The sequence below is a fragment of the Pseudomonas sp. Wu6 genome (genome assembly GCF_019891515.1).
Taxonomy (GTDB): Bacteria; Pseudomonadota; Gammaproteobacteria; order Pseudomonadales; family Pseudomonadaceae; genus Aquipseudomonas; species Aquipseudomonas orientalis_A.
The window spans coordinates 1-57,671 of the sequence record NZ_JAFLXH010000014.1 but is presented as its reverse complement, the minus strand read 5'-3'; the positions used below and the strand labels follow the sequence as shown (position 1 = coordinate 57,671).

At 57.4% G+C, this 57,671-nt stretch carries 50 protein-coding genes and 1 pseudogene (1 of these 51 running past the window's edge); 43 read left to right on the top strand and 8 right to left on the bottom strand.

Annotated elements, in window-relative coordinates; translation table 11 throughout:
• Window positions 1–29 carry the end of a DUF3237 domain-containing protein gene (locus tag J1G34_RS12205; RefSeq protein WP_222994109.1) on the top strand. The gene continues 451 nt to the left of window position 1, outside the view, so the window shows 29 of its 480 coding nt (coding positions 452–480); the start codon falls outside the window, past its left edge; its stop codon occupies window positions 27–29.
• A 19-nt stretch (window positions 30–48) separates the two neighbouring features.
• Here J1G34_RS12205 and J1G34_RS12200 read toward each other — a convergent pair whose 3' ends face one another.
• Both J1G34_RS12200 and J1G34_RS12195 read right to left on the bottom strand, forming a co-directional pair.
• A complete protein-coding gene (locus tag J1G34_RS12200) occupies window positions 49–660 on the bottom strand; it encodes a TetR/AcrR family transcriptional regulator (RefSeq protein WP_065893286.1) in 612 nt (203 codons plus the stop codon).
• 99 nt (window positions 661–759) lie between these two features.
• Window positions 760–2,514 (bottom strand): sigma-54-dependent Fis family transcriptional regulator, encoded by a 1,755-nt coding sequence (locus J1G34_RS12195; protein ID WP_222994108.1) that lies wholly within the window; start codon window positions 2,512–2,514, stop codon window positions 760–762.
• A 270-nt stretch (window positions 2,515–2,784) separates the two neighbouring features.
• Here J1G34_RS12195 and J1G34_RS12190 point away from each other — a divergent pair, with 270 nt between their 5' ends.
• From J1G34_RS12190 to J1G34_RS12180, 3 genes are all read left to right on the top strand, one after another.
• Window positions 2,785–4,260, top strand: a complete 1,476-nt coding sequence (locus J1G34_RS12190; protein ID WP_065893284.1) for a benzaldehyde dehydrogenase — start codon at window positions 2,785–2,787, stop codon at window positions 4,258–4,260.
• Between the two features lie 73 nt (window positions 4,261–4,333).
• On the top strand, window positions 4,334–5,101 hold the full coding sequence (locus J1G34_RS12185) for a coniferyl-alcohol dehydrogenase (protein WP_065893283.1): 768 nt from the start codon (window positions 4,334–4,336) through the stop codon (window positions 5,099–5,101).
• Between the two features lie 81 nt (window positions 5,102–5,182).
• Entirely contained in the window at window positions 5,183–6,130 is a 948-nt protein-coding gene (locus J1G34_RS12180; RefSeq protein ID WP_065935598.1) for a SphA family protein, read from the top strand.
• Here the strand turns inward: J1G34_RS12180 and mhpT (J1G34_RS12175) are convergent.
• On the bottom strand, window positions 6,108–7,316 hold the full coding sequence (gene mhpT, locus J1G34_RS12175) for a 3-(3-hydroxy-phenyl)propionate transporter MhpT (RefSeq protein WP_130138009.1): 1,209 nt from the start codon (window positions 7,314–7,316) through the stop codon (window positions 6,108–6,110). The two genes, J1G34_RS12180 and mhpT (J1G34_RS12175), sit on opposite strands and share 23 nt — an antisense overlap.
• A 309-nt stretch (window positions 7,317–7,625) precedes the next feature.
• On the opposite strand from mhpT (J1G34_RS12175), the gene J1G34_RS12170 reads away from it, so the two are divergent.
• Entirely contained in the window at window positions 7,626–8,951 is a 1,326-nt protein-coding gene (locus J1G34_RS12170) for an OprD family porin (RefSeq protein WP_065935364.1), read from the top strand.
• Between the two features lie 5 nt (window positions 8,952–8,956).
• Here the strand turns inward: J1G34_RS12170 and J1G34_RS12165 are convergent, their stop codons facing one another.
• Window positions 8,957–9,445 carry a MarR family winged helix-turn-helix transcriptional regulator gene (locus J1G34_RS12165; RefSeq protein WP_065893279.1) on the bottom strand — a complete coding sequence of 163 codons (489 nt, stop codon included), beginning with the start codon at window positions 9,443–9,445 and terminating at the stop codon, window positions 8,957–8,959.
• Between the two features lie 213 nt (window positions 9,446–9,658).
• On the opposite strand from J1G34_RS12165, the gene J1G34_RS12160 reads away from it, so the two are divergent.
• From J1G34_RS12160 to J1G34_RS12140, 5 genes are all read left to right on the top strand, one after another.
• A complete protein-coding gene (locus J1G34_RS12160) occupies window positions 9,659–10,489 on the top strand; it encodes a p-hydroxycinnamoyl CoA hydratase/lyase (RefSeq protein WP_010567568.1) in 831 nt (276 codons plus the stop codon).
• Between the two features lie 76 nt (window positions 10,490–10,565).
• Window positions 10,566–12,014 carry an aldehyde dehydrogenase gene (locus J1G34_RS12155; protein ID WP_222994107.1) on the top strand — a complete coding sequence of 483 codons (1,449 nt, stop codon included), beginning with the start codon at window positions 10,566–10,568 and terminating at the stop codon, window positions 12,012–12,014.
• Window positions 12,015–12,076: 62 nt separating this feature from the next.
• The gene (locus J1G34_RS12150) at window positions 12,077–13,951 is read left to right on the top strand and encodes a feruloyl-CoA synthase (RefSeq protein ID WP_222994106.1); all 1,875 of its coding nucleotides are present in this window, start codon (window positions 12,077–12,079) and stop codon (window positions 13,949–13,951) included.
• Complete coding sequence (locus J1G34_RS12145; protein WP_128876520.1) at window positions 13,948–15,183, top strand: thiolase family protein; 1,236 nt, start codon at window positions 13,948–13,950, stop codon at window positions 15,181–15,183. The genes J1G34_RS12150 and J1G34_RS12145 overlap by 4 nt, the downstream gene beginning before the upstream one ends.
• Window positions 15,184–15,469: 286 nt before the next feature.
• A complete protein-coding gene (locus J1G34_RS12140; protein WP_065892889.1) occupies window positions 15,470–16,183 on the top strand; it encodes a GntR family transcriptional regulator in 714 nt (237 codons plus the stop codon).
• 6 nt (window positions 16,184–16,189) lie between these two features.
• Here J1G34_RS12140 and J1G34_RS12135 read toward each other — a convergent pair whose 3' ends face one another.
• Window positions 16,190–17,140, bottom strand: coding sequence for a PDR/VanB family oxidoreductase (locus tag J1G34_RS12135; RefSeq protein WP_065896224.1), 951 nt, complete (start codon window positions 17,138–17,140; stop codon window positions 16,190–16,192).
• Between the two features lie 29 nt (window positions 17,141–17,169).
• Window positions 17,170–18,231: an aromatic ring-hydroxylating oxygenase subunit alpha gene (locus J1G34_RS12130; RefSeq protein ID WP_065892887.1), complete on the bottom strand. Its 1,062-nt coding sequence runs from the start codon at window positions 18,229–18,231 to the stop codon at window positions 17,170–17,172.
• A 430-nt stretch (window positions 18,232–18,661) separates the two neighbouring features.
• On the opposite strand from J1G34_RS12130, the gene J1G34_RS12125 reads away from it, so the two are divergent.
• The 6 genes from J1G34_RS12125 to J1G34_RS12100 all read left to right on the top strand — a co-directional run bounded on the left by J1G34_RS12125 (window position 18,662) and on the right by J1G34_RS12100 (window position 24,599).
• A complete protein-coding gene (locus tag J1G34_RS12125) occupies window positions 18,662–19,330 on the top strand; it encodes a GntR family transcriptional regulator (protein ID WP_065896222.1) in 669 nt (222 codons plus the stop codon).
• A 77-nt stretch (window positions 19,331–19,407) separates the two neighbouring features.
• A complete protein-coding gene (locus J1G34_RS12120; protein ID WP_222994105.1) occupies window positions 19,408–20,217 on the top strand; it encodes an ABC transporter substrate-binding protein in 810 nt (269 codons plus the stop codon).
• 12 nt (window positions 20,218–20,229) lie between these two features.
• Window positions 20,230–21,006 carry an amino acid ABC transporter permease gene (locus tag J1G34_RS12115; RefSeq protein WP_222994104.1) on the top strand — a complete coding sequence of 259 codons (777 nt, stop codon included), beginning with the start codon at window positions 20,230–20,232 and terminating at the stop codon, window positions 21,004–21,006.
• A gap of 2 nt (window positions 21,007–21,008) precedes the next feature.
• Window positions 21,009–21,788: an amino acid ABC transporter ATP-binding protein gene (locus tag J1G34_RS12110; protein ID WP_053256191.1), complete on the top strand. Its 780-nt coding sequence runs from the start codon at window positions 21,009–21,011 to the stop codon at window positions 21,786–21,788.
• A 22-nt stretch (window positions 21,789–21,810) separates the two neighbouring features.
• Window positions 21,811–23,421: a gamma-glutamyltransferase family protein gene (locus J1G34_RS12105; protein WP_065892884.1), complete on the top strand. Its 1,611-nt coding sequence runs from the start codon at window positions 21,811–21,813 to the stop codon at window positions 23,419–23,421.
• 419 nt (window positions 23,422–23,840) lie between these two features.
• Window positions 23,841–24,599 carry an SDR family NAD(P)-dependent oxidoreductase gene (locus J1G34_RS12100; RefSeq protein ID WP_065892883.1) on the top strand — a complete coding sequence of 253 codons (759 nt, stop codon included), beginning with the start codon at window positions 23,841–23,843 and terminating at the stop codon, window positions 24,597–24,599.
• A 240-nt stretch (window positions 24,600–24,839) separates the two neighbouring features.
• Here J1G34_RS12100 and J1G34_RS12095 read toward each other — a convergent pair whose 3' ends face one another.
• Complete coding sequence (locus J1G34_RS12095) at window positions 24,840–25,745, bottom strand: LysR family transcriptional regulator (RefSeq protein WP_065892882.1); 906 nt, start codon at window positions 25,743–25,745, stop codon at window positions 24,840–24,842.
• A gap of 95 nt (window positions 25,746–25,840) precedes the next feature.
• On the opposite strand from J1G34_RS12095, the gene J1G34_RS12090 reads away from it, so the two are divergent.
• The 6 genes from J1G34_RS12090 (at window position 25,841) to J1G34_RS12065 (ending at window position 32,744) form a co-directional block, all read left to right on the top strand.
• Complete coding sequence (locus J1G34_RS12090; RefSeq protein WP_065892881.1) at window positions 25,841–26,626, top strand: SDR family NAD(P)-dependent oxidoreductase; 786 nt, start codon at window positions 25,841–25,843, stop codon at window positions 26,624–26,626.
• A gap of 184 nt (window positions 26,627–26,810) precedes the next feature.
• Window positions 26,811–28,211, top strand: a complete 1,401-nt coding sequence (locus J1G34_RS12085) for an aspartate aminotransferase family protein (RefSeq protein ID WP_222994103.1) — start codon at window positions 26,811–26,813, stop codon at window positions 28,209–28,211.
• 70 nt (window positions 28,212–28,281) lie between these two features.
• Window positions 28,282–29,649: a glutamine synthetase family protein gene (locus J1G34_RS12080; RefSeq protein ID WP_065892879.1), complete on the top strand. Its 1,368-nt coding sequence runs from the start codon at window positions 28,282–28,284 to the stop codon at window positions 29,647–29,649.
• A gap of 430 nt (window positions 29,650–30,079) precedes the next feature.
• On the top strand, window positions 30,080–31,192 hold the full coding sequence (locus J1G34_RS12075; protein ID WP_176717559.1) for an alcohol dehydrogenase catalytic domain-containing protein: 1,113 nt from the start codon (window positions 30,080–30,082) through the stop codon (window positions 31,190–31,192).
• A 50-nt stretch (window positions 31,193–31,242) separates the two neighbouring features.
• Window positions 31,243–31,779, top strand: coding sequence for a cupin domain-containing protein (locus J1G34_RS27175; protein WP_262411788.1), 537 nt, complete (start codon window positions 31,243–31,245; stop codon window positions 31,777–31,779).
• Window positions 31,780–31,838: 59 nt separating this feature from the next.
• Window positions 31,839–32,744: a SphA family protein gene (locus J1G34_RS12065; RefSeq protein WP_172833046.1), complete on the top strand. Its 906-nt coding sequence runs from the start codon at window positions 31,839–31,841 to the stop codon at window positions 32,742–32,744.
• A gap of 18 nt (window positions 32,745–32,762) precedes the next feature.
• On the opposite strand, the gene J1G34_RS12060 is transcribed toward J1G34_RS12065, so the two are convergent.
• Complete coding sequence (locus J1G34_RS12060; protein WP_065896214.1) at window positions 32,763–33,440, bottom strand: GntR family transcriptional regulator; 678 nt, start codon at window positions 33,438–33,440, stop codon at window positions 32,763–32,765.
• A 448-nt stretch (window positions 33,441–33,888) separates the two neighbouring features.
• Here J1G34_RS12060 and J1G34_RS12055 point away from each other — a divergent pair, with 448 nt between their 5' ends.
• The 21 genes and pseudogenes from J1G34_RS12055 to J1G34_RS11955 form a co-directional block, all read left to right on the top strand.
• Complete coding sequence (locus J1G34_RS12055) at window positions 33,889–35,361, top strand: 4-hydroxyphenylacetate 3-hydroxylase family protein (protein ID WP_222994102.1); 1,473 nt, start codon at window positions 33,889–33,891, stop codon at window positions 35,359–35,361.
• Between the two features lie 79 nt (window positions 35,362–35,440).
• Window positions 35,441–35,941 (top strand): flavin reductase family protein, encoded by a 501-nt coding sequence (locus J1G34_RS27645; protein WP_222994101.1) that lies wholly within the window; start codon window positions 35,441–35,443, stop codon window positions 35,939–35,941.
• 74 nt (window positions 35,942–36,015) lie between these two features.
• Window positions 36,016–37,290 carry an OprD family porin gene (locus J1G34_RS12045; protein ID WP_222994100.1) on the top strand — a complete coding sequence of 425 codons (1,275 nt, stop codon included), beginning with the start codon at window positions 36,016–36,018 and terminating at the stop codon, window positions 37,288–37,290.
• 49 nt (window positions 37,291–37,339) lie between these two features.
• A complete protein-coding gene (locus J1G34_RS12040; protein WP_065892874.1) occupies window positions 37,340–38,680 on the top strand; it encodes an MFS transporter in 1,341 nt (446 codons plus the stop codon).
• A 186-nt stretch (window positions 38,681–38,866) separates the two neighbouring features.
• Window positions 38,867–40,645: an acetolactate synthase catalytic subunit gene (locus tag J1G34_RS12035; RefSeq protein ID WP_065935834.1), complete on the top strand. Its 1,779-nt coding sequence runs from the start codon at window positions 38,867–38,869 to the stop codon at window positions 40,643–40,645.
• Window positions 40,642–41,394 carry an SDR family oxidoreductase gene (locus tag J1G34_RS12030; protein WP_065896210.1) on the top strand — a complete coding sequence of 251 codons (753 nt, stop codon included), beginning with the start codon at window positions 40,642–40,644 and terminating at the stop codon, window positions 41,392–41,394. The genes J1G34_RS12035 and J1G34_RS12030 overlap by 4 nt, the downstream gene beginning before the upstream one ends.
• A 47-nt stretch (window positions 41,395–41,441) precedes the next feature.
• On the top strand, window positions 41,442–42,341 hold the full coding sequence (gene dapA / locus J1G34_RS12025; protein WP_130138015.1) for a 4-hydroxy-tetrahydrodipicolinate synthase: 900 nt from the start codon (window positions 41,442–41,444) through the stop codon (window positions 42,339–42,341).
• Between the two features lie 20 nt (window positions 42,342–42,361).
• Window positions 42,362–42,679, top strand: a complete 318-nt coding sequence (locus tag J1G34_RS12020) for an NIPSNAP family protein (protein WP_017138683.1) — start codon at window positions 42,362–42,364, stop codon at window positions 42,677–42,679.
• Window positions 42,680–42,735: 56 nt separating this feature from the next.
• The gene (locus tag J1G34_RS12015) at window positions 42,736–43,701 is read left to right on the top strand and encodes a VOC family protein (RefSeq protein ID WP_058422015.1); all 966 of its coding nucleotides are present in this window, start codon (window positions 42,736–42,738) and stop codon (window positions 43,699–43,701) included.
• A gap of 65 nt (window positions 43,702–43,766) precedes the next feature.
• Window positions 43,767–44,885, top strand: coding sequence for an alcohol dehydrogenase catalytic domain-containing protein (locus J1G34_RS12010; RefSeq protein WP_065892871.1), 1,119 nt, complete (start codon window positions 43,767–43,769; stop codon window positions 44,883–44,885).
• A gap of 271 nt (window positions 44,886–45,156) precedes the next feature.
• Window positions 45,157–46,104: a 3-carboxyethylcatechol 2,3-dioxygenase gene (locus J1G34_RS12005; protein WP_065896227.1), complete on the top strand. Its 948-nt coding sequence runs from the start codon at window positions 45,157–45,159 to the stop codon at window positions 46,102–46,104.
• A gap of 72 nt (window positions 46,105–46,176) precedes the next feature.
• Window positions 46,177–47,046, top strand: a complete 870-nt coding sequence (locus tag J1G34_RS12000; RefSeq protein WP_017138687.1) for an alpha/beta fold hydrolase — start codon at window positions 46,177–46,179, stop codon at window positions 47,044–47,046.
• 111 nt (window positions 47,047–47,157) lie between these two features.
• A complete protein-coding gene (gene mhpD, locus J1G34_RS11995; RefSeq protein ID WP_122462748.1) occupies window positions 47,158–47,952 on the top strand; it encodes a 2-keto-4-pentenoate hydratase in 795 nt (264 codons plus the stop codon).
• A 32-nt stretch (window positions 47,953–47,984) separates the two neighbouring features.
• On the top strand, window positions 47,985–48,920 hold the full coding sequence (locus J1G34_RS11990) for an acetaldehyde dehydrogenase (acetylating) (protein WP_017138689.1): 936 nt from the start codon (window positions 47,985–47,987) through the stop codon (window positions 48,918–48,920).
• 10 nt (window positions 48,921–48,930) lie between these two features.
• Window positions 48,931–49,950: a 4-hydroxy-2-oxovalerate aldolase gene (gene dmpG, locus J1G34_RS11985; RefSeq protein WP_130138018.1), complete on the top strand. Its 1,020-nt coding sequence runs from the start codon at window positions 48,931–48,933 to the stop codon at window positions 49,948–49,950.
• 177 nt (window positions 49,951–50,127) lie between these two features.
• Complete coding sequence (gene mhpT, locus J1G34_RS11980) at window positions 50,128–51,387, top strand: 3-(3-hydroxy-phenyl)propionate transporter MhpT (RefSeq protein ID WP_122560649.1); 1,260 nt, start codon at window positions 50,128–50,130, stop codon at window positions 51,385–51,387.
• Between the two features lie 153 nt (window positions 51,388–51,540).
• Window positions 51,541–53,295: an FAD-dependent monooxygenase gene (locus J1G34_RS11975; protein ID WP_222994099.1), complete on the top strand. Its 1,755-nt coding sequence runs from the start codon at window positions 51,541–51,543 to the stop codon at window positions 53,293–53,295.
• A gap of 90 nt (window positions 53,296–53,385) precedes the next feature.
• Window positions 53,386–54,966: an aldehyde dehydrogenase (NADP(+)) gene (locus J1G34_RS11970; RefSeq protein WP_222994098.1), complete on the top strand. Its 1,581-nt coding sequence runs from the start codon at window positions 53,386–53,388 to the stop codon at window positions 54,964–54,966.
• 256 nt (window positions 54,967–55,222) lie between these two features.
• On the top strand, window positions 55,223–55,921 hold the full coding sequence (locus J1G34_RS11965; RefSeq protein WP_058422021.1) for a pirin family protein: 699 nt from the start codon (window positions 55,223–55,225) through the stop codon (window positions 55,919–55,921).
• A gap of 536 nt (window positions 55,922–56,457) precedes the next feature.
• Window positions 56,458–57,579: a Re/Si-specific NAD(P)(+) transhydrogenase subunit alpha gene (locus J1G34_RS11960; RefSeq protein ID WP_122462751.1), complete on the top strand. Its 1,122-nt coding sequence runs from the start codon at window positions 56,458–56,460 to the stop codon at window positions 57,577–57,579.
• A 15-nt stretch (window positions 57,580–57,594) separates the two neighbouring features.
• Window positions 57,595–57,671 (top strand): annotated as a pseudogene (locus J1G34_RS11955) (NAD(P) transhydrogenase subunit alpha); the annotation flags it as partial.

Sequence of the window (57,671 nt, the reverse complement as noted above, 5' to 3'; positions counted from 1 at the left end):
TGGTGATTCGTTGCTATCGCTTTTACTGAGGCCCGACCCTGGAAGCTCTCAGGCCTGCATGCCGTAGAACAGCAACTCGGTGATACGCCTGACCTGCATCGAGTGTGCGTCGATATCCGGGTGTTCCTGGTTCACCAGCCGGAACAGTTGCAGGTGCGAATAATCGTTCAACAGGAACGCGGCCAATTCCACATCGAGTTGCGGGCGCAGCTTGCCGGCCTGTTGCAATTCCCGCAGCAATTCGCTGATCTCGGCCCTCAGTGCATCGTTCATGGCCCGATAGCCTTCGGGCAGTCCATTGCTGCCGCCGAACAGGATCAGCGGCAGCAGTTCACGCCACAGGCTGGGGTGCATGACTTCCAGTGCATAGCCGGTAAGAAGACGTTCCAGGTGGCAGAGCGCTTCGACCGGGTCGTCGATTTCGTGGATCCGGCTGCGGGTGTCGATGATCGCGCGTCGATCGGCGTGGTGCAGAATTTCCAGGATGATTTCCTGCTTGTTGCCGAAGTACTTGAACACCGTCGGCGGCGACACTCCGGCCTGGCTGGCGATCTGTTCGATGGTGGTGTTCTGGAAACCCTGGCGCTCAAACAGTTCGACCGCGGCTTTACTGATAGCTTGCCGGCGCTCGGCTTTCTGACGTTCACGCAGTCCACTCACAGGAGATCCTTGTCACGAATAAAAAGAGGGGCGCGTGTCGGCCCCATACCCCCTGCAAAATACTTAATTGGGTAAAGCTTTTAAAGCACTAATTGCCATTCAAGGGGTTTGCCGCTGGTGCTTCTTCATACGGTAGGCAAATTGAGCACGGCTGAGCCCCACGAGTCTGGCGGCCGCAGCCAGGTTGCCGGCGCTTTGTTGCAACGCTTCAGTGATCAGGCGCGATTCAAGGCCTTCGATGGAAACCCCCTGGTCCAACGGGTCGAGGGTACCCAGCAGCGTCGCGCGCGGCGCCTGCGCGGTATTTGACAGGCCGCCCTGGTCGTCGAGGCCATAGGGCTCGGCGGGCATCGGTTCGTTGCGAAACAGATGCACCAGGTCAATGGCCTGGCCTTCATCGCTGGCGATTAGGCCGCGTTCGATGAGGTTCTGCAGCTCGCGCACATTGCCCGCGAAGTCGTAGCGCAGCAACGTCTTCAGGGCGCGCATGGTCAGGCCTGCCGGGGTCCGGGCGTAGTCCTGGCAGAAGCGCGTCAGGAACGCATTGATCAGCAGCGGGATGTCGTCCCGGCGTTCACGCAGCGGGGGCAGGGCGATGGGGTATACATTCAGCCGGTAGAACAGGTCTTCGCGAAAGCTTCCGTCTGCCACCGCTTTACGCAGGTCGATATTGGTGGCGGCCACCACGCGCACATCCACCTTGATCCCGCGCACCCCGCCGACCCGTTCGATTTCCCGTTCCTGCAAGGCTCGCAGCAACTTGCTCTGCCCGGGCAGGCTGAGGCTGGTGATTTCATCCAGGAACAGGGTGCCACCCTGGGCCCGTTCGAACCGCCCGGGGCGTGAGTGCGTCGCGCCGGTGTAGGCGCCGCGTTCGACACCGAAGAGTTCGGCCTCCACCAGGTTATCCGGGATGGCGGCGCAATTGAGTGCCACAAACGGGCTGTCATGGCGACGACTGAGCTGGTGCAACTGGCGCGCAAACATCTCCTTGCCCACGCCGGACTCACCGCTGATCAACACCGTTGCCGGGGTCAGCGCGACCCGTTGCAGCGCTTGCATCGCCGCGTTGAACGCGGCACTGGCGCCCACCAACGGTTGCGGCTGGCGGGTTCCGCCACTGCTGGCGACGGGGCCTGCGAGCGTGGGGGTAGCAGGGCCAGTGACGGCCTGGGACACATTCAGGTAGCGTAGGTCCTGCTCGACATCACCCCATTGCTCGGCGGTCTTGCCAATCACGCGGCAACGGTGATGGCCCATGCCACGGCATTCCACTTCGCGGAAAATCACCATTTGCCCGAAGAGACCACTGACGAAGCCGATGGCATAGCCGGTTTCGGTCCAGCACACCGGGTCCTGGCCGATGCCGTAGGCCCCTACATGTTCATCGGCTTCGCACGAGTGGTGCCAGAGAAATTCCCCTTCATAGAACCCCGAATCGGCATCGAACTTGAAGTGCAGCGGTTCGACCTTGGTCATGCCTTGCAGGGTGTGCAGGTGAGTCCCGGCGCGAAACACCGCGGCGGCATCGGCCTGTGGCCAGCGCTCGCGGATCAAGCGCGCATCCCGTGCACCGGAGGCATAACCGGCGCGGGTGAACAGGCCCCGGGCCTGGTCCAGTCCCAGGCGCTCGATGACCTCGGCGCGCAAGGCGCCGAACGACGAACTGTGCAGCAACAACATACGTTGATCGTTGAGCCAGATGCGCCCGTCTTCGGGGGAAAAGAACAGGCAGTCGGCCAGTTCCGCGGTGGTGGGCGAGCTGCTGTCACTGAGTTGGCGACTGTCGCCGCGCGGAGGGTAGGGCGCGGTGGCCACCCGGTCGTCGGGCAGCGCGCTGTGGGGATTAGTCATTGTTATGCCCCTGCAAAGCGAGTGATCGATATGAGCAACTGCTCAGATAGTTATAAAACATAACCTTATCAATTGAACAAGTGGCAGAGCCCGGGTTTTTTGCCGGTGAACGCCCCAGGCGTGTGAGCGCTGCGTGGCAGGCCTCGACCCAGAGCCCTCGCCGGTTTATGTACGCGCCGTTGCGTGCAAGCGGCACAGCCTTTGCTCAAGACCTGATGCGGCGTTTGCACCCTGTGCAGACGATGACAATTACAAGAACCGGAGTTGCCAATGCCAGTGTCTGAGACCACCCCCTTTCTACAGCGGGCCATCGCGTCCGAATGCCTGTTCAACGGCGACTGGATTCCCGTTTCGGGATCTGTGATTGACGTGATTGAACCCGCCACCGGCGAACCCCTGATGCGCTGCGCCATGGCCAACGCGGCCGACATTGCCATCGCCTGCCGCAGTGCGGCTCTGGCGCAGCCTGCCTGGGCTGCGTTGGGCCCACGGGAGCGCGCCGAGGTATTTCGCAGAGCGGCGGACCTGGCCCAGCGGTCCTTCGCCGAGCTGGCGCTGTACGTCGCCCGGGAAACCGGCGGCGCGTTGTACAAGGGCGAGCACGAAGTGCGTGAAGCGATTGTGCTGCTGCATCAGGCGGCGGGGCTGTTGTCCCAACCTCACGGGGTGGTGCTGCCCAGTGCTGCCGGCCGACTGTCCTATGCACGGCGCCAGCCCCACGGTGTGGTCGGGGTGATTTCACCGTTCAACTTCCCGCTGGTGCTGTCACTGCGTTCAGTGGCTCCGGCGCTGGCGGCGGGCAATGCCGTGGTGCTCAAACCCGACCCACAGACTCCGGTCAGCGGGGGTTTTCTCATTGCCCGGCTGTTCGAAGAGGCGGGCTTGCCCAAGGGCCTGCTGCAGGTGTTGCCCGGCGCGGCGCCGGCGGGGGAAGCGCTGTGCCGCGATCCGAACGTGCGGATGATTGCGTTCACCGGGTCCACGGCGGCGGGGCGCAAAGTCGCTGAAGTGGCCGGTCGACACCTGAAAAAGGTTGCACTGGAGCTGGGCGGGAAAAACCCGCTGATCATTCTCGAAGACGCCGACCTCGACCTGGCCGCGAGCAATGCAGCCTGGGGCGCCTGGCTGCATCAGGGGCAAATCTGCATGGCGACCGGGCTGATTCTCGTGCATCAATCCATCGCCGAAAGCCTCACCCGCAAGCTGGTGGACAAGGCGCGGGCGCTCACTGTGGGCAATGCCGCCCAGGGTGAAGCGGCGCTCGGCCCGTTGATCAACCAACGGCAACTGCAGCGCGTGCATGAAATCGTCAGTGACAGTGTACAGGCCGGCGCACGGCTGGAGGCGGGCGGCGACTATGACCGGTTGTTCTACCAGCCCACCGTGCTCAGTGGCGTACGTCCGGGCATGCGCGCCTTTGAGGAAGAGCTGTTCGGCCCGGTGGCCACGGTGGTCAGTTTCTCCACCGACGAGGAAGCGATCGAACTGGCCAACCGCACGGAGTACGGCCTTTCGGCCGCCATCATCTCGCCGTCGGTCGGGCGCGCCATGGCCATCGGTGAGCGGCTGGACTGCGGCCTGCTGCACATCAACGACCAGACCGTGGCCGACGAATGCATCAACCCGTTCGGCGGGCGCGGTGCCTCCGGCAACGGCGGCAGCGTCGGCGGGCCGGCCGACTGGGACGAGTACAGCCAGTGGCAGTGGGTCACGGTAAAAAATACGCCGCCTGTCTATCCATTCTGAGCCGTGGCCGTTCCGGGCCCTGGCTCATCGCTTTGATACACCCATGCCTATACAAAAATAAGAGGGCTTGAACATGAACCTGCACAACAAAACCCTGATTGTCACCGGCGTCGCTTCCGGTATTGGCGCCGAACTGGCACGGCTCGCGCGTTTCCAGGGCGCGACGGTGATCGGTGTGGATCGCCATGAACCGCAACTGACCCTGGATGGCTTCTTCCAGGCTGACCTGGGCGACCCGGCCAGCATTGATGCCCTGGTGGCGCGCCTGCCCGCGCGGGTCGACGGGCTGTGCAACATTGCCGGGGTGCCCGGTACGGCGCCCACGCAAGCGGTGGCCACGGTCAATTATCTGGGGCTGCGGCACCTGACTCAAGCGCTGCTGCCACGCATGCCGGCGGGCGGCAGCATCGTCAATGTCGCCTCGGTGCTTGGCGCGCAATGGCCGCAACGGCTGGAGCTGCACAAGGCGCTGGCCGCGACGTCCAGCTTCGAGGCGGGGCAGCAGTGGCTGGCGGCCAATCCGGTGGAGCAGGCCAGCTGTTATCAGTACTTCAAGGAAGCGCTGATCGTGTGGAGCTTCCAGCAATCCCAGGGCTGGTTTCGCGATCACTCGGTGCGTATCAACTGCGTGGCGCCGGGGCCGGTGTTTACCCCGATTCTCGGCGATTTCGTCAGCATGCTCGGGCCGCAGCGGGTGGCCGAGGACAGCCGGCGCATGACCCGCCCAGCCCTGGCCGATGAGGTGGCGGCGGTGATTGCCTTCCTCTGCTCGGACGCTTCGCGCTGGGTCAACGGGGTCAACCTGCCGGTGGATGGCGGGTTGGCCGCCACCTACGTGTAGGGCCTGCCACAGCGATAAATCCCGGTGCGGCCCCTCCGTGCCGGGAGTCTTGAACAACAACAAAAATACAGGACATACAAGATGCTCAAGCCTATCTTGCGGACGGTTGCGGCCACCACGTTTGTCGCACTGTCACCGATTGCACATGCTTATGACCTGCCCGGACTCAACCTGGGTACCACCAGTTTCTACGACGGCTCACCGGCCCCGGCTGGGCCCGGCTGGTACCTGGAGGAATACCTGACGTACTCCCGAGCGAGCCGTTTCAACGATGCCCACGGCAACAAGCTGGCGTTGCCCAGGCAGGATGTGGAAGTGGTGGCGCCCACCACGCAGATCATCTACGTCGGCCAGCCCCTGGCCAATGGCGCGATGCCCGGATTCACCCTGATCAACACCTCCCTGGCCCACGTGAATGTCGACGATGGGTTGAACAATGCGGCGCTGAGTTCCCGTGCCGGCTTTGGTGATCTGACGGTCGGTGCCTTCCTGCAACTGCCGACCCTGAGCCGCGCCGATGGCAGCCCGCTGCTGACCCAGCGTGTGGAGGCTGATGTGTCGATCCCGGTGGGCGCCTATGACCGCAATCGTTCGATCAACCCCGGCAGCAACTTCTGGTCATTCAACCCGTATTACGCGGCGACGTACTGGTTCAGCCCGAAATGGTCGGCGAGCGGGCGTTTCATGTACCTGTGGAATGGCAAGAATGATGATCCGCAGGCAGGCTTCGGGGATGTTTCCGATACCCAGGCCGGCCAGGCATTGCATGCCAATCTGACGCTGCAATATGCCTTGAACCAGCAACTGAGCGTGGGGGTCAACGGCTATTGGTTGAAGCAAATCACCGACACCCGGGTCGATGGACGCGCCGTGAGCGGGCGCCGGGAGAAGGTCTGGGCCATTGGCCCAGGCCTGGTCTATGCGTTCAGCAAGGAAGAGGTGCTATCGGTAAACGCCTACTTTGAACAGCAGGCTGAGAACCGCACTGAGGGCAACAAACTGGTGCTCAATTGGCTGCATAAGTTCTAGTGGGCGCCGTACGCACCATCACGCTGATGATGGTCAGTGCGGCAATCACCACCCCGGGGGACGTCGCCAGCAGTACCCCGGCGGTGCCGGCGCCGGCGGCAAGCAGTTGCCCGGCCGCCAGGGGCCCGGCCACTGAACCCAGGCGGCCGACAGCCACGGCGGCACCGACGCCGGTGGCACGCACCGAGGTCGGATACGAGGGCGGTGCAGAGGCGTACAGCACCAACTGCGCAGCCATCACGAACAAGCCGGCGGCAAAACCAGCGATGGCCATGGGCACGATGCCCACCGACAACCCGACCCCGGCCAATGCCGCCAGCAACCCGGCATACACCGACAACACCACGTTGACGGCATTGCAGCGGTCCAGCAGCACGCCGCCGAGCAGCGAACCCAAGGCGCCGCCGATATTGAAGAGCATCTGCACCATGCCCGCCTGGGGTTTGCTGAAACCCTGTTCCAGCAACAGCGACGGCAGCCAGTTCAGCAGCATGTACATCACGGTCAAGGTGAAGAAGTAGCTGAGCCACAAGGCCAGTGTGGTGCGGGCGCGACCCTCGCCGAACAGTGCCTGGCCGGTGGAGGGGCGGGCGCCGTGGGGGGTGTCGCGCTGTTGGCGAAAGGCGCTGGACTCAGGCAGCAGCAGGATCATCAACGGTACGGCCAGCAAGGGCGCCAGGCCGCCAATGATAAACGTGGTCTGCCAGTGCTCACTGGAAAACATCGCCACCACTGCGGCCAATGCACCCCCCAGCGGCACCCCGCAGTACATCACGCTGATGGCCGTGCCACGGTTGCGCTCGCTCACCGCTTCGGCGCACAGCGCGATCAGGTTGGGCAGCGCGGCGCCCAGGCCCAGGCCGGTAAGAAAACGCACCAGCAACAAGCTTGAGTAGCTGTCGACAAATGCGGTGCTCAGGGAAAACAGCCCGAACAGCAGCACGGCGCTGACCAGGATTTTCTTGCGCCCGATCCGGTCGGCAACCCAGCCGCCGAAGAACGCCCCCGGCAGCAAGCCGATGATGCCGACGCTGAACACCCAGCCGAGCATCTTCGGGTCCAGGGCGAAGGTTTGACGCAACCCGGCGGCGGCGGTGCCGGCGGCTTGCAGATCGAACCCTTCGATCAGCGCAACGATAAAGCACAGCGCAATAGTCAGCGTCGAACGACGCGATGAACTGTCCATGGCAAACCTCATTGTTGTTGTTTTTGTTGGCGTGGCGAGCTTGAGTGGCTGCTGAGGATTAAGATAACAAATATAACTAAAAAATGAATAGTGGAATAAATGACTCAAAAAGCAAGAATAAAATCATAAAATTCAATGTATTGAGATATTGATCCATGGTTGGCTAAAAAATAGATAGCTTTATTAATGTTCGATTATCGGTCGGTTGCGGTTGACGAGTCACCTCGGCTGTTTCCATTCTTGGCTCGCGAGGCTGACAGGGCCGAGCGTGTGCCAACCCAAAAACAACAACAAAAATGGACATCGAACATGCCAGAACTCCCTATGGAGGACGCCGTTGCAGCGGCGTCCGTCTCCTGTGCGTCGAACACCACTCCACGCCGGCTGCTGGCCTTGCTGGCCTTGAGCGTGTTGCCCGGTTCGCTGTGGGCTGCAGGCTTTATCGACGACAGCCACGGCACCCTGACCTTGCGCAATTACTACCTGGACCGTGACTACAAGGACGACGGTGCGAAGGCCGCCGCGCGGGAATGGGCCCAGGCGTTCATCCTCAACCTGGAATCGGGTTATACCCCTGGCCCGGTAGGCTTTGGCCTGGATGTACGCGGGTTGATGGGGGTCAGGCTCGACTCTTCGCCGGACCGCAGCGGGACCGAGTTGTTGCCGGTGTCGGCCAGCGACAAGCGCGCCGCCGACGAGTACTCGCGCCTGGCCCCAACCGCCAAGCTGCGGTTCGCCCAATCCACGGTCAAGGCCGGCGATGTGTCGATCTTCCTGCCGTTTGCCTTTGCCAGTCCGTCGCGGCTGCTGCCGCAAACCTTTCGCGGCACCACCTTGAGCTCCAAGGACATCGATGGCCTGACCCTCAACACGGGCTATATCGACCGCATCAACAAGCGCGACTCCACCGACTACCAGGCCATGACGATCGCCTCGCCCAACCGGCGCTTCAACGCCACTGCCACCACGTCGCACCTGGCTTACGTCGGCGGTGATTACCAGGTCAACAAAGACCTCAGCCTGCGGGTCTATCACGCGCAGATCGCGGACCTCTACCAGCAGGACACTCTGGCGCTGCTGCACAACTTGCCGGTGGGCGATGGCGTGCTCACCAGCGACCTGCGCAGTTTTTTCAGCCGTGAGGATGGCAGTGCCAAGGCGGGCAGGGTGGATAACCGCAACCTCTCGGCGTTGTTCGGCTATCGCCTGGGCGGCCATCGCGTCAGCCTTGGCTACATGCACTCAAGCGGGGAGACGGCCACGCCCTATATCTCGGGAACGGAGTTGATGGGCATGAGCGAACTGACCATGAGTTCGGACTTTCTCAACGCCAAGGAGCGCACCTGGCAAGCCATCTACGACTATGACTTCGCGGCATCGGGAGTGCCTGGGCTGAAGACGCGGCTGCGCTACGTGCGTGGCGACCACATCGAACTGGCCGCTTTCAACGCCGAGGATCGCAAGGAGCGCGAGTTCCAGATGGAACTGGGGTATGTGATCCAGAGCGGCCCGCTGAAGAACGTCGGGTTCATGGCGCGAAAGTCGATCTACCGCAATGACTTCCCGAGCGGCGCGGCCTTTCGCGATGAAAACCAGACCCGTTTTCTGGTGCTCTACACCGTGGCGCTCTGGTAGGCCGATCAGTCCTGGTAGACCTTCTTCAGCAAGCGCAGCAGCTCTTCACGCTCCTGGCCGTCGAGGGCGGCGGTGGCGTCGAGGTCACTCTGTGCGGCGATTGCCTTGAGTTCCTTGAGCAGGGTTTCGCCGGTCTTGCTGAGGAAGATCCCGTAGGAGCGTTTGTCCGGCTTGCAGCGTACCCGCACGGCCAGCGCGCGGCTTTCCAGCTTGTTCAGCAACGGCACCACCTGGGGCGGCTCAATGGCCAGGGCGCGCGCCAGGTCGGCCTGCATCAGCCCGGGGTTCTGCTCGATGATCGCCAGGGCCGAGAATTGCGCCGGGCGCAGGTCGTGGTCCGACAACCGGCCGATCAGGTTCTGGAACAGCTTGAGCTGGGCGCGGCGCATGGCGTAGCCGATCAGATCGTCCAGGGCTGAATCCAGCGGCGGCCGTACCTCGTCGTTGTCGGGCAGGGCCTGGCTGGCGGCGGCGATGTTGGAAGGCTTGGCCATTGGCAGTGCAATCCTCAAAAGGTGCAGGTTAATAAGACTATCTAGTTTGCCGGTGTTGGCGCGCTATGGCTATGCCGGGTTTTCACAGCGTCAGCTACGCGTGGGTTTTAAGCAGGAAAGATATTGGTTATTCAGGTTAATAGTTAATTGACATAACTATATTTGCGGTTTAATTTCGAATCATCTTCACACCCAGAACAAGAGCGTACCGCCATGAGCAATTACGAAGGCCGTTGGACCACAGTCAAGGTTGAGATCGAAGAAGGCATCGCCTGGGTCATTCTCAATCGTCCGGAAAAACGCAACGCTATGAGCCCGACCCTGAACCGGGAAATGATCGACGTCCTGGAAACCCTCGAGCAGGACCCTGCCGCCGGCGTGCTGGTCCTCACCGGTGCGGGCGAAGCCTGGACGGCGGGCATGGACCTCAAGGAATACTTTCGTGAGGTGGATGCCGGCCCGGAAATCCTCCAGGAAAAAATCCGCCGCGAAGCCTCGCAATGGCAGTGGAAACTGCTGCGCATGTACGCCAAACCGACCATCGCCATGGTCAATGGCTGGTGCTTCGGCGGTGGCTTCAGCCCGCTGGTGGCGTGCGACCTGGCGATCTGCGCCGACGAAGCGACCTTCGGCCTCTCGGAAATCAACTGGGGCATCCCGCCAGGCAACCTGGTGAGCAAGGCCATGGCCGACACCGTGGGCCATCGCCAATCGCTGTACTACATCATGACCGGCAAGACCTTCGGCGGGCAGAAAGCCGCCGAAATGGGCCTGGTCAACGAAAGCGTGCCCCTGGCTCAACTGCGCGAAGTGACCATCGAACTGGCGCGTAACCTGCTGGAGAAAAACCCGGTGGTGCTGCGTGCCGCCAAGCATGGCTTCAAGCGCTGCCGCGAGCTGACCTGGGAGCAGAACGAGGATTACCTCTACGCCAAGCTCGATCAGTCGCGCCTGCTCGACACCGAAGGCGGTCGCGAGCAGGGCATGAAACAGTTCCTCGACGACAAGAGCATCAAGCCTGGCCTGCAGGCGTATAAACGCTGAAGGGCGCGGCCGCCTGGCCGCGCCGTTGTACCCTGCTTGAACGTATTCCCGATAAAGACAATAAAGAGGAATCACCATGCTGGACGTGCCCCTGTTGATCGGCGGCCAGTCGTGCCCCGCCCGTGACGGTCGAACCTTCGAACGTCGCAACCCGGTGACCGGTGAAGTGGTCTCGCGAGTGGCTGCGGCGACCCTGGAAGATGCCGACGCCGCGGTCGCTGCCGCCCACGCCGCGTTCCCCGCGTGGGCGGCGCTGGCGCCCAACGAGCGCCGCACCCGCTTGCTCAACGCTGCCGAGCAATTACAGGCGCGCAGCAGCGAATTCATCGCCGCTGCCGGCGAGACCGGCGCCATGGCCAACTGGTATGGCTTCAATGTGCGCCTGGCGGCCAATATGCTGCGCGAAGCGGCGTCGATGACCACCCAGATCACGGGGGAGGTGATCCCCTCCGATGTCCCCGGCAGTTTCGCCATGGCCTTGCGTCAACCGTGCGGTGTGGTGCTGGGCATCGCGCCGTGGAACGCCCCGGTCATCCTCGCCACACGCGCCATCGCCATGCCGCTGGCCTGCGGTAATACCGTGGTGCTCAAGGCCTCGGAATTAAGCCCGGCCGTGCACCGCCTGATCGGCCAGGTGTTGCAGGACGCCGGCCTGGGCGATGGCGTGGTCAACGTCATCAGCAATGCTCCGGCCGATGCCGCCGCGATTGTCGAGCGGCTGATCGCCAACCCGGCCGTGCGCCGGGTCAACTTCACCGGCTCGACCCACGTGGGGCGGATTGTCGGCGAACTCTCGGCGCGTCATCTCAAGCCGGCATTGCTGGAACTGGGCGGCAAGGCACCGTTGCTGGTGCTCGACGATGCCGATCTTGACGCCGCTGTGGCGGCGGCGGCCTTTGGCGCCTATTTCAACCAGGGCCAGATTTGCATGTCCACCGAACGCCTGATCGTCGATGCCAGGGTCGCCGATGCGTTCACCGCCAAGCTGGCGGCCAAGGTCGCGACCCTGCGTGCGGGTGACCCCGCTGCGGCGGATTCGGTACTCGGTTCCCTGGTGGATGCCGGCGCCGGCACACGCATCAAGGCCCTGATCGACGATGCCCTGGCCAAGGGCGCGCGGCTGGTGGTGGGCGGCCAACTGGAGGGCAGCATCCTGCAGCCGACCCTGATCGATGGCGTCACCGAACAGATGCGCTTGTACCGCGAAGAGTCCTTTGGCCCGGTGGCCGTCCTGCTACGTGGTGAGGGTGATGAAGCCTTGTTGCGCCTGGCCAACGACTCCGAGTTCGGCCTGTCGGCGGCTATCTTCAGTCGTGACACCGGGCGTGCACTGGCCCTGGCCCAGCGGCTCGAGTCGGGGATTTGCCATATCAACGGGCCGACTGTGCATGACGAGGCGCAGATGCCGTTTGGCGGGGTCAAGTCCAGTGGGTACGGCAGCTTTGGTGGCAAGGCGTCCATTGAGCACTTCACGCAATTGCGTTGGGTGACCTTGCAGAACGGGCCACGGCATTACCCGATCTGAGCAGTTGCTGCGACCTAACAATAACAAGGCGGCTGTGATCCGCTTTGCTGGAGGACATCCTTGTGAGTTCCGAATCCCGACCGCAACCCCAACCCGCACCGCGATACCGCGAGGTCTCCATCGGCCACGCGCCGGTGGCGGTCACTGAAGAACACGGCGTGTTGCACATGCGCTCCCTGGAGCCCCTGGCCGAGTTGCCGGCGCGCCTGCTCGATCGCCTGGTGCATTGGGCTCGGGTACGGCCCGAGCAGACGTTTATCGCGGCCCGCCAGGCCGGTGGGGATTGGCGCCGTGTCAGCTACCGCGAGATGCTCGACAGCGTGCGCGCGATTGCCCAGGGCCTGCTGAATTACGGGCTGTCGGCGGACAAGCCGCTGGCATTGCTGTCCGGCAACGACATCGAACATTTGCAGGTCGCCCTCGGCGCCATGTACGCCGGTATTCCGTACTGCCCGGTCTCGCCGGCGTACGCGTTGTTGTCCCAGGATTTCGCCAAGCTGCGGCATGTCTGTGACCTGCTGCAACCCGGGCTGGTATTCGTCAGCGATGCGGCGGCCTACCAGCGTGCGATCGAGGCGGTATTGCCGGCCGAGACCCCGTTGATCTGCGTGCGCGGCCACGTCCCCGGGCGTACTCAGGCCAGCTTTGCGAGCCTGCTGCAAACGCCGGGCGGCGCCGAGGCCGATGCGGCGTTCCAGGCCACCGGTCCTGACAGCATCGCCAAGTTTCTCTTCACCTCGGGCTCGACCAAATTGCCCAAGGCCGTGATCACCACGCAGCGCATGCTCTGCGCCAACCAGCAGATGCTGTTGCAGACGTTTCCGGTGTTCGGTGAGGAGCCTCCGGTGCTGGTGGACTGGCTGCCGTGGAATCACACCTTTGGCGGCAGCCACAACGTCGGCATCGTGCTCTACAACGGCGGCACCTTTTACCTGGACGACGGCAAGCCCACGGTCCAGGGTTTTGCCCAGACCTTGCGCAACCTCAAGGAGATTTCGCCCACGGCTTACCTGACGGTGCCCAAGGGCTGGGAAGAACTGGTCAACGCCCTGGAACAGGACGCCGAGTTGCGCGAATGTTTTTTTGCGCGGATGAAACTGTTCTTCTTCGCCGCCGCCGGCCTGTCCCAAAGTATCTGGGATCGCCTCGATCGCGTAGCCGAACAGCACTGCGGTGAACGCATCCGCATGATGGCCGGGCTGGGCATGACCGAAGCCGCACCGTCCTGCACCTTCACCACCGGGCCGTTGTCCATGGCCGGCTATATCGGCTTGCCCGCGCCGGGCTGCGAGGTGCGCCTGGTGCCGGTGGACGGCAAGTTCGAAGGGCGCTTTCGCGGGCCGCATATCATGCCGGGGTACTGGCGGGCGCCCCAGCAAACCGCCGAGGTGTTCGATGAACAAGGGTTCTACTGTTCAGGAGACGCGATCAAGCTCGCCGACCCTCAGCAGCCGCAACTGGGCTTGATGTTCGATGGGCGAATTGCTGAGGATTTCAAGCTCTCTTCCGGGGTGTTTGTCAGCGTTGGTCCGTTGCGCAATCGCGCGGTGCTCGACGGCTCGCCCTATGTGCAGGACCTGGTGATTACCGCGCCCGATCGCGAGTGCCTCGGAGCACTGGTGTTCCCCAGGCTCTACGAATGCCGTCGGCTGGCGGGCCTGGGCGCCGACGCCAGCGACGCCGACGTGCTCGGCAGCGCGCCGGTGCGCCAGTGGTTCGGCGATTGGTTGCAACGCCTCAATCGCGGGGTGACCGGCAATGCCAGTCGCCTGGAATGGATTGCCCTGCTCGACGAGCCGGCGTCCATCGATCGTGGGGAAATCACCGACAAAGGTTCGATCAACCAGCGCGCCGTGCTGCAATGGCGCGCGGCCAAGGTCGAGGCGTTGTATCGCGGCGAAGAGGCCACGATCCTGCGCGCCGAGCCCAAGCCTTGAACGGGCAGTATTCGGCGTTTGCCGATGTGGCGATTCTCGAGGCCGTGCGCACCCCCTGGATTGACCTGGGTGGCGCACTGTCTCAGGTCTCACCCATCGACTTGGGGATCAAGGTGGGCCGTGAGGTACTGGCCCGTGCGGGTATTGAACCGCAGGCAGTGGACAGCGTTCTGGCCGGCTCCATGGCCCAGGCCAGTTTCGATGCCTACTTGCTGCCGCGGCATATCGGCTTGTACAGCGGGGTGGCGCAAGCGGTCCCGGCACTGGGGGTGCAGCGCATCTGCGCCACCGGTTTCGAACTGTTGCGCCAGGCTGCCGGGCAACTGCGCGACGGCGGGCAACTGGCCTTGTGTGTGGCCAGTGAATCCATGTCGCGCAACCCCATCGCGGCTTACACCCACAGGGGCGGGTTTCGTCTTGGCGGCGAGGTCCAGTTCAAGGATTTTCTGTGGGAAGCCTTGTATGACCCGGCCCCGGGCCTGGACATGATCGCCACGGCCGACAACCTGGCGCGCCGTTATGGCCTGGGTCGCGAGGCGGTGGACCGCTACGCCTGCGCCAGCCACCAGCGAGCGTTGCAGGCGCAGCATGACGGCGCTTGGGTTGACGAGGTGGTGATGGTCGATAACCAGGTATTCGAGCTTGAGGGATACCAGCCCAGAGGCATCAGCCTGGCGCGTCGGACCGGTGCCGTCAGCGCGGACAGCCACCCTCGGCCCACCGACCTTGCGAGCTTGAAACGCTTGCGCGCCGTGCATCCCGGCGGCGTGCAAACCGCCGGCAACAGTTGCGCCGTGGTGGATGGCGCGGCGGCAGCGTTGGTGGGTCGCGCCTCGGCCTGCACGCGTCCGGTCCTGGCTCGGTTGCTGGCCAGCGCGGTGGTCGGCGTGGCCCCCGAGTTCATGGGCATCGGCCCGGCGCCGGCGATTCGTCTGCTGCTGCAACGCAGCGGGTTGAGTCTGGATGACATCGGCCGCTTCGAGATCAACGAAGCCCAGGCCGCCCAAGTGCTGGCGGTGGCCCATGAACTTGAGCTGGACAGCACCCGCCTCAACGTCCAGGGCGGCTCGCTGGCACTGGGGCATCCACTGGCTGCCACTGGCCTGCGCCTGGTCATGTCCCTGGCCCGACAACTGCGTCAGCACAACCTGCGCTACGGGATTGCCGCGGCGTGTGTGGGCGGCGGGCAGGGCATGGCGCTGCTGATCGAGAACCCTGCTTTTCGCGCATGAGTACGTGATTCTTTTTTAGTCGATGAGGCGTCCCGATGTGGAGCTATGAGGCGCCCCTGCGCGATATGCAATCGAGCGTGTGCAGATGCGTGCACCGTCAAGGCCCGAAGAGGTGGCCGCCCGGTTGGCGCCTTTGCTGACGCCCATCATCAAGGGTTTTTTCACCGAGCAGGGCTGGCGCAACACCTGGGTGCCATAGAGGGGGCGCGCGCCGCACTGGCGTTCGTCTGACGGGATCGGATGCTTGCGGTACTATGGCAGGCCACCTTTTCTGGAAGTTGCCTGGATGAGTAAGCCCGGTCAATTGGTGCTGGTTGCACTGCGCAAAATGATTGCCAGCGGGGAGTTGGTGGCGGGGGAGCGCCTGATGGAAATCCCTACGGCGCAACGCTTTGGTGTGTCGCGCATGCCGGTGCGCATGGCCTTTCGTACCCTTGAGCAGGAAGGGCTGCTGGTGCCGTTTGGCGGGCGCGGCTATCAGGTGCGCTCGGTCAGCCCCAGTGACATTGCCGGCGCCGTCGAAGTGCGCGGTGTGCTGGAAGGCCTGGCTGCGCGGCAAGCCGCCGAGCATGGTCTTTCCGACGCGGCTCTTGCGGCGCTGGAGCGCTGCCTGGTGGAAGGCGACCAACTGTTCGACAAAGGCTATGTGACCGAAGATGACCTTGAGGTTTACCACGACCTGAACATGCGCTTTCACCAGGTCATTGTGGAGTCCAGCCACAATCCGGCGATCACCGATGCGCTGGCACGCAATGATCACCTGCCCTTCGCATCGGTGACCGCGCTGGCGGTGGATCGTGAGGACATGGCCCGTGAATACCGGCGCTTCAACTATGCCCACATGCAGCATCACTCGGTGTTCGATGCCCTGGTCAATCGCCAGGGCGCGCGCGCCGAAGCCATCATGCGCGAACACGCCAATGCGACGTTGCGTTATGCCAAGATCTTCAGTTCAGCCACCGCCGACGCGCGCATGAAGGTGATTTTGCCCGCGTCGTGACACGGTTCAGATGTCGAGCACCAACAGTGGGGTTTTCGAGCGTGAGCAGCAGGGCGTGAACTGGTCGTTCAGCGCCTGTTCCTGCTCGGTGAGGAACAGGTCGCGGTGCTCCGGGATGCCGTCCAGCACGCGGGTCAGGCAGGTGCCACAGATCCCTTGTTCGCAGGACACGGCAATCTCGATGCCCTGGCTTTCCAGGACCTGGACCACGGTCTTGTCGGCGGGGATCGTGAAGACCTGGCCGCTGCTGCCGAGCTTCACCGCAAAGCTCCCGTCGAGGCTGTTGTCCACTGGCGCCGCGGAGAAGTACTCGCGATGCAGGCAGTTCTCCTGCCAGCCTTGCGCCCGCGCGCTGTCGAGCACGTGTTGCATGAAACCACCGGGGCCGCAGACATACAGGTGCACATCGTCTGCGGGCGCAGCCAGCACCTCGGCAGTCTTGAGCGCCGTGTGGGGCTGCTCATCGAAATGCAGGAACACGCGCTCGGCAAACGGTGACGCCTTGAGCCGCTGTACAAACGCCGCACGCTCACTGGCGCGGGCACAGTAATGCAGGTCGAAGTCGGCACCTGCATGGGCCAGGCGCTCGGCCATGCACAGGATCGGGGTGATGCCGATGCCGCCGGCGAACAGCAGGCTGCGTCGTGCTTCATGGGCCAGGGGGAAGAGATTGCGTGGTTCGCTGATCGTCAGGTGGGCGCCCTCGTGTACCTGCTCGTGCAAGCTGCGCGAGCCGCCGCGAGAGGCCGGGTCGTTGAGTACGCCGATCAGATAGCGATGACGCTCCTCGGGGTGATTGCACAGCGAATACTGGCGTACCAGCCCGTCCGGCAGATGCACGTCAATGTGCGCGCCGGCACTGAAGGCGGGCAGCGGCTGGCCATCGACCCTGGCCAGTTCATAGCTGCAAATGTCTTGGGCTTCGTTATTACGGGATACCACCACCACATCGATCATGTTCGGTCCTCGCAGAGTTGTCGCGCCGTTCAGGCGGTGGTGGTCGTGATCAGCTGTGGTTCGAGGGTGCGTTCCCGGGCAATCAGTCGCTCCAGGATCTTGCGCGACTGCACGCCGCCGGCATCGATATTCAACTTGAGCAGGTTGCGTTGCGGGTGGGCCAGCAGGTTCTGCTGCTGACGTTCAAGCATCTCCAGGTCTTCGCTGAAAATCTTCCCCTGGCCTTCGCGAATGCTGGCGGTCAGCGCCTCATCGTGAGGGTTGAAGTTGCGCGCCATGCCCCAGAAATACCAGATCGACGTCTCGGTCTGCGGGGTGATGAAGTCGACCACGATGCTTGCCGCCTTGTGTTCGGGCGCTGCGTGATAGCCGCCCTTGCCGGCGTGGGCCACGCCCACCTCGATCAGCACATGGCTGGGCGGGGTGAAGCGACAGATCTGCCAGCGGTCCACCGGCACATCGTCGGCGAGGTTGTTGCCGCGCAGGGCCATGCGCCAGAACGGCGGAGCCATGATGTTTTCCATGTGTCGGGCGGTGATGACTTGGTCGCCTTCAACCGTGGTGACGGGAGGCGCTTCATCGATTTCCTTTTGGCCGATGCTGGAAGCGTGGACGTAGGTTTCGTGGGTCAGGTCCATCAGGTTGTCGATCATCAGGCGGTAATCGCACTGGATATCAAACAGCCCGCCGCCGTACGCCCACTGGTCACTCACTGCCCACTCCAGGTGATGAATCAGCGCCGGGTCGGCAAGGGTCTGATCGCCGGGCCATACCCAGATAAAACCGTAGCGTTCAACTGCGGCAAAGGTCTTGTTGCACGGAAAACCACGCACCCGCTGCCCGGGCATTTCAACGGTCTTGCCGTCGGCCCCCATGACCAGTCCGTGATAGCCGCACACCAGGTTGCCATTTTCGACATAACCCAGTGAAAGCGGTGCGCCGCGATGGGGGCAGAAGTCCTCGACGGCTACGACGCTGCCTTCCGGGCCTCGATAAAACACCATTTTTTCACCGCAGATCTGCCGACCCAAGGGTTTTTGGGCGATTTCATCGGGTGTGCAGGCGACGTACCAAGTGTTTTTGGGGTACATGGCAATTCTCTGGCTGATTAATTATTTTTGTTTAATGGATCCATTAAATTTCCAGAGCTGTTGTGAGTCAATGTATTAGTCTGTGGTTTTAAGGTTATTTTGGGCGATTATCGATCAGTGCGATTTTACTGGATCCATTGATTGGGAGGCGCCTGGTGCGCTCATGGCAAAAAGGCCTGCCAAAAATACTCTGTGTAGATCATCGGGCGTCACCGGGCCCTTCACCGGACATCCGCTACTTTTTTGCGCAAAAATTGAAAGTCACTGCGTCATTTGGTAGCAAATCTCTTTACCCGCTTTGCGCAATTTTCCCCACCCGAACGAAAGACTTCATTTAAATCAATGAGTAATGCTCTGTGGGAGGTGTTGGCACGCGTTATGCGTTTTATATTCGTGGATAATTGGATACAAAAATACAAAGAGGCTGCCAATGCAATTTGCCCCCGCTTACGTTGACCGCCAGCCCCTCACTGCAGAGGAGGAGGCCTACAACTTCCTCCTCGACGCCATCTGCGGCGGTCGTTTCCGCAAGGGCGATCGCCTGATCGCCGAGGATATCGCCAGCGAGATAGGCATGAGCCGCATGCCGGTGCGTGAGGCATTTCGCCGCCTGGATGCCCAGGGCCTGGTGACGCTGCGGCCCAATCGCGGTGCCATTGTCAGCGGCCTGGATATCGCGGAGCTGCACGAGGTGTTCGAGATGCGCAGCGCACTTGAAGGCCTTGCAGTTCGCGTCGCGGTCAGCCGTATCGGTGAACGCCAGATGGCGGCTCTGGAGCGCCTGCTGGACGAGATGGATGACTACCGCGACGAGAGCGCCGCGTGGGTCCGTTGCCACCGTGCCTTTCACGAATACCTGTGCGGGCTCAGCGGCCGGCCACGCTTGCTGAAGCAGATTTCGGCGTTGTATTCGCTGGTGGAAGCGCCCATGCGCTTGTGGCTGCAGCACAGCGAAAAACCCCTCAGCGCGCGCCAGGAACACGCGGTGATCCTCGACGCGATTCGCGCCGGTGACGCCGCCGGTGCCGAAGCTGTGGTACGCGAACACATCGAAAGCACCGTGCCGCTGCTGATTCAATTTCTGCAATCGAGAAAATAAGAGAGACGGGGTCCTGACCCGTCCGTGTTTTGACTTTAGTCCTGCCCCCTTTATCTAACGAAGTGGAGTGTCTGGTCATGCATAAACAACGCCGCGCCTTGCTGGTGGCTGTAACCCTGGGTCTCTGCACACAATGGGCGGTTGCCACGCCCCAAGTGCCGGAGCGTCTGCAAAAGATCAATAAACTCACCTACTGCTCGGGGATGGATTCACCGCCCCTGGTCTCTTTCGACGAAGCCCAGAAACCGCGCGGGCTCACGGTTGACCTGGGGCTTGAGATCGCCAAACGGCTGGGCGACAAGCAGGTGCAGTGGCGGGTGATTCCGTTCTCCGGCTTGCTACCGGCGCTGCTTGCCCAGCAGTGCGACATGATCGTCGATCAGTTGTTCGACAAGCCGGAGCGGCGCGAAGTGATCGATATCGTCAACTACATGTATTCCAGCCAGTCGGTGGTGGTGCCCAAGGGCAACCCTAAAGGCATCAAGACCCTGGATGACCTTTTCGGACGAAAAGTGGCGGTGCTCAACGGCTCCACCATCAAAACCCTGCTGGACACCCAGAACGAAAACCTCGTCAAGGCTGGCAAGCCACCGATGAAGCTGGTGGTCTACAACACCGACACTGATGCTTTCCAGGCGCTGCGCATCAGTCAGGCCGATGCCTACGGCACCACTGTAGAAACCGCGGGCTACTACGCGTCGATGGCCCCGGACCTGTTTGAGGAAGGGGTCCCGGCATTCAGCCGCATCCTCACCGGCCTGGGCATGCGCAAGGACGACCCACAACTGACCGCCGCCGTGCAGCAGATCATCAGCGACATGCGCAGCGACGGCAGCTACGCGCAATTGCTCAATAAATGGCACGTCAGCAGCGACACACTCGACTGAGGCTCTATAACGATGAATTTCAATTGGGATGTGTTCTGGCAATACCTGCTACAGCCCAGTGGGGTCTACCTCACCGGGCTGTGGCTGACTTGCCTGATCAGCGTACTGGCGATGCTGCTGGGCTGTGCGCTGGGCCTGGCGGCGGCGCTGTTGCGTTTGTCGACGAACCCGCTGCTGCATCTGCCGGTGCGCCTTTACGTGTGGCTGATGCGCGGCACGCCGTTGCTGGTACAGATCGTGTTTTTGTACACGGCGCTGGCGGCGGGCGGGATCTTCCGCTTCGAGGACATCGATCTGTTCGGGCTGATCATCCCCGGCAATATCCAGGCGGCGATCATCGCCCTGGGCCTGAATGAAGGCGCGTACATGGCCGAGATCATTCGCGCCGGCATCGGCGCAGTGGACAAGGGCCAATACGAAGCCGGGCGTTCCCTGGGCATGGGGTTCGGCAAGCTGATGCGGCGCATCGTGCTGCCCCAGGCGTTTCGGGTGATCGTGCCGCCGCTGGGCAATGAGTTCAATGTGATGCTCAAGAACACCACGCTGGTGAGCGTGATCGGCGTGCAGGAGTTGTTGCTCAGCACGCAGATGGTGACCTCGGCGACGTTTCGCGTATTCGAGTTGTACCTGGTCGTCGCGATTTACTTCCTGACGTTGACCACGCTGTGGGGCTTTTTCCAACGCTGGCTCGAAAACCGTTTCGGCCAGTCCGATCGACCTTCGGCGCCACCTCCTGCCGCCAGCCGCATGTTCGGTCGCAGCACCCTGAAACTGCTGAGGGGACGTTAACCATGGCGCACCAAAGTGAAGAGCTGATCATTGACGCACAGGATATCCAGAAGTCGTTCGGCGAGTTGCAGATCCTCAAGGGCATCTCCCTGCAGGTGCGGCGCGGCGAAGTAGTGGTGCTGATCGGCGCCTCCGGCTCCGGCAAGACCACCTTTATCCGCTGCATCAACCTGCTGGAAGACATCCAGGGCGGGCGCATTCGCGTCAACGGCCGCGCCATGGGCTATCGCGAACGCGCCGATGGCAGCCTGGTGCGTGATTCGGAGCGCAACATCGCCCGTCAGCGCCGCGACATCGGCATGGTGTTCCAGCGCTTCAACCTGTTCCCGCACATGACTGCATTGGAAAACATCATCGAAGCACCGATCCAGGTGCTCGGCGTACCGCGTGCCCAGGCGCTGGAACAGGCTCGCGGCTTGCTGGCGCGGGTCGGCCTGGCGGACAAGGCCAGCCACTACCCGTCGATGCTCTCCGGCGGCCAGCAGCAAAGGGTGGCGATTGCCCGTGCGCTGGCGATGAAACCCCAGGCGATGCTGTTCGACGAACCCACCAGCGCCCTCGACCCGGAAACCGTCGGCGAGGTCTTGCAGGTAATGAAGGAGCTGGCCGAGGAGGGCATGACCATGGTGGTGGTCACCCACGAAATGGGCTTTGCCCGCGAAGTGGCCGACCGGGTGGTGGTGCTTGATCAGGGCGAATTAATCGAGCAAGGGCCGCCAGAGCAGATTTTCAGCCACCCCAGCCATCCACGGACCCGGGCGTTTCTCAGCCGCGTGTTATGACCTTTTTTGAAGAGCCTTTGCCATGTTGAAATTCTCCGCTCACGAATACCCCTATGCGTCGCAACGCCAAAGCGTGTTTGCCCGTCGCGGCATGGTCGCGGCATCCCAGCCGCTGGCAGCCCAGGCCGGTATCGAGATCATGCAAAAAGGCGGCAACGCCATTGATGCCGCCATCGCCACGGCGGCGGCGCTCACCGTCGTCGAACCCACTGGCTGCGGCATTGGCGGCGATGCGTTTGCCCTGGTCTGGTGCAAGGGGCAGTTGCATGGCCTGAACGGCAATGGCCACGCACCGGCCGCCTTGAGCATCGAGGCAGTCAAGGCGGCCGGGCATGCGCAGATGCCGCTGTATGGCTGGACGCCGGTCACTGTGCCGGGCTGCCCATCGGCCTGGGCCGAACTGTCGCAACGCTTCGGCAAATTGCCGTTTGCCGATTTGCTGCAGCCGGCCATCAGCCTGGCACGCGACGGTTTCCCGTTGTCGCCGGTGGTTGCCCATCAATGGCAGATATCCTTGAACGAATTCAGCCCGCATCGCGACGAAGTGCTGCAAGCCTGGTTCGACACCTTTCTCATTGAAGGACGCGCGCCCCAGGCGGGCGAGATTTTCCGCAACCCGGCCCAGGCTCGTACCCTGGAAGAACTCGCCGCCACCCGCTGCGAAAGCCTTTATCGCGGTGCCTTGGCCGAGCGCCTGGATGCACATTCGCGGGCCAGCGGTGGTTATCTGCGCGCCAGCGACCTCGAGGATTACCGCGCGCAGTGGGTGGAGCCGATCCGCATCAATTACCGCGGCGTGGATGTCTGGGAAATCCCGCCCAGCGGCCAGGGCCTGGTCGCATTGATGGCGCTGAAGATCCTCGAAGGCTTCAGCTTCGATCACCGCGACAGCCAGCAAACCTGGCACCGCCAGCTGGAAGCCATGAAGCTCGCCTACAGCGATGGCCTGCACTACATCACCGACCCGGCGCACATGCGAGTGGCGGTGGCCGACCTGCTCAGCGACGACTACAGCACCCGCCGCCGTGGCGAGATCGGCGAGCAGGCCCAGCCACCCAAGCCCGGCGACCCTCACGCCAGCGGCACGGTGTACCTGGCCACCGCGGATGCCGAAGGCAATATGGTCTCGTTCATCCAGAGCAACTACCACGGCTTCGGCTCCGGCGTGGTGCTGCCCGACAGCGGCATCGCCCTGCAGAATCGCGGGCAGGAATTCAGCCTCGATGAGGGGCATGCCAACTGCCTGGCGCCGGGCAAGAAAACCTTCCACACCATCATCCCGGGTTTCCTCAGCAAGGACGGTAAGGCCCTTGGACCGTTCGGCGTAATGGGCGGCTACATGCAGCCCCAGGGCCATGTGCAGATGGTGATGAATCTGGTGGACTTCGGCCTCAACCCCCAGGCGGCATTGGACGCGCCACGCTGGCAATGGCTGGGCGACATGAAGGTCGGCATCGAACATGGAGCTTCGCGCGACCTGGTCAATGCGCTGGCGCGGCGCGGGCACAAGGTGCAGACCGACAGCGACCTGACCGACTACGGGCGTGGGCAGATCATCCTGCGCGACCCGGTCACCGGCGTATTGTGCGGTGGCACGGAGCCACGAGCGGATTCGCATATCGCAGTTTGGTGAGCGGCTACACAAGCGCTGAGCGAGACGGATAATTATGATGGGAGTGATGAGTTGTTTGACCTTTGCTACGGCGGGCGCTCGCTCGCTGAAGCAACGATTGAACCTCACAACTCAGGCCTCTGTTCCATCTGCTATCTGATTCTCGACATCCTTGCTCGTGCAACGGGTCTTAAAGAGCCAGCGTCCATGACCAGAGGAGGACCTTTATTACCTCCCTGGTAAATACCATGGCATTGTCAATTTATCTGATATCAGTCGTCTTTTTTCAATCAGATAAAAGCGCCTAAATTCCACCTCCACAACGTCGACATGTCCATGCAAGGGAGCCCGGAGGGTGGAAATTGCTTGGTCGAGAACAAGACTCTTGGAGTCTGGATGCATCCTAGATGTTCTTAAACCCTATCTTGGCAGGAGGTTCCATGGCCCCTCGAACTGTACTGATCACTGGCGCAGCAGGTGGTGTTGGTCGCGCGCTGGTTGAGCGTTTTTTAAATGAAGACTTCAAGGTTTTCGCAACAGATCTGGATGCGAAAAAGCTCGCAGATTTACAGGTTGAATATCAGGTGTCAGGCATTTTTTGCGGTGATATCCGCCAACCCGCTGTGTGTGCTGCAGCCGTTAATGCAGCCGTTATGGCGATGGGCCGACTGGATGTATTGATCAACGCTGCGGGAGTATGGCGCGAAGGTCCGGTTGAAGATTTTACCGAAGAGGATTTCGACCTTGTTCTGGACGTAAACCTGAAGGCTACGTTCTTCATGTGTTCAGCCGCTATTCCCCATCTGAAATTATCAGAGGGTTCCATCCTGAATATTTCAAGCGATGCCGGCCGGCAAGGCAATCGAAATGCCGCAGCTTATTGCGCAAGCAAGGGCGGCGTGACCCTGCTGACAAAAACCCTGGCATTGGACCTGGCACCCTTTGGCGTGCGCTGCAACGCTATTTCCCCAGGTGATATCGAAACCCCAATGCTCAAATTTCAAGCCACTCAATATGGGCAGGGAGACCCTCAGGCCTACTATCAGGATCTGTTGGACAAGTACCCCCAAGGTGCCCGAGCCCGATTTATCCAGCCGGAAGAGGTTGCCGAGCTGGCGTTTTTCCTGTCCCAACCCGGTGCGCGATCCATCACTGGCGCGGACATGGCGATTGATTGCGGCGTCTCCGCTGGAAACTGACAGTGGCCCATTGATGCCGATGGGAGCGATACCCAAGGGGGCGCTATGACAGTGGCCGATAACCGTCGTCTCCAGGCTGCGCTTTGATGGGCGGGGTAGCACAGGCATCTAGAAGGCATTAGTGAGGAGGCCATCGCACTTGGCGATGGCTGCGTGATGGATGGCGAAAGTCGCTCTTGTGAGCCAACCGTCGGGCCGCATCTGGACCCCGCCGCCAGCTTCAATGTGCACTTTTACTCATCAAACACGACGAGGCTCGCCTTCCGCAATTTCGCGTATCAGGCTCAGGTAACGAAGCGCGCCCAGTCCCAGGGGCCGGTTTTTTACCCAGATGATATCGACCCATAGCCGCATCTGACTCGGCATGTAGTCAAACACCACCTCCGTCAATGAACCTGACGTGATGAGAGGGTATACCAGCGATTTTGGAAGATATGCCCAACCCAATCCTTGCTGTACCAGGTCCAGCGTGGCCAGATAATTGTCGCTGTGCCAAATCCGCCGCGACAGCACAACACGTGGGTCAGAGTCTGCAGGTCCTCCGGTCGCGACGATGATCTGCCGAACATTGACCAGTTGCTCCTCATTCAAGGGGCTTTTTTTGCCGGCGGCCGCAGGGTGATCCGGAGCAGCAACCGCGATTAACAATTGGCTCCCCGCCTCAAGAAATGTCTCGCGCTCGTCAAGCCCTGGTCGTTCGAACCCAAGTGCCAATTGCACACGCCCTTCATGGAGCATGCGCATCGCTTCTGGATGGGATGCGGAGCGAATCTCGATTTCCAGCGTGGGAAACTCCCTGGCGATAGTGGACAGCGGACGATTCCAGATGCCTGTTTGCAACTCTGGCGCCATCGCAAGGACCAAGCGCTCTTCCAACCCCTGATGAAGCTGCAGCGCATGGGCGTCCAGCAGGTTCAGCTGGCTGGCGACCTGTCGTGCCTGGGGCTCGAGTGCCTTGGCGGCTGGCGTAGGAATGGCTTTGCGGGTTGATCGGTCAAAAAGCAACAAATCCAGCTCGGCTTCAAGCTGCGACACCGCCATGTTGATGGCGGAGGGGACCCGGCCTAATTTTCGCGCCGCCGCCGAAAAGGATCCGCTGTCGATGACCGAGAGGAAAATTTTAAGTGACTCACTGGTAAACGCCATAGGTGTTGTCAAATTTTCTGATGATGATCGTCTTTATGTATCAGATTTATTCGCCTAGTTTCTACTCTCTTTCAAATTAAATACGTGGGCACACCATGTTGGATACGCAATTTAGAGGGCATGTTGCACTCGTCAGCGGTGCCGGAAGTGAAGCCGGGATCGGAATGGCCATCGCTCGCAGGCTAGGTGCATCCGGAGTGAAGTTGATCATCACTGCGAGCAGCGCTCGTATTCTGGATCGGGTCAAAGAGCTGCGCGCTGAAGGGTTCGACGTTGAAGGCCGACCCGCTGACCTCACTGATGAAAGTCAGGTGCGTGAATTCGGCCTATGGGCAGAGTCAGTCTGGGGGCGGGTCGATATTCTGGTGAATAATGCCGGTATGGCCATGCAAGGAAGCCCTGAGGTTTTCTCGGAATTGGCAACAATGGAACTGCATGAGTGGAATCTTTCACTGGCCAGAAATTTAACTACAGCTTTTCTTCTGACCCGCGCTGTTTTGCCTGGCATGAAGGCGAGAGGTTATGGGCGCATTGTCAATATCAGTTCCACCACGGGCACCCGGTGCGGCAATCCTGGTGAAGCCGCTTATAGCGCCGCCAAGGCCGCGATGGTGGGTATGAACATGGGGCTCGCACTTGAAGTCGCCAAACAGGGAATTACCGTAAACAGCGTGGCTCCGGGATGGATCACCACCGGCTCCACCACGCCAGCCGAAACAGAGGCGGGGCGTTTCACCCCGATTGGGCGCTCGGGCAACCCTCGCGAAGTGGCGGCGGCTGTTGCATTTCTGGCGTCGCCTGACGCCAGTTACATCACCGGTGAAGTCCTGGTGGTGGATGGCGGGAATTGTCTGGTCGAGAACAAATCCCCTCACGCCTGACGTCAAGAACGGGGCTATCACTGCGCGCTGTAAAAGCGCGATGTTTTCGAAGAATGAGTAAGTTCGCCGAGCCGTATTAATGCACCGTCATGCGCCGACAAGCATGAACGCGGTGTTGGACAGTTCCTCTCTGAGCGGCACGGATTTTTAACTGATTTTTTGTAATTAACATAGGGTGTTGATCATGTCGAAAAGTGGAATTAGTGAATCAGCGATTGCTGCTTTTACCGCCTCCGAGCGTGCTCGTTTTATAGAAAACAACCCAACGTCAATAGGGCTTGCCAAACGCGCCAAGGCGAATCTGTTCAACGGTGTGCCCATGCACTGGATGAGCGATTGGTCGATGCCTTCGCCACTCTTCGTCCAGCGTGCCAAAGGGGCGCGCTTCACCGATGTTGACGGTCATGAGTACATAGATTTTTGCCTGGGCGACACCGGCACGATGTTTGGTCATTCACCTGATCCTGTTGCTCGCGCAATAGCCGAGCAGGCCAATAATGGCTTGACCACGATGCTGCCTGGCGAAGACGCGGTGGTCTGCGGCGAGTTGCTGGCTGAGCGATTCGGGCTGCCTTACTGGCAGGTGACCGCCACTGCGACGGACGCCAATCGTTATGTGTTGCGCTGGGCGCGCGCGATTACCAAACGCAACGTCTTGCTGGTGTTCGACGGCTGCTATCACGGTACCGTGGATGACGTCATGGTGCGCTGCCGCGACGGTAAAACAGTGCCCCGTGCAGGTCTTGTGGGCCAGGCCTACGACTTGACTCAATACAGTCGATCCATCCCCTTCAACGATGTGGACGCACTGGAAGCTGCTTTAGCCCAGGGCGATGTGTGCGCGCTGATGTGCGAGCCGGCGATGACGAACATAGGCATGGTCCTGCCCGATCCGGGTTTCATGCAGAAGTGCCGAGAGTTGACCCTCAAATACGGCAGCCTGTTGGTCATTGATGAGACCCACACTATTTCCACAGGCCTGGGTGGATGCACCCGCCAATGGGATTTGAAACCCGACTTTTTCGTGGTGGGTAAACCCATCGCGGGAGGCATACCTTGCGCGGTGTTTGGCGTAACCGAGCAGGTTGCCCTGGCCATGCTCGATGTGCAGAAAACTGTCAGTGAAGAGAGTAGCGGGCATGGCCACAGCGGTATGGGAACCACGCTGTCGGCCAACTCGCTGGCGATGCGTTGCATGCGCGTCAGCCTCGAAGAGGTCATGACAGAGTCCGCCTACCAACATATGTTGCCTCTTGCCTCGGGATTGGCTCAGGGTCTTCGGTACTTGTTCAAGCAGCACCAGTTGAACTGGTCCGTCACAGAGTTGGGGGCTCGTTGCGAATTTCAATTCTGTGCCACTTCGCCCAGAACCGGTGCGCAAGCCGAGGCGGCTTTTCATGACAGCCTTCAAATGGCGCTGCACCTGTACTTGATCAATCGCGGCATCCTGATCACGCCTTTCCACAACATGACGCTGTGCTGTCCGCAAACAAGCCATGCGGATGTCGACAGGCTGATCGGTGAGTTGGATAACGCGTTGACCACGCTGCTTGCCATACCTGGCGCGCGGGTTATCGCTTCATAACTGCACGTCAGAAAATGCCATTGTTCTTAAATACTGCCCAGTCGCTTGAATGAGCGCTAAGAGGTTTGACATGCAATTTGCTGATAAAAGAGAGGCCGTGGATTATCTGGCCGCCCACCCTGAAGTCCTGAGCATCGAGTTGTTCCTGATCGACGCGAATGGTGTTCCGCGGGGCAAACTGTTGCATCGCGACGAGCTACTGGCGATCTACGAAAATGGTCGGCCGCTGCCCAGTTCCATTCTCGCCCTGACCGTTCAGGGGGAGGACGTGGACGAGACTGGCCTGGTCTGGGATGTCGCTGACGCTGATTGCTGGACCTATCCCTTGCCGGGGAGCCTTACCCTGCAACCCTGGCGCACCCAACCCACCGGTCAAGTGCAAGTGAGCATGCACCCGACCCAGGGGCTTCCAGCCGCGCCCGCCGACCCGCGCCATGTACTGGTGAACACCATCGAGCGGCTCAAAGCTGATGGATTCCATCCGGTCATGGCCGTTGAGTTGGAGTTTTACCTGCTGGACCAGAAGCGCGACGTCAATGGTCGCCCGCAGCCTGCGACGCAAACCAATGGCGTACGCCCTGTTGCCCCGCAGGTTTACGGCGTCCACGAACTGGAGCAGGTTCAACCGTTTCTTGATGACCTCTATGCTGCCTGCGCGCTGCAAGGGCTGCCGGTACGCACGGCGATCTCCGAGTACGCGCCGGGCCAGCTCGAGTTGACGCTGGAGCATCGTTTCGACGCACTCCAGGCCATCGATGAAGGCGTACGTTACAAACGCCTGGTAAAAGGTGTTGCCAACAAACACGGGCTACAAGCGTGCTTCATGGCCAAGCCATTCAGCGATCAGGCCGGCAGCGGTCTGCATCTGCACGTCAGCCTGGCGGACGTGCAGGGCAACAACCTGTATGCGAGCGAAGACCCGCAAGGCACGCCGCTGTTGCGTCACTCCATCGGCGGGATGATGGCAACCCTTTTTGACTCGCTGGCGATATTTTGCCCCCATGCCAACTCATATCGCCGCTTCCAGACCGGCAGTTACGCGCCGCTGGCCAAAAGCTGGGGCGTCAACAACCGTACGGTGTCGTTCCGCGTGCCCGGCGGCCCCGCGATAAGTCGGCACATCGAGCACCGGATTTGCGGTGCCGACGCCAATCCCTATCTCGCCGCTGCCGCCTTACTGGCGGGCATTCACCACGGCATCACTCATCAAAGCGATCCCGGCGCGGCGATTGTGGGGAACGGCTATGAGCAGGCGACCGATTTTCTACCCACCGACTGGCTGACAGCGTTGCAGGCGCTGGAACGTTCGACCTGGGCACGCGAGGCGCTGGGCGCTGAATTCCTCAAGGTATTCCTGGCGATCAAGTGGCGCGAGTTCCGTGCATTCAATGCGGAAGTCGGGGAACAGGACTGGCGCTGGTACCTCACTCACGCATAAATGGTAGCCCGTGAACGCGTCTTAAAATGGATTGCTGGAGACTAGCTGACAACTAAGATCCCTACAGCACATCCTGCGCATTTGGCAGTGACTCATCATTATGAGCCGCAGGTCGTATGCCCGCGGCTCGGATCTAATCACGCATACGAACGGGGTGAGAAAAGTCTCAAATTGATCTTGCATGCTAGCATTCAAAGGTGCAGTATTTGGGCATAACAACAAATTGAAGATGCCCCTAATGAAAACGTATACCCACGTTCCATTGGCTTGTGCAGTAACCATCCCCAAGGCGCGAATGCGCCCCCCAGATCAACAGCCCTAGTGCTCTGGGCTTGTCTCCGAACGACTCTTATCAGTTCCGTACCAACCTACAGCTCCTTCTGTGGCTAGCAGGAGTACATGTGTGTGCTCACCTAATAAGGATAAAATCATGGGCAAAATGCAAGCAGCTCGACTTCACAATGTCGGCCCGACCTTTGTGATCGACGAAATCGACATTCCTGCCATTGGGCCAACGGACGTGTTGGTGCACGTTAAAGCCTGCAACGTTGTCCCTAACCTGCGTAACGTTATCGAGCGTTATCCTGAGTGGTTCCCCTATCTTCCCCTGCCTAAATTGCCAGCCATCTATGGCTTAGATGCCTCCGGGGTAGTCAAGGCAGTAGGTAGCCAAGTGCATTCGGTTAAGCCGGGCGATCGTGTATACGTCAACCCAGGCAGAAGCTGCGGGTCTTGCCACGCGTGCTTGCGAGGTCAGCACCTCAACTGCACCGCATTCACCTTCCAAGGATATTTTGGCTTCGGTGCTGGCTCGCAACGAGTGTTTGAAGATTACCCTTATGGTGGCTTCTGCGAGTTCATGACGGCGCCTGTCAACGGGCTCGTGAAGCTCCCGGAATCCATCAGTTTCGAACAAGGCTGTCGTTTCGGTTATCTCGGCACTGCCTACTCTGCATTGCGCAAAGCGAATGTAGGTTCTGGGCAGACAGTATTGATCAATGGCGCTTCGGGAACGTTGGGGGTTGGAGCTGTGATGCTCGCGCTCGCTATGGGAGCAACGAAAGTGCTCGGCATGGCCCGTAACCGCGAACTGCTCGAAAGAGTCCGCCAGTTGGATCCGTCTCGCGTGCACGTACTTTCTCTCGGAGAACGGCCTGTTGATGAATGGGTTCGCGAGCATACCCAAGGCCTGGGCGCCGACGTTTTCATCGATGCAGTCGGCCCCGGAGCTCCCCATCAAATCACCGTCGACGGGATCAAATCGCTTCGTAGGGGAGGGCGTATGGTCGACATTGGGGGCATGTCTGAAGACTTGCCCGTGCCAATGTTCCAGCTGATGTGCTACCAGATCAGCATCATCGGTTCGCTATGGTTCACGGTTGCAGAAGGTCAGGACATGGCGGAGATGGCGGCTGCCGGTACGCTCGATTTGACAAAATTTGATCAAGAGGTTTTCCCGCTATCTGAAGTGAATGACGCTCTGGACGCCTTGGAAAACCGTAAAGGTGGTTTCACGAACGTTGTTGTAACGCCAGGCCATTAATCGAACTGGCGCGGCATCGAGCTGCGCCAGTCTTATTTCAGAGGTGATCTATGACAATTAGGCGTTTAGTGGTGGGAACGGTCGATGGCCGTTCGGTTGTTCTGAATGATGGACCGGTACCACGTTCTCACGACTACGAACATCTACCTGGTTTTTCTACCTCCTTGGTTTGGGCGACGACAGCATCAGAGCAACTCTCTACTGGTAAAGATGAGGCAATCTCGCTGAGCAGTTCGTTTGTTCCCGGGCCTGGGGAAACGAGGCTTGAAATTGTCACCTTTCCTCCTGACTCGATTTTTGCGCATCCGGATTTCAGTCATCAGGCAGCCTTTGCCGAGCAACAAGAGCATCTGACAGGGATGGTGGATCATTTTGATCCCGAACGACCAGGAATGCACTCGACCCCGACAGTTGATTATGGCGTCGTGCTTGAAGGTACCATTTGGCTTGAGCTCGACGATGGCGTCATAGTGAAGCTAGAAAAGCATAACGTCATCATTCAACAAGGGAATATTCACGCCTGGAGAAACCAAGGTGATGTTCCTGCTACGTTAGCGTTTGTCTTGGTAGGTACCAATAAGCAATAAATACTCCTGTTTAGAAATCCGAACAATCCACATCCAATAACAAAAAAGTGAGATTGATTATGAAAGCGTATGCATTTTTGTGCGTATCTGTGGCTGCTACCTGCGCAGCGAATTTAGCCATGGCAACGGAACGGGGTGATACAACCTGGCCGTTGGGTGTGCAAACCGTTGTACCCGCTTTGATGCCGAGCCCAGGAGAAACCGAGTTCTATAGTTATACTGTTTATTATCATGCTGGAAATTACAAAGATAACTCCGGGCGCTCCAGCGTTCCAGGGTTCAATTTGGAAAATTATATTCAGGCGATACGTCTCGTTCATACCTGGGATTATCAAACTGAATCAGGTGTTCGATTCACAAGCGGAATTATTGGTACTGGGGGACACGTAAATATAAAGGCCGGAGGAGCGTCCGATTCTAAAACGGGGATGCGGCAGACCTATATCAGTCCTTTGAACGTGCTTTACTCTCCGGCCCCTAATCTTCATCTGCTCGCCGGCGTCAGTGTCTTTAAACCATTGGGAGGCTATGACAAGAATGATTTGGCCAACACTACGCCAAATTATACAACTTATATTTCAGAGTTTGCGCTGACTTGGTTCCCACATCCGGACTGGGAAGTTTCTCTGGCGCCCACTTATTCATTCAATGAGCGAAACAAGGATACAGACTACCGCTCCGGCAACGTGTTTAATGTCGACTACTTATTGGGGTACCGCTTTCCCTCTATGCCAAAACTTCAGTTTGGTTTGGCTGGGTACTACACCAAGCAGATGTCGGATGACAATGTCAGCGGCGACAACTTACCTGGGGGCAATCGGCTGAGAAAGGTGGGTGTGGGCCCTCAGCTGTTTTACTCATTCAACCAGAACACCGGTGTGGTGCTCAAATGGCTGCATGAGACCAATGTGAAAAATGGTCCTCAGGGTGACTCAGTCTGGCTTGAAGCTGCGTTTCCACTATAAGCACGTGGCTGCTACGGCTCAAACCGTGGCAGCCATCTCCTCGCTGTGCAGGCGCTGCATTGCCTCGATAACATGCCTTGATACGCTGTCAATGTGCGCCATCGCCGCCTTTTTACACTGTTTGTCGTTGCGGGTGCTCAGCGCTGCGATTATCTCGTCATGTTCGCCGGTTACGTCAGGCAGGTGCGCCTGAAAGCCACAACTTTGAACGATGAAAAAGTCTGACAGTTCGAAATTGGCCATCTGCCGTGTCGACACGATAGGTGACCGTGCCATCGCATGGAGAAGCCGGTGGAAGTCAACGTTCAGGTTTCTATAGCTCTCCGAGGCATCACTGTGGGCTGGGTTGATCCGTGCGATCTGTTCATTTAACTCTTGAAGCCTTGCGACCTCCAGAGGCGTTCCGCGCTCTGCTGCAAGGCTTGCGATCAGGCCTTCGGTATTGGCGAACATTCGATAGAAATCAGCAACCTCATCTGGGCTCGGTTGCACCACTTGGCAGCCAACCTGTGCAATGATTTGAACAAATCCCCGCTCTTGCAGGCTATTCAGTGCGGTCATTATTGGCTGCCGACTGACTCCCGTCGATTCGCCAATTTCCTTCACGAAAATTTTCTCGCCGAAGCGATAGCGGCGGGTTAGCAAGCGCTGCAAGATTTCTTGATAGATCGCGAATTTTTTGTTTGGCGTATGCATAGGTCTTCGGTAGGTGAGGTGCAATCGAGGGGAGTGCGCATTCGTCCACTTTAGTGCGCAAAGGCTTGATCTACAAGGGACGCAGATCCAGGACGGCTTTCGTGGCGAGCAACGGTCGCGTAACTGAACGTAAATCAGTTGACAACAACAACTTGCATGCTAGCATGCCAAATAAGAAATATAAAAGCAGATGAACTGCCACGCGGAGTATTCAGGTATGAGCAATGCCTTGCGACTGCCCCATATAGCTGCCCAAGCTACGGCTCGATCGCAGCCCATCCTCGAGCGCGAGGCTTACTTAAGCTTGCTTATTCAAATCCCACTTCCCCCAAGAAATCCCCGCACGTCAAGTTAATTGCGCGCCAATGTTTATATATGATGTGTATGCACAAAAGCAGGCCTTTTTTGGCAGAGTTTCGTTCGACTTAATAAAAATAAGGAAAGTCCAATGGGTATTCGTTCTGGTAAAGAGTTCATAGCTGGCCTTAAAGAAAATCGTCGCGACGTGTGGGTAAATGGGTTCCAAGTTAGTGATGTTACGACCCACCCTGCATTCAGCGGCGCAGTCAAGCAATTAGCCGAGCTTTACGACACGCAGCATGATCCCGAGCTTCAAGATAAAGTGACTTATGTTGTCCCCTCCACCGGACAGCGTGCGGGGATGGCGTTTCATCCTGCGCAAAACGTCGAGGATCTGACTAAGCGTCGTGAAGCATACAAAGTGTGGGCTGAAACCAATTTTGGGCTAATGGGCCGCTCTCCTGATTTTATGAACGTAACTCTCTTGGCGTTCTGGGAGGCACGCGATACTTTCGCCGAGGGTGGGCAGCAGTACGCTGACAACGTCGAACGTTACTACGAATATATCCGTGACAATGATCTGTTCTTAAGTCATGCACTGATTACGCCGCAAAATGATCGTTCTAAGCAGTCTTCGCAAATGGGCAACATGCACCTTCGGGTTGTACGCGAAAGTGCTGAAGGCATCTACGTAAGCGGAGCCCGGATGATTGCCACGCTGGGGCCGGTGTCAGACGAAATGGTTATGTACAACCTGCCATCCTTCAAAGCAGGTGACGAAGATCATGCGTTGGTATTTGCGGTGCCGACCCACATTGAAGGCCTTCGACAAATCTGTCGCGACCCTTACTATGTTGAAGGGCGCACGAGCTTCGATCACCCGCTTTCAACGCGCTTTGAAGAAAACGATTCTCTGCTGGTATTCAACAATGTGTTTGTGCCTTGGGGGCGTGTTTTCTGCTACCGAAATGTTGAGCTCTCTAACCGTCTCTACGCCACTACCGGCGTGCGTAATCACACGGCACATCAAACCAATACCCGTGCATTGGTTAAGATGCAGTTTTCCGTCGGGCTTGCGATGGCCGTAGCGCGCTCCATCAAAGCTGACCAATTCCTTCACGTTCAACAAATGTTGGGCGAATGCCTTGGTTATATTGAGCAGGTCAAGAGTGCGTTGGTGCGTGCAGAGGTTGAGGCCCAGCGGACGTCTCGTGGAACACTCCAGCCTAATCTCGCACCACTACAGGCCATTCGAACCATGCTGCCTACTGCCTATCCGCGGGTGATTGAGGTGCTGCAAACGATCGGTGCAGGTGGCTTCATGCTGATGCCGAGCGCTGCGGACTTCCAGGCGTCGGAAATTGCAGATGATCTGCATGCTTACTACCAAGGCGCTGATGGCATGCCGTCCCTGGAGCGCGTGAAGCTATTTAAGTTGGCCTGGGATCTCGCAGGGGAGGCGTTCGGTCAGCGGCTTGTGCAGTACGAGCGTTATTACGCTGGCGACCCTGTACGAAACCTTGCCATGAACTACCTGAGTTCCAAGGATCCGAATCCTATTCGCCTGGTGAACCAAGCATTGCAGTTGGCAGGCAATCCAGAACCGGCCTCGTGCCTGTGATGACACTGTAAGCGGGCGCAAAAGTGTCCGCAGCTAGCTACTTACTTAAAATCCAAGACTTTATTATACGAGGTCGGATATGACGCAGCTCAATATCGGAGTGGCGCCTGGAGTTAGTACAAGTGAATTCCGAGGCGCTGTGGGTCAATTTGTCACGGGAATAACTGTAGTTTCGGTTCTTGATGAGCAGGGGCGACCATATGGAATGACCGCTAGTTCTTTTTGCTCTCTTTCTCTTAATCCTCCGCTGATTCAATGGAGCATTACGACCGAGTCCTTTTCATTCCAGAAGTTTCAGAGGTCGAAGTATTTCGCGATAAATATTCTCGCCTCTGATCAAGAGGATGTTTCGAGAAATTTCTGCAAGCCAATAGATCGTTTTGCGACAGTTTCATCCACACCTGGTCTGCACGGTTTACCGCTCATAGATAACTGTCTGGCGTGGCTGGAGTGTGAGGTAGAAAAAATGGTCGTCGGCGGGGATCACACAATCTTCATTGGTCGGGTTACCAGAAGTCGCGTCTTCGATAAGTCCCCTTTACTGCATTGGAGGGGGAAACATATTCCACTGGAGACGTAACCTTGTAGTTAATATCAGTATTGTTGCGAACAGTTTTTAACGGCGAATAATATAAAAACAAGATAGGGCGTCAGATGAACGATTATAAAAACGTTCTTGGGTGGGCATCATTACCCATCGCATTTTCGATTTGCGGCATTGCCAACGCGCAGGGATATTTTGAAGATAGCAAAGCCACAGTTACGCTGCGCAACTACTATTTTGATCGCGATTACAAAGGAACAACCCTACAGAGCGCCGCTCGGGAATGGGCGCAAGGGGGCATATTGAGATTTACCTCCGGATTCACGCCTGGCGTCGTTGGCTTCGGGCTTGACGCAGTTGGAATGATGGGCATCAAGCTGGACTCGTCGCCTGATCGTTCTGGTACCGGGCTTTTACCTCGAGATGCGGTCACTCACAGAGCGTCTGATGAGTATTCAGAGTTGGGCCTTACCGCTAAAGCAAAGGTGTCGAAGACCGAGCTGCAGGTAGGCTCAATATCAACGTTTCTCCCCATTGCTTTCGCCAGCCCAACGAGACTTCTTCCTCAGACGTTCCGAGGGGCCTACATCCGCTCCACTGACATTGATAAATTTAGTCTGCATGCAGGGTATCTGGATCGCATCAACTATCGGGATTCAACTGACTACCAGAAAATGTCAGTGGCTTCGCCGAACCGTCGCTTCATACCCACCGCCGAATCAGACAAATTTGTTTTCATGGGGGGCGACTACCAGATCACCCCTGCGCTGAACTTGAAGTATTTCTATGCCGAGCTGGAAGATATCTACCAGAAAAACTACCTCGGGTTTGAGCACTTTTGGCAAGTTGGCGGGGGCAAGCTGAAAACAGATTTTCGATTTTACCAGACTGATGAAAGCGGCCAGGGCCGCGCAGGTAAGGTCGATAATAAGAATGCCGGGATCATGTTCACGTACACCTACGGCGCGCAAAGCTTCGGTGCCGGATACATGCAACTTAATGGTGATACCGCGATGCCCTATCTGGCGGGTACTGAGCCGCTGGTTGTAAGTGAGGGGTTTCTTAGTTCTGAGTTCCTCAACCCCAAAGAACGCTCTTGGCAGGCGCTTTACAGCTATGACTTCGCCTCATTCGGCATGCCGGGTCTCAAAGCAACCACTCGATACATCAAGGGCTCCAATATCGAGCTGCCCACTCTCGGTGGTCAAGGTCTTACTGAAAGTGAGCGATACCTTGAACTCAGCTACGCGTTTCAAGGCAGCCTAAAAGGCGTAAGTGTGCGTGCAAGGCACTCTCTATACCGAAATGACTTCTCTAGCGCCGCCAGCGTGCGCGATGACAATGAAACGCGAATCAATATCGATTACACGATGAGCCTTTGGTAGCAGCGCGACCTGTACCAGCCCAATTTAAAAATAATAAGTGGAGAAGGTTATGACCGTGTCAACTGAGCTGCAGCTTGAAATAGCGATCAAGCGCAAAACCGCTTACCGCAAAATTTGGTGGCGCATAATACCTTTCTTGTTTATCTGCTACGGCGTGGCCTTCATTGATCGAATCAATCTAGGCTTCACCAAGCTGCAGATGAGTGAGGAGCTTGGCATCAATGCTACGTGGTTCGGGATTGCAGCCGGTGCTTTCTTCATTACCTATGCATTGTGTGAAATGCCGAGTAATGCACTGTTAGCTCGATGGGGCGCCAGACGGACTTTTTTGCGCATCATGTTCTTGTGGGGGCTAGCGACGGTCGCCACTGCATTTGTTACCAGCGTTTCTCACCTCATCACCCTGCGTCTGCTGCTGGGAGCTTTTGAGGCGGGCTTTCTACCCGGCATCATTCTCTATCTGACGTTCTGGTTTCCTTCATCTATGAGGGCTCGTGTCACGGCAGTTATTTTTGTTGCCAACGCAGTAGCTGGCTCTATTGCGTCTCCATTAAGCGGTTGGATCATCACTTATATGGACGGGGTGGGAGGGCTATCAGGATGGAAATGGGTGTTCGTCGTCGAAGGTGCGCCGGCTTGCTTGCTGGGTATCCTATGTTTTTTCGTACTGCGTGATCGCCCCGACGACGCGACCTGGTTGACGGATGATGAAAAACGACTGGTGAAGGAAGACCTGGCAAAGGACGAAATCCCTGAGGAGCAGCACTCCAAGGGCGTTATGAGGAACATTCTTTGTAACCCCGTTAACTATTTAGTGGCTTACCTGTTCTTTACCGCGGCATGCAGCAACTACCTGTTGTTTTTTTGGCTTCCCACGATCGTTAAGGACTCTGGTGTGAACTCCCTTGTGGATGTCGGTTTCCTGTCTGCGATTCCCCTGCTTTTCGGATTTGTGGGGGCTATCGCACTAAGCTGGAGCTCAGACGTGTTACGTGAGCGACGGTGGCATCTCGTGTTTTGCTTTGGTTTGATCAGCTTTGGTTTAGTGGCAGGAACCATCGCTCAAACGCTTCCCTGGATGCTGTTCTTCTTCGCCGTGGCGAGTTTCGGCACGGGGGCGAGCGGGCCTTTGATTTGGTCACTACCGCCTGGATATCTGGATCGTAAATCGGCCCCATTAGGGATCGCATTCATCAGCACGCTGGGTAACGTCGCAGGCTTCGTTAGTCCTCCGATTCTGGGCTACATCAAGACCGTAACCGGGAGCTTGAACCTTGGAATTATCGGCATCGCGATGTTGGGGCTGACCGGCGCGGTGCTCACGCTATTTGCACTGTCCCCGGCAGTGGTGAGGGTCAAGAAATCTATCGACTCGCCTTCTGTTGTTTGATAGTCACACCGGAAGTATATATCTAACAATTCGATGGTTTTGGCGGCAACGTATTCAGTTATTAGCACGTACCAAGCATTGACTCGCTAACCGCATAGGCTTAGCTTACATGCTAGCATTCCAATAAAAAGGTTCGTCTACGCGGACCGCACAAATGCCTTAGGGCAATGCACTCAGGAGGTCGAAGTGAAACAATCCCAAGAAGCGGATAAGTCTCAAGCTGCCGCAACAGAATCCAACACCACTGCCGCTCACGTCCTTGCCGCTGCACTGCGCCGTCATGATGTCACTCATGTGTTCGGTCAAGCCATTCCTGCCGCTTTCTTCGTTATTGCTCATGAATATGGTATCCGTCAGGTTGGTTACCGTACCGAAAACGCAGGCGGTGCAATGGCTGATGCCTATGCTCGTGTGAGTGGCAAAGTGGGTGTAGTGGCTGCGCAAAATGGTCCGGCAGCGACCCTATTGGTCGCGCCATTGGCGGAAGCATTGAAGGCATCAGTTCCAATGGTGGCGATCGTTCAGGACGTGCCTATGGGCATGACTGACCGCAACGCGTTTCAGGAGTTTGACCACGTCAGCCTTTTTCAGTCTTGTGCAAAATGGGTTAGACGTCTGACAGAGGTCAGCAGACTGGACGATTACATTGACCAGGCTTTCACTGCTGCATCCAGCGGCCGACCAGGGCCAGCTGTGCTTATTTTGCCAATGGATCTGCTGCGCAAGCCTGCTACATCCAGCCCGGCGCGCACCTCCAATCTTGGGCATTTCCCACTGGATCGCTTCGCTCCATCGCCGGAGGCTGTACAGCACGTTGCCAAGCTGATCGCAGGCGCCAAGCGACCGATTATCGTAGCCGGTGGTGGTGTGCATCTCTCTGGAGCGACGGCTAGTATCAATCGCTTGAGCGAGCTGTGCGGTATTCCCGTTGCCACAACCAATATGGGCAAGGGGACAGTCGACGAAACCGGCCCGCTGTCTCTGGGCGTCTTTGGCAACTGCATGGGGCCTGGCACACCCGGTCATGAGCTCGGCCACCATCTGACTGACGCCGACCTGATTCTGCTGGTTGGTACTCGTACCAATCAAAATGGGACGGACACTTGGAAAATTGTTCCAAACGGCGCGACGATCGTCCACATCGATATCGACCCGATGGAAATCGGGCGCAACTATGATTCTGTGCGCTTATTGGGCGATGCGCGACTCACCGTTGATTCGCTCATCCAGGCATTGGCTTCGCATGACTTTAGTCATGGTGCTCAACGGACTGCAGCGGTCAAAGCGGAAATCGAAGCTGCTCGACCGCAAGTGCGAGAAGCACGTGCTGCGATAGGTAGTGGTCGCAATGGCGCGCTTCGACCGGAGGCGCTGATGGCGGAACTGGACAAGATTCTGCGCCCAGATGACATCGTGGTGGCAGACGCGAGCTACTCCACCAACTGGGTCACCAGCTTCCTCACGTCTCGCCGTGCAGGATCTCGCTTTCTGACTCCACGAGGACTCGCAGGTTTGGGCTGGGGTTATCCAATGGCGCTGGGGGCTAAGGTAGCGCATCCGAATGCACGAGTGATCGCCCTTGAGGGCGATGGTGGATTCGGTCACTGCTGGTCGGAGCTTGAGACAGCACGGCGCATGAATATTCCAGTGGTTCTCATTGTTTTGAATAACAGCATTCTGGGTTATGAACTTCATGCCGAGCATGTCCATTACGGTGTGCACAGTGACGCCTGCCGATTCCAAGCGGTAGACCATGCGGGTATTGCGCGGGCTGTTGGCTGCTGGGCCGAAACTGTAAGTGATCCTGCTGAAATGGCGGGTGCACTGGAGCGTGCATTCGCCGCCGGTGTTCCTGCTTTGCTGGACGTCATGATTGATCCCAACGCGTTCCCGCCGCTTTCGCTTTTCTGCGGTGACGTGAATCCAGGAAGCGATGAGTTCCTGGAAGTCGGGGGTGTGTCATGAGCAACACGAATCGAACTGTTTGCTGGGTAACGGGGGCGTCGAGCGGAATCGGTCTTGCAATAGCGGAAGCACTTGTACAAGACGGGCATTTTGTTGTGATTTCTGCCAGGGGTGAAGCAGCGCTTGCGCAAGCGCTAGAACGCTTGCACACCCTAAGTCCGAACGCTGCTGCTGTAAGCGTTGATGTGACATCTTTCGATGCGGTTCGTAGTGCTGTAGCCCAAATCGAATCTGACTACGGGCCGGTAAGTATCCTAGTGGCGAATGCTGGGATGAACGTGGCGGCTCGCGCATGGGGAGAGCTCTCCAGTTCAGATTTCGATCAGGTCACGCAGATCAATTTGAACGGCGTCTACTACACGATCGACGCGGTGCTCCCATCGATGCGAGCGCTTAAGAGCGGGTTGGTAATCAACATCGCCTCGTGGGCCGGTCGGTTCGTGTCGGCCAAGCCAGGACCTTCCTATAGCGCGGCCAAGGCAGCGGTGATCGCGTTGACCACCAGCCTCAATGCCTCTGAATACCAACACGGTATCCGAGCCTGTGCGCTGTCTCCTGCAGAAGTCGCAACGCCTGCCATGTCGCGTCGCAAAGTGCCACCCACCGAGGCGGCTTTGTCGAAGATGCTCAAACCTGAGGATATCGCCGCTGCGGTCAGGTTTGTCGCCAGTATGCCCCGTCATGTCTGTGTTAATGAGTTGGTAATTTCACCGGTTTGGAACGGGGCCTATGGCGCCCCGCAGCTCTAGGTGTACTTGACGGATTGCAGTGCAATTCAGTTCTGAAGAGGTATGTGATGGTTAGCCTGGCAGGCAGTATCGTTGCTGTTGTTACACCGATGCTTGAGAACGGAGGCGTCGACTACGAGTCCCTCGCGCGGCTTATCGAATGGCATATCGCCGAAGGAACACATGGCCTTTGCGTCGTGGGCACTACCGGCGAGTCCGCCATGCTTTCCGTCGAGGAGCACATTGAGGTATGTGCCTTCGCGGTTCGCCAGGTGGCTAGTCGCGTACCTGTTATCGCAGGGGCAGGTGCGAACTCAACCAGCGAAGCTATTGAGTTGACGGCGCTCGCTAAGAAGATTGGTGCGGACGCTGCGCTACATGTAGCTCCTTACTACGTTCGTCCTACGCAGGAAGGCATGTTTCAACATTTTCGAGCCGTCGCTCAGGCCGTAGACCTTCCTATTGTGCTCTACAACGTCCCTGCGCGAACCGGGGTAGATATTGGGGTTGAGCTAACTCTGAAGCTTGCATGTGAGCCAAGCATTATTGGTATCAAGGATGCTACCGGCAGTATCGAGAGGGCTTCTGAAATTCTTCGCTATAGACCTAGCGGCTTTAGCTTGTATTCAGGTGATGACCCTACAGCTGTGGCGCTAATGCTACTTGGAGGGGAGGGGACGATAAGCGTTACTGCGAACGTTGCCCCCCGTCTAATGGCTCAGCTCTGTGAGCGCGCATTGGCAGGAGAGGCAAAAGCAGCGTCGGCGCTTAACTTGCAACTGATGCCTCTTCACCAAGCACTGTTCATCGAGAGCAGCCCATCGCCGACGAAATGGGCCCTGGGGGAGCTAGGGCTAATCAAGCCCCACTGCCGACTACCGCTGGTTCCTCTTTCTGAAAAGGCAAGGCCGGTTCTCGCATCTGCGATGCGAGATGCCGGGATCGTGAAAGTTAATCACATCACCTAATTACAATAAGGATCTAACCAATGATCGTAGAAATGCGGACCTACACGCTTCTGCCTGGAAAACTTCGTGAATGGTTGCCGTTTTTTGAGAAAGAGCGCTTCCCGATTCAGAAAAAACATCTAGGTAATCTGGTTGGTTACTACACGACTGACACGGGTGAGCTCAATCAAATCGTTCAGCTCTGGGCGTACGAAAATTATGCTGATCGTGAAGCCCGTCGTAAGGCGCTCTGGTCTGATCCAGAGTGGACGGATCCATCCAAATCGACCATTAGCGTGATGCAGAAGCAAGAAAGCAAAATCCTGCTACCCACTGCATTTTCCCCATCTCATTTCTAAACGAGGCGACTCGCTATAGCGGTAAATGCAACAGCGACGACAGAGGAAATGCAGAAATGATGCTTAAAGCTCTGGGTTATTTGGGAGTCGATACTACCGACTCCTCTGGTTGGAAGGATTACGGCTCTCGCTTTCTTGGGCTTCAGCTTACCGAAACGGTGAGTGATGGTATGTCCTTCAGGATGGATGACCGTAAACAACGTTTGACAGTCAACGAAGCGAACCGCAACGGCCTTGGCTTCATGGGATGGGAGGTTGCCGACGCTGCGGCTCTGGACCAATTCGCTATGCGTTTGGAACAGGCACAGGTACGCGTCAATCGTGGGTCGCGCTCCCTTTGTGAGCAAAGGCAGGTTCGGGACTTGATTGTTTTTTCAGATCCCATTGGCAATCGCATTGAGGTCTATCACGGATTGGCTGAGGCAGGAACGCCCTTCATTCCAGGACGTACGATGCAAGGTTTCCGGACTGGGGACATGGGCATTGGCCATGTGGTCCTCACCGTACCAAGCGCCAAGGATATTTTGCCGTTTTACCGTGACCTTTTGGGTTTTCATCTGAGTGACTATTTCGAGCGACCGTTCAAGGCGATCTTCCTGCATCTAAACCAACGTCACCATAGTCTGGCAATTCTGGAAACGGGCAAGGTTGGTATCCACCACCTCATGTTTGAAACCTTGAGTCTTGATGACGTCGGACAGGCCTACGACTTGGCGTTGGTGGATGAAGGGCGAATTGCAACGACGTTGGGAAGGCATACGAACGATCAGGTGGTTTCATTCTATGCGAAGAGCCCATCCGGGTTTCTGGTTGAGTGCGGTTGGGGCGGGCTGGTTATTGATCCCGAAACGTGGGAGCCCTATGAAGTCGTCCACGGGCCCAGTTTCTGGGGGCATGACCGCAACTGGCTGCCTCCAGAAGGCCAGGAAGAGGCTAGACGTATCAGGATGGCCGCCGCTCAAGATGGTGCACGTGCCAACGTAAACGTAATTGAAGGGTTGTACAACGCGACGCGAAAGTGATCCGTGTCAGCGTGCAGCATGAGTGAAAAATAACTCCGCTATCAATAACAAAATGGAGAATTCAAATGACTAATAAAATGCGTGCCGCTCGGCTTCACGATATCGGTTCCCCGATGAGTGTGGACGAAATCGATATTCCTACTCCTGACAGCGATGAAGTGCTTGTACGAGTAGAGTCGTGTGGTGTCGTGCCCAACCTTGGGAACGTGATCAAGAACTATCCAACCTGGTTTCCAGATCTGCCGCTGCCGAAGTTACCTGCCATTTTCGGTTTGGACCCTGCCGGTACCGTTGTCGGGGTCGGAAAACGCGTTTTCAACTTTAAAGAGGGCGATAGGGTTTATGTAAATCCGGCTCGGTTCTGTGGCACATGCCGCTGCTGCCGCAAGGGTGATCCCCTGAGCTGCGAGCGCTTCGGCTACTCGGGTTATTTCGGTTTTTCGCCCGAGGCGAATGATCTTTTGAAGCACTACCCCTACGGTGGCTTCTCGCAGTTTATGACAGCTCCCCAATATAGCCTTGTGAAGCTGCCAGATAATGTAACGTTCGATCAGGCGGCGCGGTTCGGGTATCTGGGAACGGCGTACGCTGCTCTTAAGCGTGGTAAAGCGGGCCCTGGTATGACTGTGTTGGTCAACGGTGCAAGCGGGACTCTTGGTCTTGGCGCTGTGCTATTGGCGCTAGCGCTTGGCGTCACTCGTATCTTTGCTGTCGCCAGGGATAAGGCGCTTCTGGAGCAAGTTCGCCAGTTAGCCCCTCAGCGAATCGAAACATTCTCAACGTCTGACGGCAACTCCTTGTCAGAGTGGGCCTTTTCTAATACCAACGGAGCAGGGGTTGATCTCGTTGTCGACACCTTGGGGCCGGGAGCGCCTGCAAGCGCAGTCACTGATGCGATCGATTGCCTGCATCGTGGTGCGCAAGCTGTGCATGTGGGTGGTGTGTCTGAGTTGGTTCCGATGAATCTGTTCAAGCTAATGGCAGCCCAGGTTCAGTGGCTGGGTTCTAACTGGTTCACAGCCGGCCAGGGACAGGATATTGCTGACATGGCGGAGCGAGGCGTTCTCGATCTGTCGGTATTCGAGACGACTGGTTTTGGGCTGAGCCGCATCAACGAAGCCTTGGATTCCATAGCCGGGCGACATGGTGGATTCACTAATTTCGTTATAAACCCGCAAGCGTAAGTGCGCTCCCTACGGCCGATTCAACATCGGCCGCAGGGATTCCAGAACAATCATTGACGAGAAAATGCCAGCGCCTCAGGCTAATATTGTTCTTGCATGCTAGTATGTGAGTAGGCATGATGATTTCACCAACAACAAAAGCGTACGCATGACGACGAGCGCTACTCGCCCTTTTTAGGGTATCGATGCAGCCTTCACTGCATTCGACTTGGGCCGTCGTTAGTGTGCCGAAAACCTTCGGGTTTTTTAGCGCATGACAAGGTGCATGGCTATGAGCGTTTTCCTCCACTGTCTGTCACACACACCTCTGGTCGGCTTAGTCGACCCTTCCCCCGATGTTCTGGCAGAAATTAATGCCGAGATTAATTCGGCCCGTCAGCAGATCGAAGCTTTCGATCCTGAACTTGTAATCCTGTTTGCTCCTGACCATTACAACGGTTTCTTTTACGACATCATGCCGTCCTTTTGCATCGGTACTGCTGCAGAAGCCATCGGCGATTTTGGATCTGCTGCGGGTGTCATCTCAGTGCCAGCTCGGGAAGCTGAGGAACTCGCTTTTGCGGTGTTAGCTGCGGGAGTAGATGCTGCAGTTTCTTATCGCATGCAGGTCGATCACGGTTTCGCCCAACCACTCGATTTTCTGCTAGGCGGGTTAGATCGGTATCCCACGATTCCGATTTTCATCAATTGCCTTGCGCGCCCCATGCCGAGTTTTCAGCGGGTTCGAATGTTCGGTGAAGCAGTGGGCGCTTATGCCGCCAAAACCGACAAGCGTGTTCTGTTTCTGGGATCTGGCGGTTTGTCTCATCAGCCCCCGGTACCCGAGCTGGCAACTGCAAACTCGCACTTACGAGAGCGTTTGTTAGGTGGAGGCAGGAACCTGCCGCTAGATGAGCGGGAGGCGCGCACGCAGCGGGTTATCAACGCGGCCCTGCTCTTTATCGATGATCAGAATTCCCTGCATCCGCTAAACCCGACATGGGATCGCTATTTTCTCGACACCCTTCAAGCCGGCGATTTGCATGAGCTTGATGGCATCGGTGATGACGAACTCTCAGCCATAGCGGGCAAATCCACTCACGAGGTCAAAGCCTGGGTGGCTGCATTCGCCGCCATGACGGCTTATGGCTCTTATCAAACGAGTAACCGCTATTACCGACCGATCCCAGAGTGGATTGCGGGCTTCGGTGCTTTGAGCGCTCGTCCAATCGCGGATTAAGCGAATTTGAGTTTTTTCCTCTCCTGCGTCTTATCGCAAGAGCCCATCTCCTGATCATATGAGGAAGAAGAGATGACGTCTGCCAAGCAAACCTTCACCAATGAAAACACCAGCAAACTGGTTCGCGTCAAAGAAGGCGAACATGAGTTTCAACTGCACTATAACGATGCTGGTGACGGGGCTGAAACAATCATCATGCTCCACGGCTCGGGTCCTGGCGCCAGCGGTTGGGCAAATTTCAATCGCAACATCGACACGTTTGTAGACGCAGGTTTTCGCGTCATTTTGATGGACTGTCCGGGCTGGAGCAAAAGCGATCCCGTGGTCTGCACTGGCTCACGCTCCCATCTTAATGCTGCTGCGCTTAAAGGGTTTGTCAACGCACTTGGGCTTGACCGCGTCCACCTGGTAGGCAATTCGATGGGTGGCCACACAGCAGTCGCTTTTGCGTTGGACAACCCTGAGCGGGTGGGCAAGTTGGTCTTGATGGGCGGTGGTACTGGTGGAGCGAGTTCCTTCGTGCCAATGCCCACAGAGGGCATCAAGCTGATCCAGAGCGTCTACCGCGAGCCCAATATCGAGAACCTCAAAAAAATGATGAAGGTGTTCGTCTACGACAGCAGTGCGCTGACTGACGAACTATTCCAAGGCCGCCTGGATAATATGCTGAGCCAGCGCGAGCACTTGGACAACTTTGTCAAAAGTATCGACGCAAACCCTAAGCAATTTCCAGACTTCGGCCATCGCCTTGGTGAAATCAAAGCCGAGACCTTCGTCATTTGGGGGCGTAACGATCGCTTCGTCCCGATGGATACCGGACTGCGCTTGATTGCTGGTATTTCGAACTCCGAATTGCACGTTTTCAACAACTGCGGGCACTGGGCGCAGTGGGAGCATGCTGACAAGTTCAACCGCATGGTTTTGGACTTCCTCACCCATTAATCGCTTACCTGGTGTAGGGACTATGGTTCCCTCAGTCCCGACACCCAGTACCCCGATGCCCACACGCACAGCATCGGGTGATTCGTACAGCGCGCAATTACGAGGTGTCTTATGAATGTGACCCAGCAGACTCTAGAGCAATTAGCGGGAGCTTTGCGCCAGGCTGAAAGCAGTGGTGAGGCAATTGAGCCTCTACGTGATCAGATTGGTCTTGATAACCGGGAAGCGGCGTACGCCATTCAGCGATTGAACGTGGCCCACGCCATTGCAGCTGGTCGGCGGGTCATCGGTCGCAAGATCGGCTTAACAAATAAACAGGTTCAGGCCCAGCTTGGTGTTGATCAACCCGATTTTGGGACGTTGTTCGCCGACATGTGTTATGGCGATAACGAAGTCGTTCCCTTCAAAAGCGTGCTGCAGCCAAAAATTGAGGCTGAGATCGCTCTGATTTTGGAGTCCGACCTGCCTCGCGTAGATACCACATTCGCAGATGTCTTGGCAGCTACCGGCTGGGTGCTTCCTGCGCTCGAAATCGTGGGTAGTCGTATCCAAGGATGGAACATCCGTTTTGTCGATACGGTGGCTGACAATGCTTCAAGTGGAAGTTTTGTGTTGGGCGGCCCGGCACGGCGATTGGACAGTTTGGATTTGCGTGAAGCACAAATGGAAATGACCCGAAATGGTGAGTCAATTTCAATAGGTAGCGGCGCGCAATGTCTGGGACATCCATTGAATGCTGCGGTATGGCTAGCTCGCACCATGGCTCAGCTTGGTGAGCATTTGAAAGCAGGTGACATCATTCTTACAGGGGCGCTAGGGCCGATGGTGCAAGTAGCTGCCGGTGATCGGTTCGAAGCAACGATTAGCGGTGTCGGTAATGTAGCGGTGGAATTCAGCGCTGGTTGATTGTGCACCTAAGAGATGAGAGAGCAAAAAACATGAAAAAGCTCAAAGTGGCAATTGTCGGCTCCGGCAACATCGGTACGGATCTGATGATTAAGATCATGCGTAATGCCAAGCACCTGGAAATGGGCGCTATGGTTGGTATCGATCCTAATTCTGACGGACTCGCTCGAGCGGCACGCTTAGGCGTCGTCGTTACGCACGAGGGCGTAGAAGGCCTGACTAAGCTTCCGATATTTTCCGAGATCGATTTTGTCTTTGATGCGACGAGTGCCGGCGCTCACGTGAAGAACGATGCATTCCTGCGTAGCATCAAGCCAGGTATCCGCTTGATTGACCTGACTCCCGCCGCCATTGGGCCATATTGCATTCCCGTTGTGAACCTTGAGCAGAACTTAAATGCGCTCAACGTCAACATGGTCACCTGCGGTGGCCAAGCGACCATCCCGATGGTGGCGGCGGTATCGCGAGTGGCAAAGGTTCACTACGCCGAGATCGTCGCATCTATCGCTAGTAAGTCCGCTGGGCCGGGTACGCGTGCGAATATCGATGAGTTCACTGAAACCACCTCCCAGGCTATCGAGGCTGTTGGTGGGGCCGCTCGCGGTAAGGCCATCATCGTAATGAACCCGGCAGAGCCCCCTTTGATGATGCGAGATACAGTTTTCGTTCTGTCGGAAGCTGCGGATAAAGCCCAGATCGAAGCGTCGGTCGAAGAGATGGTCGCTGCAGTACAAGCATACGTTCCGGGCTATCGCTTGAAGCAAAAGGTTCAGTTCGATGAAATCTCGGAACAGGCGCCGTTGAATATTCCTGGGCTAGGAAAATTTCACGGTCTCAAGATTTCCATTTTTCTGGAAGTCGAAGGCGCTGCGCATTACCTGCCGTCCTACGCGGGCAACCTCGACATCATGACATCCGCCGCGTTGGCAACTGCAGAGCGCATGGCCCATTCAATGACGAGCGTCTGAGGAATATTCAATGAGCATCGATCTGAATAAAAAACTCTACATATCTGACGTTACTCTGCGCGACGGCAGTCATGCGATTCGTCATCAGTACAGCATCCAGAATGTTCAGGACATTGCCCGGGCGCTGGATAAAGCCAAGGTCGACTCCATCGAGGTGGCGCACGGTGACGGTCTTCAGGGCTCAAGCTTTAACTACGGTTTTGCGGCGCACACCGACCTTGAGTGGATTGAGGCTGCGGCTGACGTCATTACCCACGCGAAAATCGCGACCCTGTTACTGCCAGGCATTGGGACTGTCCATGACCTCAAGGCAGCCTACAACGCTGGCGCTCGTGTCGTTCGCGTGGCCACGCATTGCACCGAAGCGGATGTTTCCAAGCAGCATATCGAGTTTGCGCGTGAGCTAGGGATGGATACCGTTGGGTTCCTTATGATGAGCCACATGATCGAGCCGGCAAAATTGGCCGAGCAGGCAAAGCTGATGGAGAGCTACGGTGCGACATGCGTTTACATGGCTGATTCCGGCGGTGCCATGAATATGCAGGATATCCGCGATCGGTTCCGTGCTTTCAAAGCAGTGCTCAAGCCCGAGACTCACACCGGGATGCATGCTCACCATAACCTCTCACTGGGCGTAGCTAACTCCATTACCGCAGTGGAAGAGGGGTGCGACCGTGTCGACGCCAGTCTTGCTGGTATGGGTGCAGGCGCAGGCAACGCGCCGTTAGAGGTTTTTATCGCGGCAGCTGAGCGATTGGGCTGGAACCATGGCACTGATCTGTACACCTTAATGGATGCTGCAGACGATATCGTCCGACCTCTACAAGACCGCCCAGTACGTGTCGACCGTGAGACTCTGGCTCTGGGCTATGCCGGGGTCTATTCCAGTTTCCTGCGACACGCCGAAGTGGCTGCCGCAAAGTATGGCTTGAAGACCATCGACATCCTGGTCGAGCTTGGCAAACGCCGTATGGTCGGCGGTCAGGAAGATATGATCGTCGATGTCGCTCTGGATCTCTTGAAGCGTTAAAAAACGGCCGCCTTTAAAGCGGCCTTTTGCTCAATGACAACAATAACAATTGGGTTACTGATATGAACGTCTGCCAATCATTCATTGGTGATAAAGACCGGCACCGCATTTTATTTCGACCGCGTCTTTGTCTCGCAAAAACAGCTGTGTCGGCTACATCGCACCGGAGGTTAGGTAATGTCTAATCTACCGAGTAACACAGCCCGCGGCGGGCTCGTCATCACCATTGCACTTTGCTTCATGGTTGCCCTAATGGAGGGTTTGGATCTTCAGGCTCCGGGGATTGCAGCCCAGGGAATGATGTCTGCATTTAGTATAGACAAGCTCCATATGGGCTGGGTTTTTAGTGCGGGTGTGATGGGAATGCTACCGGGTGCTTTTTTGGGCGGCCGGTTGGCGGATCGATATGGACGTAAGTATGTGCTCATGGCTTCTGTCGCCCTATTTGGTGTTTTTTCTTTGGTGACAGCAGAAGCGTGGGACTTCAACTCGCTCATTGCGGCGCGTTTTCTCACCGGTGCCGGTCTAGGAGCTTCTCTGCCCAATCTCATTGCATTGACCTCAGAGGTCGCTGGTCCCAAGTTTCGTGGCACCGCAGTGAGCATGATGTATTGCGGCGTACCCTTGGGGGCAGCCGGAGCTGCGCTGTTTGGCGTTAACGATTTTGGTTTAGGGTGGCAACTGGTCTTCTATGTCGGCGGTATCGTTCCTTTGTTGATCGTGCCTTTGCTAGGAGTTTACCTACCCGAATCGAAAGCTTTTTCTGGAACGATGCAGGATACGTTAAGGATTTCAACGCTGCTTTTTGCAAAGGGCAATGCTAAACCCACGTTACTGCTGTGGGCGAGCTTCTTCTTTACATTGATGGTGACGTACATCTTGATCAACTGGCTGCCGAGCCTTTTGGTTGCTCAGGGATTCTCGGGCAAAAATGCCAGTTGGGTTGTTCTCACGATGCAGCTTGGCGCCACAATCGGCACGCTGATGCTCGGTATGTTGATGGACAGAATGCCGACTTGGGTAATGTCACTCATCATCTATATAGGCATGCTCGTAGCGTTGATGGGGCTGTACGTATCCACTACGCTGATCGGAATGCTTGTGGCTGGTTTTCTTGCGGGTATTTTCACCACTGGAGGCCAAAGTGTGTTGTATGCCCTGGCACCTTTATTTTATCCCGTAAAGGGCAGAGCTACCGGCGTCGGGACCGCCGTGGCGATAGGCAGGCTAGGTGCAATGAGTGGGCCCTTGGTCGCTGGTAAAATGCTGGCTCTTGGCACTGGCACTGCCGGTGTGATGCTCTCCTGTGTGCCAGGGATAGTGGTGGCGGCTGTATCTCTTTGCTATTTGTCGGTGGTAAAAAGTGGTACATCATTCGCGACGCCGGACTCGGACACACCGGTCGTTCAATCATCAGAAACTCAGGCTCCTACCTAGATAAATCTGATTTACGATTAATGCTCTTGCATGCTAGCATGCAAGAAATCAGGGCTCAGATTGATCGCTGCCAATCCTGAAGTCGATCCCAGGATTGGCCAGATGCTCTAGTCAGACAATAACTACAAGCCTGTCGTAATGGAGACAACAATAATGAACAATTCCCAGCACTTCGATACTGACGTTTTGGTTGTGGGAACAGGTCCTGCCGGCGCCACCACAGCACTCGCTCTAGCCACCTATGGAGTAAGAGTGCGAGTTGTCACCATGTTCAATTACTTGGCCAACTCCCCGCGTGCTCACATTACGAATCAACGGGCCATGGAGGTCTTCCGTGACCTGGGTGTTGAAGATGTAGTCAAGAAACACGCGACGCCGTGGGAGCTAATGGGAGACGCCCTAATCACCACCAGCTTGGCTGGTGAAGAGATCGCTCGGATGAGATCCTGGGGGTCAGGTGATGCACGCAAAGGCGATTACATCAAAGGCAGCCCATGCCCAATGGCTGATATCGTCCAACCGCTCATGGAACCTATTCTGGTTCAACACGCCGCTGAGCGTGGCGCGCAATTCTCGTTTAACACCGAGTACCTCAATCACGTCCAAGATGCGGACGGCGTTACGGTCACCCTCAAAGACCTGCTCACGGAGCGCGAGTACACGATTCGTGTCCGTTACTTGGTGGGAGCGGATGGCGCGCGTTCGAAAATTGTCGAGCACATAGGCCTGCCTATCGAAGGGGAGATGGCTCGAGCAGGAACTGCCTATGTTGTTTTTAACGCCGATCTAAGCCGGTACGTTGCCCATCGCCCGAGTGTGCTGCAGTGGATTGCGAATCCTGTTGCTGGCTTTGGTGAGATTGGCATGGGCTTGCTTCGCGCGGTCAAGCCTTGGAGTCAATGGATCGCCGGTTGGGGCTTCGACATGGCGAAGGGCGAACCTGATTTTTCACCAGAACATGTTCTGCAGCGTATCCGTACTCTTGTGGGTGATCCTGAACTCGAAGTAGAGATAGTCAGGAACAGCACCTGGTACGTTAATCAGGCATACGCGTCCTTCTACTCCAACGGTCGGGTGCATTGCGGCGGTGATGCCGTGCATCGTCATCCGCCATCAAGCGGGTTGGGTTCGAATACTTCGGTGCAGGACGGCTTCAACCTTGCTTGGAAACTGGCTTACGTCATTAAGGGCTACGCGAATCAATCCCTGCTGGACTCCTACACTCTTGAGCGTCAACCCGTAGGAAAACAAATTGTCACGCGGGCCAACCAATCACGAGCGGATTACGGGCTTTTCAAAGAATGCTTCAAAATGAACCAGGGCGTGGACACCGTCGACAAATTGCTTAAGCGTATGCGCGAACCGACTGCGGAAGGCGCGAAAACTCGCGAGCTTCTTCAGAAGGCTCTCGAGCTCAAGGAATATGAGTTCAACGCTCAGGGCGTAGAGCTGAATCAACGCTATGAATCCGATGCAGTTGTTGTTGACGAGGCCGCCGGTGAAGAGGTTTGGGCTCAAGATAAACAACTCTTCCTGCAAGCGACTACTCGGCCTGGTGCGAAGATTCCCCATGCCTGGCTCGTCGATAAAAACGGACTGAGGACGTCAACACTTGACGTAACAGGCAAGGGCAAATTCTCTCTGGTCACCGGTCTTTCCGGTCAGGCCTGGGTCAGTGCAGCGAAGGAACTCAATCTTCCCTATCTACGCACAGTCGTGACAGGTGAAAAGGGTACTGCTGACGCCTATTTCGATTGGCAGCGCGTGCGAGAGATTGACGAGGCTGGAGCGATCCTGGTTCGCCCTGATGGCTACATTGCATGGCGTCAATCGGAGGCAGTTTGGAGCGTTGAGGGGGCGATTACTCAACTTCAGGGTGCTTTGGAGAAAGTCCTGGGTACAGCCTGATTTTGAAGGGGCCTAGTGTGCCCCTTTTATCAGTTTTTCGCAGACCTAACGCTTAAGGCTGTCGCAAGAGGCAGTGAGGGGATCGATCGTATGCAGCATATTGTTGGTAAGAATTTCATCGCAGGAAGTCGCAGTGGTATAGGCGCTGCTTCATTACGCAGTATCGAAGCAGCTACCGGTGAGGAATTGGATTGCGTTTTCTTCCAGGCAACACCTCAAGAGGTGGACGAAGCGGCCTGTGCAGCTCAGGATGCCTTTCCTATTTTTCGAAACCTTTTGCCATCTAGAAGGGCTGAGTTTTTAGAAGCAATCGCAGAAGAGCTCGATTTCCTGGACGATGACTTCATCTCCATCGTTAGCCGGGAAACGGCACTACCTGCGGCGCGAATCCAGGGCGAGCGAGCTCGTACGAGCAATCAAATGCGGATGTTCGCGAAACTTTTAGGTAGAGGCGATTACCTCGGGGCTCGTATCGATCGTGCTTTGCCAGAGCGTAAGCCCGCTCCTCGAGTTGACCTTCGTCAATATCGAATTGGGGTCGGACCCGTTGCGGTATTTGGAGCAAGTAACTTTCCACTGGCGTTCTCGACCGCCGGTGGTGATACCGCTGCAGCATTGGCAGCAGGTTGCCCGGTAATCGTAAAAGCTCACAGCGGACATATGGCCACGGCCGATCTTGTGGGGTGCGCGATTGAGCGCGCGGCAAAGCGCACCGGAATGCCTCAAGGTGTTTTCAACATGATTTTCGGCTCAAGGGTCGGCGAAGCCCTGGTTAAGCACCCGGCTGTTCAAGCAGTTGGTTTTACGGGTTCACTGTCAGGTGGTACCGCACTCTGCAAGATTGCCTCTGAACGTGCCCAGCCTATTCCGGTGTTCGCCGAGATGTCGAGCATCAACCCTGTGTTCGTACTTCCTGAGGCACTTAAGATCCGTGGCGCAGCAATCGCCAATGAGCTTGGTGATTCAGTGACGCTGGGGGCAGGGCAGTTCTGCACTAATCCTGGTTTGGTTATTGGTTTGAAATCGCCAGAGTTCTCGCGCTTCATTGAGTATTTAGTACATCGGCTTAGCCAAGCTCCCGCCCAGACCATGCTTAACGCTGGAGGATTAAGCAGCTATAGCCAAGGCGTCCATAAGCTGCACGCCCACTCAGGAGTCACGCATCTTGCTGGTAGACCTCAAGCCGCCGGTGTGGCTGAGGCCCAACTTTTCAAGGCCGATGCGGCGCTGTTGATAGACGGCGATTCCTTACTTCAGGAAGAGGTATTTGGGCCGACCACTATATTGGTGGAAGCTGCAAATACTCATGAGCTGCGATCTGTCTTAAAAGCGATTCGGGGGCAACTAACAGCCACCCTGATCGCTGAAGGTTCTGACTTGTCAGAGCATGAGTGGTTGGTGCCAATGCTCGAAGAGAAGGTGGGGCGTATTCTTGTTAACGGCTATCCCACGGGAGTCGAGGTATGCGATGCGATGGTGCATGGCGGGCCATTCCCTGCTACATCAGATGCTCGGGGAACCTCAGTAGGGACGGCCGCCATAGATCGATTCCTGAGGCCAGTGTGCTATCAGAATTATCCAGATGCTCTTCTGCCTGACGCGCTAAAAAATGCGAATCCTTTGGGCATAAATCGTCTGGTCGATGGTGTTTGGTCACCTGCCGCAATCTAGAATTTTAAGCGTTTCTGAGCCCATAGGCACGCCTGATTACAAACTTGGCGTGCCGCGATTGGGCGCCATCCTTAAAGCAGATGACGAATACATGGTAGCCGACCGGTAGCGATCTTCCTGACCTCGACGCCATACGCGGCTTCACTTCATGAACTATCTAAAATACTGGACGAATTGGACACTAATTTGCGCTTTTTCTAGTGTTTTTTTGAAAGGATGATGTCTGGCAATTCCAACCTGAACCCGGGGAAAAGACATGATAGAGCTGCGCCCATTTGATCAACTTGGTAGCGATCACCACGGGTGGCTGAACGCGAAACATCACTTTTCATTCGCGAGCTACTACGATCCTAATCGCATGAACTGGGGGCGCCTGCTTGTCTGGAACGACAACATAATTGCGCCCAATTCAGGCTTTCCTTCTCACCCCCACAAGGATATGGAAATCATAACCTACGTTAGCGAAGGGGCGATTACCCACCAGGACAACTTAGGTAACAGAGGGCGAACGGTTGCTGGAGACGTCCAGGTCATGAGTGCCGGCACTGGTATCGCCCATAGTGAATACAATCTTGAGCCAGGTGTCACCAAGACCTTCCAGATATGGATCCAGCCAGACCAGGCCGGTATGCCGCCATCTTGGGGGACACGTCCGTTTCCTAAGGGTGTTTCAGCAGGGCGTTTCGTGACCTTGGCCAGTGGGCTCGAAGGGGACGGGGACGCGTTGCCTATTCGCTGTAACGCGCGTCTTGTTGCAGCAACGCTGCAAGAGGGCCAGAGCGCCCGCTATGCAATCGACCCTCTTCGCTTAGCATATTTGGTCGTGGCCAAGGGCAGCATGAAGTTGAATGATAAAATTCTGAAGGAGGGCGATGGTGCGGCCGTTAGAGATGAAAGCCTCCTGGACTTCAATGCTCTTGAGCACAGCGAAGTCGTAATGGTGGACATTGCGTGAAATAGGTCGCCGCCGAAATCGTGTCATACAGGGTCAGCTTTTGTACTTGCATGCTAGAATATTAGTAGTGCATCATCACTGCGCATAAAAATAATAGATTGCATGAGAGATAGGCTGATCTGATCCTCCTTAGCTAAGGATTGTCTCACTCGCGGGACAACGGACTCGGTTCAGTACCCCACACAACTCCTGTGAGTGGATCGTCTTTTCATGCGTTTCAGAGAGAACCTAGAGCGCTCCAACTGCGCCGTACAAGGTGTCTACAGATGACGTCTCACAACGCTCGCTGCTTACTCACGACATCAGTAAAGTTCTCCACTGTGTATTCTGCTTTATGGAACGCTGAGCCAGCGTTGCATAACCTCAGCACTTCGCACGAAAGGTCGATCGAGCAGCCCCCCGCAAGCCCTCGAAAATATTTGCCTAGCCAGGCCTCTGCTTCCTCTCTAGCCCCGTTCACCTAAACCAGAAGATATCTACGCGGTGGCTGCTCATCCAGCCGCATGGTGCGTTCTTATCTTGGTATGGAGATATACGTGAAAATCGGTATTCCTCTCGAAACTCTGACGGGTGAAACGCGGGTGGCTGCCACCCCGGAAACCATCAAGAAGCTGATCGGCCAGGGCCATAAGGTCACTGTTCAAAGCGGCGCAGGCATTACCGCCAGCATCGTCGACGGTGCCTATGAAACGGCAGGCGCAACTATTGGCAGCGCCAGCGAAGCGTTTGGCGCCGAGCTGATTCTCAAGGTGGTTGCTCCCAGCGACAGCGAACTGGCGCTGATCAAAAGCGGCACCGTATTGGTGGGCATGCTCAACCCGTTCAGCAACGAAACCATCGCCAAGCTGGCAGAGCGAGGCATTACCGCCTTCGCGCTCGAAGCTGCGCCACGCACCTCGCGCGCCCAAAGCCTCGACGTGCTGTCGTCACAGGCCAACATTGCCGGCTATAAAGCGGTGTTGCTGGCAGCCCATCACTACCCACGCTTCATGCCGATGCTGATGACTGCCGCCGGCACCGTCAAAGCCGCGCGCGTGCTGATCCTCGGCGCGGGTGTCGCCGGCCTGCAGGCCATCGCCACGGCGAAACGCCTGGGCGCCGTGATCGAAGCGTCTGACGTGCGCCCTGCCGTAAAAGAGCAGATCGAGTCCCTCGGCGCCAAGTTCGTCGACGTGCCCTACGAAACCGATGAAGAGCGTGAATGCGCGGTCGGTGTTGGCGGTTACGCACGCCCGATGCCGTCGAGCTGGATGCAGCGTCAGGCCTTGGCCGTGCATGAACGCGCCAAACAAGCGGACATCGTCATCACCACGGCGCTGATCCCGGGCCGCAAAGCCCCGACCTTGCTCAGTGCCGAAACCGTCGCACAAATGAAACCGGGCTCGGTGGTCATCGACCTCGCCGCTGCCCAAGGTGGCAACTGCCCGCTGACCGTCGCCGACCAGGTCGTGGTGGAAAACGGCGTGACCATTTGCGGCCCGACCAACTTGGCCGGTGCCGTCGCCGCCGATGCTTCTGCTTTATATGCGCGCAACCTGCTGGACTTCCTGAAGCTGGTCTTCACCAAGGAAGGGCAGTTTGAAATCAACCTCGAAGACGACATCGTCGCCGCGTGCCTGATGTGCCGCGACGGCCAAGCCATCCGCAAAAACGCCTAAGCAGGGATTCAGACGATGGAAGAGCTTATCTCCCCCGGTATCTACAACCTGATCATCTTTGTGCTGGCGATTTATGTCGGTTACCACGTGGT

Excerpts from the sequence above, each read along its gene's own strand:
- J1G34_RS12085 (WP_222994103.1), top strand. The coding sequence starts at position 26,811 with ATGTCGAAAAGTGGAATTAGTGAATCAGCGATTGCTGCTTTTACCGCC.
- J1G34_RS12055 (WP_222994102.1), top strand. The coding sequence starts at position 33,889 with ATGGGTATTCGTTCTGGTAAAGAGTTCATAGCTGGCCTTAAAGAAAAT.
- J1G34_RS12110 (WP_053256191.1), top strand. The coding sequence starts at position 21,009 with ATGGCGCACCAAAGTGAAGAGCTGATCATTGACGCACAGGATATCCAG.
- J1G34_RS11965 (WP_058422021.1), top strand. The coding sequence starts at position 55,223 with ATGATAGAGCTGCGCCCATTTGATCAACTTGGTAGCGATCACCACGGG.
- J1G34_RS12120 (WP_222994105.1), top strand. The coding sequence starts at position 19,408 with ATGCATAAACAACGCCGCGCCTTGCTGGTGGCTGTAACCCTGGGTCTC.
- J1G34_RS12195 (WP_222994108.1), bottom strand. The coding sequence starts at position 2,514 with ATGACTAATCCCCACAGCGCGCTGCCCGACGACCGGGTGGCCACCGCG.
- J1G34_RS12170 (WP_065935364.1), top strand. The coding sequence starts at position 7,626 with ATGCCAGAACTCCCTATGGAGGACGCCGTTGCAGCGGCGTCCGTCTCC.
- dmpG (WP_130138018.1), top strand. The coding sequence starts at position 48,931 with ATGAGCATCGATCTGAATAAAAAACTCTACATATCTGACGTTACTCTG.
- J1G34_RS12130 (WP_065892887.1), bottom strand. The coding sequence starts at position 18,231 with ATGTACCCCAAAAACACTTGGTACGTCGCCTGCACACCCGATGAAATC.
- J1G34_RS12160 (WP_010567568.1), top strand. The coding sequence starts at position 9,659 with ATGAGCAATTACGAAGGCCGTTGGACCACAGTCAAGGTTGAGATCGAA.
- J1G34_RS12155 (WP_222994107.1), top strand. The coding sequence starts at position 10,566 with ATGCTGGACGTGCCCCTGTTGATCGGCGGCCAGTCGTGCCCCGCCCGT.
- J1G34_RS12010 (WP_065892871.1), top strand. The coding sequence starts at position 43,767 with ATGACTAATAAAATGCGTGCCGCTCGGCTTCACGATATCGGTTCCCCG.
- J1G34_RS12100 (WP_065892883.1), top strand. The coding sequence starts at position 23,841 with ATGGCCCCTCGAACTGTACTGATCACTGGCGCAGCAGGTGGTGTTGGT.
- J1G34_RS12185 (WP_065893283.1), top strand. The coding sequence starts at position 4,334 with ATGAACCTGCACAACAAAACCCTGATTGTCACCGGCGTCGCTTCCGGT.
- J1G34_RS27175 (WP_262411788.1), top strand. The coding sequence starts at position 31,243 with ATGACAATTAGGCGTTTAGTGGTGGGAACGGTCGATGGCCGTTCGGTT.
- J1G34_RS12015 (WP_058422015.1), top strand. The coding sequence starts at position 42,736 with ATGATGCTTAAAGCTCTGGGTTATTTGGGAGTCGATACTACCGACTCC.
- J1G34_RS12045 (WP_222994100.1), top strand. The coding sequence starts at position 36,016 with ATGAACGATTATAAAAACGTTCTTGGGTGGGCATCATTACCCATCGCA.
- mhpD (WP_122462748.1), top strand. The coding sequence starts at position 47,158 with ATGAATGTGACCCAGCAGACTCTAGAGCAATTAGCGGGAGCTTTGCGC.
- J1G34_RS11990 (WP_017138689.1), top strand. The coding sequence starts at position 47,985 with ATGAAAAAGCTCAAAGTGGCAATTGTCGGCTCCGGCAACATCGGTACG.
- dapA (WP_130138015.1), top strand. The coding sequence starts at position 41,442 with ATGGTTAGCCTGGCAGGCAGTATCGTTGCTGTTGTTACACCGATGCTT.
- J1G34_RS12135 (WP_065896224.1), bottom strand. The coding sequence starts at position 17,140 with ATGATCGATGTGGTGGTGGTATCCCGTAATAACGAAGCCCAAGACATT.
- mhpT (WP_122560649.1), top strand. The coding sequence starts at position 50,128 with ATGTCTAATCTACCGAGTAACACAGCCCGCGGCGGGCTCGTCATCACC.
- J1G34_RS12180 (WP_065935598.1), top strand. The coding sequence starts at position 5,183 with ATGCTCAAGCCTATCTTGCGGACGGTTGCGGCCACCACGTTTGTCGCA.
- J1G34_RS12075 (WP_176717559.1), top strand. The coding sequence starts at position 30,080 with ATGGGCAAAATGCAAGCAGCTCGACTTCACAATGTCGGCCCGACCTTT.
- J1G34_RS12030 (WP_065896210.1), top strand. The coding sequence starts at position 40,642 with ATGAGCAACACGAATCGAACTGTTTGCTGGGTAACGGGGGCGTCGAGC.
- mhpT (WP_130138009.1), bottom strand. The coding sequence starts at position 7,316 with ATGGACAGTTCATCGCGTCGTTCGACGCTGACTATTGCGCTGTGCTTT.
- J1G34_RS12095 (WP_065892882.1), bottom strand. The coding sequence starts at position 25,745 with ATGGCGTTTACCAGTGAGTCACTTAAAATTTTCCTCTCGGTCATCGAC.
- J1G34_RS11970 (WP_222994098.1), top strand. The coding sequence starts at position 53,386 with ATGCAGCATATTGTTGGTAAGAATTTCATCGCAGGAAGTCGCAGTGGT.
- J1G34_RS12060 (WP_065896214.1), bottom strand. The coding sequence starts at position 33,440 with ATGCATACGCCAAACAAAAAATTCGCGATCTATCAAGAAATCTTGCAG.
- J1G34_RS12125 (WP_065896222.1), top strand. The coding sequence starts at position 18,662 with ATGCAATTTGCCCCCGCTTACGTTGACCGCCAGCCCCTCACTGCAGAG.
- J1G34_RS12005 (WP_065896227.1), top strand. The coding sequence starts at position 45,157 with ATGAGCGTTTTCCTCCACTGTCTGTCACACACACCTCTGGTCGGCTTA.
- J1G34_RS12000 (WP_017138687.1), top strand. The coding sequence starts at position 46,177 with ATGACGTCTGCCAAGCAAACCTTCACCAATGAAAACACCAGCAAACTG.
- J1G34_RS12165 (WP_065893279.1), bottom strand. The coding sequence starts at position 9,445 with ATGGCCAAGCCTTCCAACATCGCCGCCGCCAGCCAGGCCCTGCCCGAC.
- J1G34_RS12115 (WP_222994104.1), top strand. The coding sequence starts at position 20,230 with ATGAATTTCAATTGGGATGTGTTCTGGCAATACCTGCTACAGCCCAGT.
- J1G34_RS12065 (WP_172833046.1), top strand. The coding sequence starts at position 31,839 with ATGAAAGCGTATGCATTTTTGTGCGTATCTGTGGCTGCTACCTGCGCA.
- J1G34_RS12020 (WP_017138683.1), top strand. The coding sequence starts at position 42,362 with ATGATCGTAGAAATGCGGACCTACACGCTTCTGCCTGGAAAACTTCGT.
- J1G34_RS12105 (WP_065892884.1), top strand. The coding sequence starts at position 21,811 with ATGTTGAAATTCTCCGCTCACGAATACCCCTATGCGTCGCAACGCCAA.
- J1G34_RS12090 (WP_065892881.1), top strand. The coding sequence starts at position 25,841 with ATGTTGGATACGCAATTTAGAGGGCATGTTGCACTCGTCAGCGGTGCC.
- J1G34_RS11975 (WP_222994099.1), top strand. The coding sequence starts at position 51,541 with ATGAACAATTCCCAGCACTTCGATACTGACGTTTTGGTTGTGGGAACA.
- J1G34_RS27645 (WP_222994101.1), top strand. The coding sequence starts at position 35,441 with ATGACGCAGCTCAATATCGGAGTGGCGCCTGGAGTTAGTACAAGTGAA.
- J1G34_RS12190 (WP_065893284.1), top strand. The coding sequence starts at position 2,785 with ATGCCAGTGTCTGAGACCACCCCCTTTCTACAGCGGGCCATCGCGTCC.
- J1G34_RS12080 (WP_065892879.1), top strand. The coding sequence starts at position 28,282 with ATGCAATTTGCTGATAAAAGAGAGGCCGTGGATTATCTGGCCGCCCAC.
- J1G34_RS12040 (WP_065892874.1), top strand. The coding sequence starts at position 37,340 with ATGACCGTGTCAACTGAGCTGCAGCTTGAAATAGCGATCAAGCGCAAA.
- J1G34_RS12140 (WP_065892889.1), top strand. The coding sequence starts at position 15,470 with ATGAGTAAGCCCGGTCAATTGGTGCTGGTTGCACTGCGCAAAATGATT.